This is a genomic window from Ancylobacter sonchi (assembly GCF_018390695.1).
Lineage (GTDB): Bacteria > Pseudomonadota > Alphaproteobacteria > Rhizobiales > Xanthobacteraceae > Ancylobacter > Ancylobacter sonchi.
On the sequence record NZ_JAHBGF010000019.1, the window covers coordinates 1 to 56,564 of the forward strand.

General features: G+C 69.1%; 51 protein-coding genes. 12 read left to right on the forward strand and 39 right to left on the reverse strand.

The genetic code is table 11. From position 1 onward, the window contains the following. The 8 genes from KHC28_RS10010 to KHC28_RS10045 all read right to left on the reverse strand — a co-directional run. Window positions 1–808 (reverse strand): DMT family transporter (locus KHC28_RS10010; RefSeq protein WP_214008215.1); only part of this gene is annotated, 808 nt, incomplete at its 3' end. Window positions 809–912: 104 nt separating this feature from the next. Continuing rightward, the gene (locus KHC28_RS10015; protein ID WP_214008325.1) at window positions 913–1,917 is read right to left on the reverse strand and encodes an ABC transporter ATP-binding protein; all 1,005 of its coding nucleotides are present in this window, start codon (window positions 1,915–1,917) and stop codon (window positions 913–915) included. Beyond that, complete coding sequence (locus KHC28_RS10020; protein ID WP_214008216.1) at window positions 1,917–2,912, reverse strand: ABC transporter ATP-binding protein; 996 nt, start codon at window positions 2,910–2,912, stop codon at window positions 1,917–1,919. Before KHC28_RS10020 ends, KHC28_RS10015 begins: the two co-directional genes overlap by 1 nt. 8 nt (window positions 2,913–2,920) lie before the next feature. Further along, window positions 2,921–3,802, reverse strand: coding sequence for an ABC transporter permease (locus KHC28_RS10025; RefSeq protein ID WP_246564656.1), 882 nt, complete (start codon window positions 3,800–3,802; stop codon window positions 2,921–2,923). A 10-nt stretch (window positions 3,803–3,812) separates the two neighbouring features. Next, entirely contained in the window at window positions 3,813–4,826 is a 1,014-nt protein-coding gene (locus tag KHC28_RS10030) for an ABC transporter permease (RefSeq protein WP_214008217.1), read from the reverse strand. A 1-nt stretch (window position 4,827) separates the two neighbouring features. Next, window positions 4,828–6,414: an ABC transporter substrate-binding protein gene (locus tag KHC28_RS10035; protein WP_214008327.1), complete on the reverse strand. Its 1,587-nt coding sequence runs from the start codon at window positions 6,412–6,414 to the stop codon at window positions 4,828–4,830. Between the two features lie 535 nt (window positions 6,415–6,949). Next, complete coding sequence (locus KHC28_RS10040) at window positions 6,950–7,642, reverse strand: TetR/AcrR family transcriptional regulator (RefSeq protein ID WP_214008218.1); 693 nt, start codon at window positions 7,640–7,642, stop codon at window positions 6,950–6,952. Between the two features lie 109 nt (window positions 7,643–7,751). Next, window positions 7,752–8,471, reverse strand: coding sequence for a TetR/AcrR family transcriptional regulator (locus tag KHC28_RS10045; RefSeq protein ID WP_214008219.1), 720 nt, complete (start codon window positions 8,469–8,471; stop codon window positions 7,752–7,754). A gap of 221 nt (window positions 8,472–8,692) precedes the next feature. Between KHC28_RS10045 and KHC28_RS10050 the strand changes: the two genes are divergently transcribed. Further along, complete coding sequence (locus KHC28_RS10050) at window positions 8,693–9,988, forward strand: aminotransferase class III-fold pyridoxal phosphate-dependent enzyme (RefSeq protein WP_214008220.1); 1,296 nt, start codon at window positions 8,693–8,695, stop codon at window positions 9,986–9,988. A gap of 235 nt (window positions 9,989–10,223) precedes the next feature. Here KHC28_RS10050 and KHC28_RS10055 read toward each other — a convergent pair whose 3' ends face one another. From KHC28_RS10055 to KHC28_RS10080, 6 genes are all read right to left on the reverse strand, one after another. Next, the gene (locus tag KHC28_RS10055; RefSeq protein WP_214008221.1) at window positions 10,224–12,848 is read right to left on the reverse strand and encodes an AAA family ATPase; all 2,625 of its coding nucleotides are present in this window, start codon (window positions 12,846–12,848) and stop codon (window positions 10,224–10,226) included. Next, complete coding sequence (locus KHC28_RS10060; protein WP_214008222.1) at window positions 12,845–13,975, reverse strand: metallophosphoesterase family protein; 1,131 nt, start codon at window positions 13,973–13,975, stop codon at window positions 12,845–12,847. The genes KHC28_RS10055 and KHC28_RS10060 overlap by 4 nt, the downstream gene beginning before the upstream one ends. A gap of 173 nt (window positions 13,976–14,148) precedes the next feature. Further along, a complete protein-coding gene (locus KHC28_RS10065; protein ID WP_214008223.1) occupies window positions 14,149–14,940 on the reverse strand; it encodes a MetQ/NlpA family ABC transporter substrate-binding protein in 792 nt (263 codons plus the stop codon). 27 nt (window positions 14,941–14,967) lie between these two features. Continuing rightward, window positions 14,968–15,633: a methionine ABC transporter permease gene (locus KHC28_RS10070; RefSeq protein WP_214008328.1), complete on the reverse strand. Its 666-nt coding sequence runs from the start codon at window positions 15,631–15,633 to the stop codon at window positions 14,968–14,970. A gap of 4 nt (window positions 15,634–15,637) precedes the next feature. Further along, window positions 15,638–16,840 (reverse strand): methionine ABC transporter ATP-binding protein, encoded by a 1,203-nt coding sequence (locus KHC28_RS10075; protein WP_376772656.1) that lies wholly within the window; start codon window positions 16,838–16,840, stop codon window positions 15,638–15,640. 18 nt (window positions 16,841–16,858) lie between these two features. After that, entirely contained in the window at window positions 16,859–17,059 is a 201-nt protein-coding gene (locus KHC28_RS10080; protein WP_214008224.1) for a hypothetical protein, read from the reverse strand. Between the two features lie 446 nt (window positions 17,060–17,505). On the opposite strand from KHC28_RS10080, the gene KHC28_RS10085 reads away from it, so the two are divergent. Further along, window positions 17,506–18,309 carry a MetQ/NlpA family ABC transporter substrate-binding protein gene (locus tag KHC28_RS10085; RefSeq protein WP_214008225.1) on the forward strand — a complete coding sequence of 268 codons (804 nt, stop codon included), beginning with the start codon at window positions 17,506–17,508 and terminating at the stop codon, window positions 18,307–18,309. An 84-nt stretch (window positions 18,310–18,393) separates the two neighbouring features. On the opposite strand, the gene KHC28_RS10090 is transcribed toward KHC28_RS10085, so the two are convergent. Then, on the reverse strand, window positions 18,394–19,422 hold the full coding sequence (locus KHC28_RS10090) for an aldo/keto reductase (RefSeq protein ID WP_214008226.1): 1,029 nt from the start codon (window positions 19,420–19,422) through the stop codon (window positions 18,394–18,396). Window positions 19,423–19,794: 372 nt separating this feature from the next. Between KHC28_RS10090 and KHC28_RS10095 the strand changes: the two genes are divergently transcribed. Both KHC28_RS10095 and KHC28_RS10100 read left to right on the forward strand, forming a co-directional pair. Further along, window positions 19,795–20,955, forward strand: coding sequence for an efflux RND transporter periplasmic adaptor subunit (locus KHC28_RS10095; protein ID WP_214008227.1), 1,161 nt, complete (start codon window positions 19,795–19,797; stop codon window positions 20,953–20,955). A 10-nt stretch (window positions 20,956–20,965) separates the two neighbouring features. Beyond that, window positions 20,966–24,088, forward strand: coding sequence for a multidrug efflux RND transporter permease subunit (locus tag KHC28_RS10100; RefSeq protein ID WP_214008228.1), 3,123 nt, complete (start codon window positions 20,966–20,968; stop codon window positions 24,086–24,088). Window positions 24,089–24,112: 24 nt separating this feature from the next. Here the strand turns inward: KHC28_RS10100 and aptA are convergent, their stop codons facing one another. Beyond that, window positions 24,113–25,393, reverse strand: a complete 1,281-nt coding sequence (aptA, locus tag KHC28_RS10105) for an omega-aminotransferase AptA (protein WP_214008330.1) — start codon at window positions 25,391–25,393, stop codon at window positions 24,113–24,115. A 183-nt stretch (window positions 25,394–25,576) separates the two neighbouring features. On the opposite strand from aptA, the gene KHC28_RS10110 reads away from it, so the two are divergent. Further along, window positions 25,577–26,128 carry a cupin domain-containing protein gene (locus KHC28_RS10110; protein ID WP_214008229.1) on the forward strand — a complete coding sequence of 184 codons (552 nt, stop codon included), beginning with the start codon at window positions 25,577–25,579 and terminating at the stop codon, window positions 26,126–26,128. 9 nt (window positions 26,129–26,137) lie between these two features. On the opposite strand, the gene KHC28_RS10115 is transcribed toward KHC28_RS10110, so the two are convergent. From KHC28_RS10115 to osmF, 11 genes are all read right to left on the reverse strand, one after another. Further along, on the reverse strand, window positions 26,138–27,340 hold the full coding sequence (locus KHC28_RS10115) for an MFS transporter (RefSeq protein WP_214008230.1): 1,203 nt from the start codon (window positions 27,338–27,340) through the stop codon (window positions 26,138–26,140). A 5-nt stretch (window positions 27,341–27,345) separates the two neighbouring features. Further along, window positions 27,346–28,152 (reverse strand): SDR family NAD(P)-dependent oxidoreductase, encoded by an 807-nt coding sequence (locus tag KHC28_RS10120; RefSeq protein ID WP_214008231.1) that lies wholly within the window; start codon window positions 28,150–28,152, stop codon window positions 27,346–27,348. Continuing rightward, entirely contained in the window at window positions 28,149–29,408 is a 1,260-nt protein-coding gene (locus KHC28_RS10125) for an aminotransferase class III-fold pyridoxal phosphate-dependent enzyme (protein WP_214008232.1), read from the reverse strand. The genes KHC28_RS10120 and KHC28_RS10125 overlap by 4 nt, the downstream gene beginning before the upstream one ends. A 30-nt stretch (window positions 29,409–29,438) precedes the next feature. Then, window positions 29,439–30,725, reverse strand: coding sequence for a TRAP transporter large permease (locus KHC28_RS10130; RefSeq protein WP_214008233.1), 1,287 nt, complete (start codon window positions 30,723–30,725; stop codon window positions 29,439–29,441). Between the two features lie 118 nt (window positions 30,726–30,843). Continuing rightward, window positions 30,844–31,323 carry a TRAP transporter small permease gene (locus KHC28_RS10135; protein ID WP_312893154.1) on the reverse strand — a complete coding sequence of 160 codons (480 nt, stop codon included), beginning with the start codon at window positions 31,321–31,323 and terminating at the stop codon, window positions 30,844–30,846. After that, on the reverse strand, window positions 31,320–32,303 hold the full coding sequence (locus tag KHC28_RS10140) for a TRAP transporter substrate-binding protein (RefSeq protein WP_214008234.1): 984 nt from the start codon (window positions 32,301–32,303) through the stop codon (window positions 31,320–31,322). Before KHC28_RS10140 ends, KHC28_RS10135 begins: the two co-directional genes overlap by 4 nt. Window positions 32,304–32,511: 208 nt before the next feature. Next, entirely contained in the window at window positions 32,512–33,456 is a 945-nt protein-coding gene (locus KHC28_RS10145; RefSeq protein WP_312893155.1) for a LysR family transcriptional regulator, read from the reverse strand. 150 nt (window positions 33,457–33,606) lie between these two features. Continuing rightward, window positions 33,607–34,374: an ABC transporter permease gene (locus KHC28_RS10150; protein WP_214008236.1), complete on the reverse strand. Its 768-nt coding sequence runs from the start codon at window positions 34,372–34,374 to the stop codon at window positions 33,607–33,609. After that, entirely contained in the window at window positions 34,371–35,303 is a 933-nt protein-coding gene (locus tag KHC28_RS10155; RefSeq protein WP_214008237.1) for an ABC transporter ATP-binding protein, read from the reverse strand. The genes KHC28_RS10150 and KHC28_RS10155 overlap by 4 nt, the downstream gene beginning before the upstream one ends. After that, a complete protein-coding gene (locus KHC28_RS27855; protein WP_214008238.1) occupies window positions 35,300–36,532 on the reverse strand; it encodes an ABC transporter permease in 1,233 nt (410 codons plus the stop codon). Before KHC28_RS27855 ends, KHC28_RS10155 begins: the two co-directional genes overlap by 4 nt. Then, the gene (osmF, locus tag KHC28_RS10165; protein ID WP_214008239.1) at window positions 36,529–37,452 is read right to left on the reverse strand and encodes a glycine betaine ABC transporter substrate-binding protein OsmF; all 924 of its coding nucleotides are present in this window, start codon (window positions 37,450–37,452) and stop codon (window positions 36,529–36,531) included. The genes KHC28_RS27855 and osmF overlap by 4 nt, the downstream gene beginning before the upstream one ends. 157 nt (window positions 37,453–37,609) lie before the next feature. Between osmF and KHC28_RS10170 the strand changes: the two genes are divergently transcribed. The 6 genes from KHC28_RS10170 to KHC28_RS10195 all read left to right on the forward strand — a co-directional run bounded on the left by KHC28_RS10170 (window position 37,610) and on the right by KHC28_RS10195 (window position 44,567). Beyond that, complete coding sequence (locus tag KHC28_RS10170; RefSeq protein WP_214008240.1) at window positions 37,610–38,503, forward strand: fatty acid desaturase; 894 nt, start codon at window positions 37,610–37,612, stop codon at window positions 38,501–38,503. 336 nt (window positions 38,504–38,839) lie between these two features. Further along, on the forward strand, window positions 38,840–39,925 hold the full coding sequence (locus tag KHC28_RS10175) for a Gfo/Idh/MocA family protein (protein ID WP_214008241.1): 1,086 nt from the start codon (window positions 38,840–38,842) through the stop codon (window positions 39,923–39,925). A 195-nt stretch (window positions 39,926–40,120) separates the two neighbouring features. Further along, the gene (locus KHC28_RS10180) at window positions 40,121–41,260 is read left to right on the forward strand and encodes a Gfo/Idh/MocA family protein (protein WP_246564660.1); all 1,140 of its coding nucleotides are present in this window, start codon (window positions 40,121–40,123) and stop codon (window positions 41,258–41,260) included. 180 nt (window positions 41,261–41,440) lie between these two features. Next, a complete protein-coding gene (locus tag KHC28_RS10185) occupies window positions 41,441–42,457 on the forward strand; it encodes a Bug family tripartite tricarboxylate transporter substrate binding protein (protein WP_214008242.1) in 1,017 nt (338 codons plus the stop codon). A 144-nt stretch (window positions 42,458–42,601) separates the two neighbouring features. After that, window positions 42,602–43,051: a tripartite tricarboxylate transporter TctB family protein gene (locus tag KHC28_RS10190; RefSeq protein WP_214008243.1), complete on the forward strand. Its 450-nt coding sequence runs from the start codon at window positions 42,602–42,604 to the stop codon at window positions 43,049–43,051. A 7-nt stretch (window positions 43,052–43,058) separates the two neighbouring features. After that, the gene (locus KHC28_RS10195) at window positions 43,059–44,567 is read left to right on the forward strand and encodes a tripartite tricarboxylate transporter permease (protein WP_214008244.1); all 1,509 of its coding nucleotides are present in this window, start codon (window positions 43,059–43,061) and stop codon (window positions 44,565–44,567) included. Window positions 44,568–44,646: 79 nt separating this feature from the next. Here the strand turns inward: KHC28_RS10195 and KHC28_RS10200 are convergent, their stop codons facing one another. The 5 genes from KHC28_RS10200 to KHC28_RS10220 form a co-directional block, all read right to left on the reverse strand. Then, the gene (locus tag KHC28_RS10200; RefSeq protein ID WP_214008245.1) at window positions 44,647–45,609 is read right to left on the reverse strand and encodes a LysR family transcriptional regulator; all 963 of its coding nucleotides are present in this window, start codon (window positions 45,607–45,609) and stop codon (window positions 44,647–44,649) included. A gap of 61 nt (window positions 45,610–45,670) precedes the next feature. Next, complete coding sequence (locus tag KHC28_RS10205) at window positions 45,671–46,219, reverse strand: carboxymuconolactone decarboxylase family protein (RefSeq protein WP_214008246.1); 549 nt, start codon at window positions 46,217–46,219, stop codon at window positions 45,671–45,673. Window positions 46,220–46,228: 9 nt separating this feature from the next. Continuing rightward, a complete protein-coding gene (locus tag KHC28_RS10210; RefSeq protein WP_214008247.1) occupies window positions 46,229–47,278 on the reverse strand; it encodes a Gfo/Idh/MocA family protein in 1,050 nt (349 codons plus the stop codon). A 109-nt stretch (window positions 47,279–47,387) separates the two neighbouring features. After that, window positions 47,388–48,488 (reverse strand): LLM class flavin-dependent oxidoreductase, encoded by a 1,101-nt coding sequence (locus tag KHC28_RS10215; RefSeq protein WP_214008248.1) that lies wholly within the window; start codon window positions 48,486–48,488, stop codon window positions 47,388–47,390. Further along, window positions 48,485–49,084 (reverse strand): flavin reductase family protein, encoded by a 600-nt coding sequence (locus KHC28_RS10220; RefSeq protein WP_246564661.1) that lies wholly within the window; start codon window positions 49,082–49,084, stop codon window positions 48,485–48,487. Before KHC28_RS10220 ends, KHC28_RS10215 begins: the two co-directional genes overlap by 4 nt. A 77-nt stretch (window positions 49,085–49,161) precedes the next feature. On the opposite strand from KHC28_RS10220, the gene KHC28_RS10225 reads away from it, so the two are divergent. After that, window positions 49,162–50,142, forward strand: coding sequence for a LysR family transcriptional regulator (locus KHC28_RS10225; RefSeq protein ID WP_246564663.1), 981 nt, complete (start codon window positions 49,162–49,164; stop codon window positions 50,140–50,142). Here the strand turns inward: KHC28_RS10225 and KHC28_RS10230 are convergent. The 7 genes from KHC28_RS10230 to KHC28_RS10260 all read right to left on the reverse strand — a co-directional run bounded on the left by KHC28_RS10230 (window position 50,118) and on the right by KHC28_RS10260 (window position 56,414). After that, a complete protein-coding gene (locus KHC28_RS10230) occupies window positions 50,118–50,585 on the reverse strand; it encodes a cupin domain-containing protein (protein WP_214008250.1) in 468 nt (155 codons plus the stop codon). The two genes, KHC28_RS10225 and KHC28_RS10230, sit on opposite strands and share 25 nt — an antisense overlap. Before the next feature lie 13 nt (window positions 50,586–50,598). Continuing rightward, window positions 50,599–51,687 (reverse strand): Ldh family oxidoreductase, encoded by a 1,089-nt coding sequence (locus KHC28_RS10235; RefSeq protein WP_214008251.1) that lies wholly within the window; start codon window positions 51,685–51,687, stop codon window positions 50,599–50,601. Then, window positions 51,684–52,100, reverse strand: coding sequence for a cupin domain-containing protein (locus KHC28_RS10240; protein WP_214008252.1), 417 nt, complete (start codon window positions 52,098–52,100; stop codon window positions 51,684–51,686). Before KHC28_RS10240 ends, KHC28_RS10235 begins: the two co-directional genes overlap by 4 nt. After that, window positions 52,097–53,122 (reverse strand): amidohydrolase family protein, encoded by a 1,026-nt coding sequence (locus tag KHC28_RS10245; protein ID WP_214008253.1) that lies wholly within the window; start codon window positions 53,120–53,122, stop codon window positions 52,097–52,099. The genes KHC28_RS10240 and KHC28_RS10245 overlap by 4 nt, the downstream gene beginning before the upstream one ends. A gap of 9 nt (window positions 53,123–53,131) precedes the next feature. Beyond that, window positions 53,132–54,661 carry a tripartite tricarboxylate transporter permease gene (locus KHC28_RS10250; protein WP_214008254.1) on the reverse strand — a complete coding sequence of 510 codons (1,530 nt, stop codon included), beginning with the start codon at window positions 54,659–54,661 and terminating at the stop codon, window positions 53,132–53,134. Between the two features lie 18 nt (window positions 54,662–54,679). Beyond that, complete coding sequence (locus KHC28_RS10255) at window positions 54,680–55,132, reverse strand: tripartite tricarboxylate transporter TctB family protein (protein WP_214008255.1); 453 nt, start codon at window positions 55,130–55,132, stop codon at window positions 54,680–54,682. A 259-nt stretch (window positions 55,133–55,391) separates the two neighbouring features. Further along, window positions 55,392–56,414, reverse strand: coding sequence for a Bug family tripartite tricarboxylate transporter substrate binding protein (locus tag KHC28_RS10260; protein WP_214008256.1), 1,023 nt, complete (start codon window positions 56,412–56,414; stop codon window positions 55,392–55,394). Between the last annotated feature and the right edge of the window lie 150 nt (window positions 56,415–56,564).

Consider the following 56,564-nt stretch of genomic DNA (forward strand, 5'->3'; position numbering starts at 1 on the left):
CCACCGAGCCGGCGATCTGGCGCGGGCCGACGGCATCGCCGGTGATCATCACTCCGAGCGCCACCGTCATGATCGGCATGGCGAGGGTGAGCGGGGCGACGAGATTGGCGTCGTAGCGGCGCAGCAGCCCGAAATAGCTGGTGTGCGCCCACACCGTGACCACGACCACCGAGAACAGCAGCGCCGCCAGGAACAGCCAGCCGCCATCGAGCGAGGTGGCGAGCTGGTTGCTCTCCAATGTCAGCGAGGCAAGGGCGAGCGGCATCCACGAGATGACGCCGACCCAGGCCTGCAGGCGCAGCGGCTCGATGTGGCGCAGCCGCTTGAGCAGGATGCTGCCGACCGACAGCGACAGGGTGGAGCCGACAATGGCGAGAAGGCCGATCGAGGCGCGCATCTCGTCCGGGTTCCAGATCACCACCAGCACCCCGGCGAGCGCGACGACGGTGCCGACCACCGCCTTGGTGGTCATGCGCTCGCGCAGCACCGTCACCGACAGGATGGCGGTGAAGGGGATGCCGAGCTGGAGCACGATGGCGGCGCTCGACGGCGTGGAGGCGGTCAGGCCGAGGAACAGCAGGCCGAAATGGCCAGCGCCGACCAGCAGGGCGACGATGGCGATACGGCCGAGCTGCTCGGGGAGCGGGCGCAGCATTGGCGCCAGCACCCCTGCCACCAGCAGGAAGCGGATTGCCGCGTAGTAGATCGGCGGCACCGCCATATGGACGAAGACCAGCTTGCCGATGACCACGTTCACCGCCCAGATGAAGCAGACGAACATAAGCAGCAGGAAATCGGCGCGGCGCATGACGGGATGACGGAAGCTGGCAGGAAACGGGGCGTCGGGCGACGCGGGCGGGCGCCGCCGGTGTAGCCGACCGGCGGGCGCGGGGATAGGGCGCGCGGCTGGCCTCAGCCGGAACCTTCCGGGTGGTGGCAGGCGGCGAAATGGCCGTCGGCGAACTGGCGCAGCGGCGGCTCGGCCCGGGAGCACAGCTCGCTCGCCTTCCAGCAGCGGGTCCGGAAGCGGCAGCCGCTCGGCGGATTCATCGGGCTCGGCACGTCGCCCTTGAGCACGATGCGCGAGCGCGAGCGTTCGGCGCGCGGGTCCGGCAGCGGCACGGCGGAGAGTAGCGCCCGCGTATAGGGATGGCGGGGGTTCGCATAGAGGTCCTCCACCGCCGCGATCTCGACGATGCCGCCGAGATACATCACCGCCACCCGGCGCGAGATGTGCCTGACCACCGCCAGATCATGGGCGATGAACAAGTAGGAGACGCCGAGCCGCCGCTGCAGGTCCTGCAGCAGGTTGAGCACGCCGGCCTGCACGGAGACGTCGAGCGCCGAGACCGGCTCGTCGAGCACGATCACCTTCGGCTCCAGCGCCAAAGCGCGGGCGATGCCGACGCGCTGGCGCTGGCCGCCGGAGAGTTCGTGCGGGTAGCGCTCGGCCATTTCGGGGGAGAGCTGCACCAGGGCGAGCAGTTCCTCGATGCGGGCGGCGAGCGCGGCGGCGGGCAGCTTCGCGAGGCGCAGGGATTCGGCAAGGAGGCGTCGCACCTTCATGCGCGGATGCAGCGAGGCGAGCGGATCCTGGAAGACGATCTGCAGATCCTTGCGGATGGCGCGCAGCTCGGCGGGGGAGGCGCTGGCGATGTCGCGGCCGTCGATGCGCACCTCGCCGGCGGTAGGGGTGATCAGGCGCATGATGCAGCGCCCGAGGGTCGACTTGCCGCAGCCGGACTCGCCGACCAGGCCGAGCGTCTCGCCGGCGCCGAGCTTGAACGACACGCCGGTGACCGCGCGCACATGGCCGGTCGGCTTGTTGAGCAGGAGGCCGCGCCCGACCGGGAAATCCTTGACGAGGCCATGCACCTCGAGGATCGGCTCGGGAGCCGGGGTGGCGTGGGTTTCCATCATACTGGCACCTCCGCGAGATCGGCGGCGCGCCAGCACGCGCTTTCCACCACGCCGGCCCGGCGCAGCGGAGGCACGTCCTCGCCGCATGGCGCGAGCGCGACCGGGCAGCGCGGGCGGAAGGCGCAGCCGCGTGGGCGGTTGAACAGCGAGGGCGGCGTGCCCTCGATGGCGGTGAGCGGGCCGTCGCCGCCATCGAGCCGGGGCAGGGCGGCGATGAGGCCGCGCGTATAGGGATGGCGCGAGGCGTAGAACACGTCGTCCACCGTGCCCTGCTCGACGATGCGCCCGCTATACATCACCGCGATGCGGTCGGCGGCACCGGCCACGACGCCAAGATCGTGGGTGATGAGGATGAGGCCGATGCCGCGCTCCTCGCGCAATTTGTGCAGCACGTCCATGATCTGCGCCTGCACGGTGACGTCGAGCGCCGTGGTCGGCTCGTCGGCGATCAGGAGCTCCGGCCGGTTGGCGATCGCCATGGCGATCATGGCGCGCTGGCGCATGCCGCCGGAGAATTCGTGTGGGTACTGGGCGGCGCGGCGGTCCGGCTGCGGGATCGCGACTTCCGCCAGCAGCTCGACGGCGCGGTCCCACGCCGCCCGTTTCGACAGCGCGGCGTCGTGCAGCCGCAGCGCCTCGACGATCTGTGCGCCGACGGTGAGCACCGGGTTGAAGGCGGTGAGGGGATCCTGGAAGATCATGCCGATCTTCGCGCCGCGCAGCCGGTCCATCTCCGCCCGCGGGGCGCCGACCAGCTCGCGGCCATGAAACGTCACGCTGCCGGTGATCGTCGCCGAGGGCGGCAGCAGGTGCATCAGCGCCATCATGGCGACGCTCTTGCCGGAGCCGCTTTCGCCGACGATGCCCAGCACCTCGCCCGGCTTCAGGCTGAGATCGACGCCGCAGATCGCCTCCGCCGGGCCGCGCGGGGTGTTGAAGGTGACGCGCAGGTCGCGGATGTCGATGAGCGGCGTGGGATCGAGGACTGTCATGATCGCCCTCAGCTGGAACGCGGGTCGAGGAGGTCGCGCAGGCCGTCGCCGAGGAAGCTGAAGCCGAGCACCAAGGTGAGGATCGCCATGCCGGGGCCGAAGGCGACCCACCAATTGTAGAAGCGCGAGGCGCCCTCGGAGATCATCGAGCCCCATTCCGGGGTGGGCGGCGAGGCGCCGAGCCCGATGAAGCTGAGCGAGGCGGCGAGCAGCACGACCTGGCCGAAATCCATCGTCGCGTTGACGAGGATCGGCGTCCAGCACAGCGGCAGGATATGCACGCACAGCACCCGCGTGTGCCCGGCGCCGCCGGCGACGGCGGCTTCCACATGCTCGCGCTCGCGCACCTCCAGCACCTGCGCCCGCATCAGCCGGGCATAGATCGGCCACCAGACGATGACCATGGCGAACGCGGCGTTGACGAGGCCGGGGCCGAGGATCGCCGCCACCGTCATGGCGAGCAGGATCGGCGGGAAGGCGACGGTGACGTCGACGAGGCGCATGATCAGCCCGTCGACCACGCCGCCGACATAACCGGCGATGGCGCCGAGTGCCGCGCCGATGGCGACGCCGGCCGCCACCACGCCGATGGCCACCGGCACCGAGAACACCGCGCCGTGCAGCGTGCGCGAGAGCACGTCGCGGCCGAGCGCATCGGTGCCGAGCCAGTGCGACAGGCTCGGCGCCTGCAGCCGCTTGCCGGCGATCTGCAGCGGCTCGGGCAGGCCCCAATACTGCACGGTCAGCGCGGCGATCACCCAGAACAGCACAACCGCGCCGCCGAAGAGAGCGGGGGCGGGCAGCCGGCGCAGCGCGGCGAGTGCCCGCGCGGCTGCGGAGGGCCGGCTATTGGCGGCGGGGAGGGCCATGTCGAGGGTCCGGTCCGTCATCGCGCCCGCCTCACTGGAGCTTCACGCGGGGATTGGCGAGCGCATAGGCGAGGTCGGTCGCCAGATTGGCGAGCAGGAAGGCGAGAGAGCCGACCAGCGTGACGCCGATGATCGCCGGGAAATCCAGCGAGCGGGCGGAGGACACCGCATAGGAGCCGATGCCCGGCCAGGAGAACACCGTCTCGGTCAGCACCGCGCCGGTGATGAGATAGGCGAAGGAAAAGCCGATGATGGTCAGCGTCGGGATCAGCGCGTTGCGCAGCGCGTGATGCAACATTACCCGCTTCTCGCCGGCCCCCTTGGCGCGGGCGGTGCGGATATAGTCCTGCCCCAGCACTTCCAGCAGGCTAGAGCGCACCAGCCGCACGATGACGCCGACCACCGACCAGCCGAGCACCACCGCCGGCAGCAGGAGATGGTGCAGCGCCTCGACGAACAGCGGCAGGTTGCCGGCGAGCAGCGCGTCGATGGTGTAGAGGCCGGTGATGCCGGGCGGGGCGACGCTGCGGGCGTCGAGCCGGCCCGGGCCGGGCAGCCAGCCGAGCTGCACCGAGAACACGAAGAGCAGCAGCAGGCCCGACCAGAACACCGGCAGCGACGAGCCGATCAGCGCGAACATGCGTGCGAGATAGTCGGCCGCGCGGTCCCGGTAGCGCGCGGCGACGACGCCGAGGGTGATGCCGAACAGAGTGGCGAAGCTCATCGCCGCCAGCACCAGCTCGAAGGTGGCGGGCAGCCGGTCGGCGAGATCGGCGCTGACCGGGCGGCGGGTGGAGAAGGAGGTGCCGAGATCGCCCTGCACCAGGTTGCCGATATAGAGGGCGTAGCGCTCCGGCAGGCTCTTATCGAGGCCCCATTTCTGCTTCGCCGCCGCCACCACTTCCGGGTTGTTCATCTGACGCTCGGGGACGATCGCGGAGAGCGGGTCGCCCTTGGTCATCTGCGACAGGAAGAAGGCGACGGTCGCCACCCCCAGCAGCAGCAGGGGGGTGGCGATGACGCGGCGAAGCACGAAGCGCAGCATCTCACTTCTTCCGGCTGATCTCGGCGACCGGCAGGTTGCAGCAGGCGCTGTAGCGCACGCCCTCGATGTCGGCGCGATGGGCGAGCACCAGGTCGGGCGAGACCATCGGGATGATGATGTTGTCGGCCATCATCTCCAAAGCGAGCTCGTGGAAGGCCTTCTCCTGGTCGGCGCCGGCCGAGGCGAGCGCCTTGGCGAGCAGAGGCGCCTCCTTCGAGTTGATGATGGCCGGATTGTTGGCCGCACCGGCGCGCTTCGACCAAGAGGTGCCGGGCATCATCGCGAAATAGTCGGCATACTGGCCGGTGCCGTAATAGTCCGGCGCGTAGTAGACGGCGGTGAGCGGGATGCCGTCGCCATTCACCTGGGTGCGCCAGACCGGATAGGTCGAGGGCTTCAGGCTGACCTTGACGCCGATGCGCGCGAGGTCCTGCTGCACCTTCTGCATCATCAGGTTGATGTCGACGCCATAGATGTTGTCGTTCGGATAGACCGCCTCAATCTCGAAGCCGTCCGGCACGCCGGCCTTCTTCAGGAGCTCCTTCGCCTCGGCGAGGTTCTCCTTGCGCTCCGGCAGACCCTCGGTGCCCGAGAAGCCGTTGGGGATGGCGGTCGACTGCTTCTTGCCCTTGCCGCCGACCGTGAAGTCGATCATCCCCTCATAATCGATGGCCAGCGCGATCGCCTTGCGCACGTCCGGCGTGAGCGGAACCGTGTTCGACTTCGCCCCGGCGCCGAGCGCGATGTAGAGGAAGTTGTAGGAGGGGATGATCTCGGTCTTCACCTGCGGCGAGGCGAGCGAACCGGCCGTGTCCATGTCGATCTGCATGGCGATGTCGGCGGCGCCGGATTCCAGCATCTGCGCCTGGGCCACCGAATCCTTGGTCTGGCGGAACACCACTTCCGAGAAGGCCGGCTTCTTGCCCCAATAGGCTTCGTTCCGGGTCAGGCGCAGTTCGTCATCCGGCCGGTAGGCGCTGAGGGCGAAGGGACCGGAGCCGGCGGAGTGGGTCAGGAACCAGGCTTCCGCCTTGTCGGTCTTGTCGGCGTCGGCATCCGCCGTGGCGCCCTGGGCGATGGCGACGTCGCTGTTGATGACGCCGGTGAAGCCGGCCGAGAGCTTGTTGAGGAACTCGGAGTTGGAGGCGTCGAGCGTGATGACGACGGTCTTCGGGTCGGTGACCTCGATGGATTTCACGCCGTCCATGAAGAAGGACGGGTTGCCCTTCATGTTCTTCAGCCGCTCGAACGACCACTTCACGTCCTTGCCCTCCACCGGAGAGCCATCGGCGAACACCGCCGTCGGGTCGATGTGGAAGGTGAAGACGGTCTGGTTTTCGTTGGCTTCCCAGCTCTTGGCGAGGCGGGGCACGATGGTCTTGTTGTCCGGCGCCAGGGTGGTGAGGGGATCGTAGATCGAGGTCAGCACGATCTGGCAGGTGTCGCAGAAGGCGCGGGCCGGATCGAGGGCGTTGACGTCCATCGAGCGGGCGATGACCAGCGTGTCTTTCTCCTGCGCGCTCGCGGCGGAGGAGAGGGACGTCGCGAGCGATGCGGCGAGCGTCAGTGCCAGCGCCGTGCTTCCCATCAGGCGCAGCGGCCGCGCCAGAACGTCATATGCCATTGGGTTCCCCTTCGATCATGCCTGGGTCGATATCTGGGTCGAGGACGCGGGTTGCGGATGGACGTCGCGGCCTCGGCATCCGGCGCCGCGACGAACTCGATATTCCCGGCGGTTCTCCCACCGGTGGAGGGCCGTCGCCCGCTGCCGCCGCCGGATCGCCGCGCGCGAAATTCCACGCGGCAGGCTCGGCATGCTCAGGGCCGCGCTCGCTGTTGTTGAAAATAAATAATGATAATTTTGTCGATTATCAACGCGACTTTGACCGAAAGAGCGGCGACGGCCCCGCTTGCCGATAATTTGAGCGGTATGGCTGGGGTCTAGGCACGATTTTGCCGCTTCTGCGGCTGTTTTCGCCGATCTTTCCCGCAGTTTCGAGGTTGGGAAATGGGGCGTTACCAGGCGAGCTGCCGCCGTTCGGCCCCGAAAGTGGGTCGAAGAAAATGAGAGAAAAGTCGATAAAATCTTGAAGGCGGCGCAGCTGTGTGGGTGGAAGGTGCGCTCAATCCGTGCGCGGCTGCAGCTCTTCGGGCAGGAAGCAGCGCAGATAGACCAGCGTGGCGCGGATCGCCTCGTCGACATACTCGTCGGTGATCCGCCGATGGTGGCTATAGGAATAAGCCCAGATGCCGTCGAGGATCGCCAGTGAGACGGCGATCCGCCGGGGCAGGTCCGGCATCGGCGCCATGACGAAATGGCGGTGCAGGTAATCCGCCCGCATGGCGGCGAGCCGGTCGTTGCCGGCCACGTCGGTGTTGCGCACCTCGGCGCTGACGCCGGCCCCCATGAACAGGCGCAGCGCCGCCGGATTGTCGTTGAGGAAGCGGGCGGTGTTGCGCACCCGGAAGGCGAAGACATCCTGCCAGCGCAGCGGCGCGCTGCCGGCCGGGAAGGTGGCCAGCTCGTGGATCTGCCGGTGGTAGCGCTGCGCCAGCGCCACCAGCGCGGCGTTGCGGTTCGGAAAGAAATGGTAGAGCGAGGCGAGCGGCACGCCGGCGCGGGCGGCGATGTTGGCGAGGCTGACCTCCTCGTCCGGGCGCTCGCCGATCAGCGTCGCGGTGGCGTCGAGCAGATGCTCGAAGCGCTCGATACCTCGCTTGCGGACTGGCGGGCGGTGGAGCGTTCCGCCGGTGTCTGGGCCGCCGGTATCTTGGCCGCCGGTATCCTGGCTGCCAGCATCTTGGCTATCTGTCATGCCGCCTCGTGCCGCCGAAGCGTCGGTGAAGTCGATTAACGTCCTGGCTGTCGGCGAGGATTTGCCAGTTGACGGGTGTCGTCAATCGTTCAAACCGATATTTCTCTCATTATGGCTGTCGGGTCGGTGGTGATCCGCCGGCCTGCGGCGGGCGCGGTGCGATCCATTCCGGCAAATAGAGTCGCATATAGGCGAGGACCGCGCGGGTGCTTTCCTCGATCGAGGTGGGGGTGATGCAGCGGTGCTGGCTGTAGGAAAGCGCCCAGATGCCGTCGCACAGCGCCAGCGAGGTCGCTACCCTGTCGATCCAGTCCGGCACCGGTGGCATGACGAAATAGCGTTCGAGCAGCTCGATGCGGGCCTCGCTCATGGCGAGGGTGCCGGCCATGTCGCGCTTGCGCACCTCGGCGCTGATGCTGGCGCCGAGAAACAGCTTCATCAGTGCCGGGTGCTCATTGTAGTAGGCGGCGCCGGCCCGCACCCGCCGGGTGATCAGCTCCTGCCACGTCGCCGGGCGCGGCGTCAGTTCGACGCGGACGGTCTCGCCCATCTCCGCCAGGCAGGATTCCGCCAGCGCCACCAGCGCCGCTTCCTTGTTCGGGAAGAAGTGGTAGATCGAGGCGGTCGGCACCCCCGCGCGCTCGGCGATCTGGTAGAGGCCGACCTCGCTGACATCGTGCTCGGCGAGCAGGGAGTCGGTGGCCTCGATCAGCACTTTCAGCCGCAGCTGGCCGCGCCGGCGGCGCGCCGGGGCTCGCTCGGTGGCCATGGTTTCGCTGTCATCGTCGCTCTCGCGGCTGGCGTCAGCCTCGCCGGTATCGCTGCTCATCCTGCCCCCGCCTCGCTTTTTCCCCGAAGGAGGCTAGCCGGGCGGCGGCGGTGCCGCAAATCGCCCGCATCGCGTATGTGCAGTTTCCGATTGATAGTCGATATTTTTATCATTATTGTCCTTGTCGAACTCGCCAGACATGCTTGTGGAGCGTTTCGGGACACCGCCCGGCCGTCCGACGCGCATCGCCGGCGCCTCCTTCCAGAACCGGGATCTCCTTCATGAGCTGGACCAATTCGCGCAATGCCGAACTCAAGGAACGGGCGGCCAAGGTGATCCCCGGCGGCATGTACGGGCACGAATCGACAGCGCTGCTGCCGGCAGACTTCCCGCAGTTCTTCCGCCGCGCCGAGGGGACGCGGCTGTGGGACGCGGATGATAATGAATATATCGACTATATGTGCGCCTACGGCCCCAATCTGCTCGGCTATCGCCAGCCGGAGGTCGACGCGGCGGTGCGGGCTCAGATGCAGCTCGGCGATACGCTGACCGGCCCGTCCGAGATCATGGTGACGCTGGCCGAGGACATGGTCGGCATGCTCAGCCACGCCGACTGGGCGATGTTCTGCAAGAACGGCACCGATGCCACCTCGATGGCGACGGTGATCGCCCGCGCCCATACCGGCAAGCGCAAGATCCTGGTCGGCAAGGGCATCTATCACGGCGCCGCGCCGTGGTGCACGCCGGGGCCGGCAGGCATCCTCTCCGAGGATCGCGGACATATCGTCTATTACCGCGACCAGGACCCGCAGAGCCTCGCCGAGGCGGTGAAGGCGCATGAAGGCGACATCGCCGCGATCTTCGCCACCCCGTTCCGCCACGAGACCTTCCGCGACCAGTCCGAACCCGACGCCACCTTCGCCCGCGAGGCGCGCCGCCTCGCCGACGCCGAGGGCGCGGTGCTGGTGCTCGACGAGGTGCGCGCGGCGTTCCGCCTGTCGCGCGACGGCGCCTGGGCGTCGCTGGGCGTGAAGCCGGACCTGACCTCGATCGGCAAGGTGATCGGCAATGGCCAGCCGATCTCGGCGCTGGTCGGGCTGGAGCACATGCGCAAGGCGGCCACCAGCGTGTTCGTCACTGGCTCCTACTGGTTCTCGGCGGTGCCGATGGCGGCGGCGATCGCCACGCTGAAGATCGTCCGCGAGAGCGATTATCTCGAGCACACCGAGCGCATGGGCCGGATGCTGCGCGAGGGGCTGGACGCCCAGGCGGCGGCTCATGGCTTCACGCTGCGCCAGAGCGGGCCGGTGCAGATGCCGCAGATCCTGTTCGCCGACGACCCGGAGATGCGGCTCGGCTATTTCTGGACGGCGGCGGCGGTGCGGCGCGGCGTGTACCTGCACCCCTACCACAACATGTTCATCAACGCGGCGCTGACCGAGAAGGACGTGGCGCTGACGCTGGAGGCGACCGACGGCGCCTTCGCGGCGCTGAAGGCGCAGGACCGCGCCAGCCTGCCGCTGGAGCGCCCGGTGGTGCGCGATCGGCTGGAGCGCGCGGCGCTGCTGTCGGCGTGAGCGACTGCGGGAGTCGCGGCGTGCACCTGGGTGCGGGTCGCGGCGGCTGAACGAACGAGAGTGGACCCGTCGCATTCACGGCGGGGCCATCATCAGGCTGGCCGTCAATACGGCAGATGTCGTGGTTCCGGTCGATGATACGATAGCCGGCTTCTCGCCGAGTCCCGGCTTTGTCAGGATCGGCTTCGTCGGTGGGCAGGCTCGCGCTCCGGCGGAATCGCGCCGGGAGGCGGCTTCAGCCGAGGTCGGGCTGCCAGGGCTGCATGTGCAGCACATTGCCGCCGAGCCGGGAGAAGGCGCGCTGGCGGCAGGAGAACACGATGATCTGCTGCTCCAGCGCCTGCCGGTGCAATGCGTTGAACATCTTCTCGATGCGGTCGTCGTCGGAATAGACCAGCGCGTCGTCAAGGATCACCGGCGCCGGCCGTCCGTCGCGCGCCAGCAGCCGGGCGAAGGCGAGGCGGGTGAGCACCGAGAGCTGCTCGCGCATGCCGCCCGATAGCCGGTCCACCTCCTCGTCCTGGCCGTTGCGGCGCACCGCCTGCGGCAGCAGGGTCTTCTCGTCGAAAACGATCGAGATGTCGTCGAACAGCAGGCCGAGCAGCGGCTTGAGCTCAGCCAGCACCGGCTGGAGATAGAGGTCGCGCGCTGCCGAGCGGGAGGCATTGAGCGCACCGCGCAGCCGATCGAGCACCGCCACCTCGGTCTCGAAGGCGGCGACGCGTGCCTCGGCCGCCTGGAGCGCATCGCGGGTCTCGCCCCACGCCTCCTCCACCGCATCGTCGGAACGGGTGCGAATCTGGCCATTGAGGTCGGCAAGCGCGATGTTGAGCCGGCTTTCTTCCTGCGCGGCGGCGTCCTCGACCGAGCACGCCCGGCGCAGGACGGCTTCGGCGGAGGCGAGGTCGGGGGCGGCCGCGCGCAGTTCATCCGCCCTCGCCGCGACAGCCTCGAAGGCGGCGCGATGCTCGGCTGCTGCGACGACGAGGCCACGCTCCCGCTCGGGGCGTTCGGCGTCCGGGCCGAGCAGAGCGTCGAGGCGGGCGAGCTCGCCGGCCAGCGCGGCATGGGCGGCCTCGGCCTCCACCCGCGCTTCGTCGGCGCGGCCCTGCAAGGGCTGGACCTCGCGGACGGCGTTGCGGGCGAGCTTCACGCGCTGGTCGGCGCGGGCGAGGGCCGCGCGCGCCTGTTCCGGGTCGGCCTTCAGCTCCAGCGCCTCCGGCAGTACGGCGGCGCGGCGGGCGACCTCCTCGCGCAGTCTGGGCAGGCCGTCGGGAGCGAGGTGGCGCAGCTCAAGGCGCAGGCCGTCGCGCTCGGCCGCCTTCTCCTGCGCTTCCCCCTGCCGGCGGCGGGCGGCGGTGAGGTCGGCGACGCCGAGGGACTGAAGCAGGTCGGCGCGGCCGCGCTCGGCGGTCCGGCGGGCATTGTCGGCGCCGGCCGGCCGGTTGGAGCGAACGGTGAGGGTGCCGAGGCCGGGAAGGACGAGCCGCGCCGTGTCGCGAATGGCGTGATCCGTATCTGAGGCCAGCGGCTCGCCGTCGAGCAGGACCGGGGCGGCGCCACCCTCATAGGCGAAGCGCAGCGAGGGCAGGCCGGCCTCCTCGGCGGCGCGCAGCCGGGCGATCTCGATCTCGACGCGCTGCAACTGCTCGATGGCCTCAGCGGGAAGCACGAGCAGCGCATGCGCGGCATCTGCCTGCTCCAGCCGGGCGCGCAGGGCCTCGGCCTGTTGCAGGCGCTGGCGAAGGGCATCGTGTTCCTGCATCGCCTGCCGGGCCTTGAGGGCAGCGTCGAGACGGGCGAGCAGGTCGCGCGCTGCTTGTTCCTCGGTCTCGGCGGCATGCACCTCGGCCGTGGCGGCGTCGATGGTGGTGGCGGCGGCGCGGCGGCGGGCCAGCGCCTCGGCGCGGCGGGTCTCAGTGCCCGCGAGCTCCGTGCGTAAGATGGTGGCGCGGTTTCGCGTGTCGCGGAAGCCGGCGAGCTCGCGCTCGGCGGCGTCGCGGCGATTGCCGGCGAGCGCGGCTTCCGCCGTCGCGGCCTTCAGCTTCTCGGCATGCGCCTTGGCGGCCTCGAAGGCGGCGCTCGCCGTCTCGACCGCGGCACGGCGGGCGGCCTTTTCCTCGGCTTGGCCGAGCTCGGCGAGGCGCCGGAGGGCTTTGGCGCGCTCGTCCAGCGCGTGGCGCAGCGCCTCGACCTCGCCGGCGAGAAGCCGTTCCTTGGTGGCGAGGGCGTCGCGGTTGCCGATCGCCTTGAAATAGGGGCCGGTGCTCTTGGGCTTCAGGGTCGGCGTGACGAGCAGGCCGAGCTCCTCCTCGCAGGAGGCGAGGATCTCCGACATGCGCCGGCCGCCGGTGATCGCCTCGACCTCGCCCTGCACCGAGGTGAGCAGGCTCTCGCGGACCTGCCGCTCGTCCTCGTCCTCCTTGCGCTTCTCAAGGCCGGTATTGCCCTGCCGTACCCAGAGCAGCCCGGCCGGGCCGGCGGTGCCGCCGCGAATGAGCCCGGCGATGAAGCGCTCGGCCTCGTCCGCCTGCGCGACGAGGCGCCCGGTCGAAAGGTCGACCACGCTGGCTCGTTTTCCACCAATGAACTGCTTGGTGAGACGGAAGCGGCCCTCCGGCACCGTGATGTCGGCCTCCACCAGCGGGTTGCCGCCGCTATAGGGCTGGAGGCGCTTCACGTCCTTGGGCAGCCCGGTGTGCGGCTGGAAGAACAGCGCGTGCAGCGCCTCGAAGCTGGTCGACTTGCCGAACTCGTTAGCGGCGCACAGCACGTTGACGCCGTCGCCTATGCCCTCGATGGCGACGCCCTGGCGGGCGAAGCGCTTGACGTTGTGAAGGCGCAGTGCCGCGATCTTCATGTGCCGGCCTGCTGGCTAAGCGAGAAAAGACGGGCGAGCGCGGCGCGGGCAATGGCGCGCTCGGTGGCGGAGCGGGTCTCGTCGAGGCTCTCGGCGGAGAGCGCCTCGGCGGCCTCGCGCAGCGCACCGGCACGGTCGATGAGGTCGAGGTCGCCGGCTTCGACATCGGTGGCGAGCCCGCTGTCGTCGAGTTCCAGCAGGGCAAATTCCGGTGCGGCATGGTCGAGGGCGGCGGCGAGCGCGGTGCGTACGACAAGGCTGGTGCGGCCGGAGGCGAGGACCCTTGCCAGCGTCTGCCGTCGCGCCGGGCCGGGCGGCAACAGGCCGGCGAGCCCGGCGGCGCCGTCGTCGCCCGACAGCAGATACAGCGGCAGCTCGCGCCAGGCGAAGCTGGCGGTCTCGACCGGCATTACGTTCGGCGGCGCGGCGGGGGCGTCGAGGCTCACCAGCAGCGCCGTGCCGGGGCGGTCATGCTTGAAGCGGTCGGGCTCCGGCGTGCCGCTGTAGCGGGTGCGGGAATCGACCTCCACCGCACCGTGCCAGTCGCCCAGCGCGAGATAGGCGAGGCCGGCGCGCGCCGCGCGATCAGGCGCCAGCACGTCGAGGCCGACGCCTTCCTCGGAGAAGTCGCGTATGGCGCCATGGGCGAGGCCGAGCCGCAGCGCACCCTCCGGGGTGGCGGCGGCGTCCATCCATTCGGTGAGGTCGCGGCCGGGGCGGCGGGTGGTGCAGGGCGCCGGCAGCAGCACGACACTGGGCGCCAGCTCCAGCGGCGCCGGCTCGACGGCGAGCACGACATTAGGCGGCGCCTCGGCGCGCAGGGCGTTCCACAGCTGGCTCGCCTGCAGCGAATCGTGGTTGCCGGGCAGGATCACCCAGACGAGCGGGGCATGATGACCCATCTCCGCCAGCGCCTGCCGGCGCACGCCAGGCGAGGGGGTCTCGGTGTCGAAGGTGTCGCCGGCCAGCAGGATGGTGCCGGCGCCCTGCGCGCGGGCGGCGGCGGCGAGGCGCCCGAGCACCGCGTGGCGGGCGTCGCGCAGGCGGCCTCTTAGGTCCACGTCGGCGATGTTGCCGAAGCGCTTGCCGAGATGCAGGTCGCTGGAATGCAGGAAGCGGAAGTTCATGCGGCGCCCGATTTAGGGCTGCCGGGCCATGACGCAACGGCGCAGGCAGCTACGCTGCCTGTCGGCTGCGGTCCGGTCCGATGGCGAATCGTGCGGCTGTGCATGGCGCCAACATGCCCCCCAACGGGCGCCGGCGCCAGTGGCGCTGCCGCTTCGCGGGGGCCGCGCCGGCCTCACCAGGAGGTCAGCACCGAGCCCTTGAACTGCTTATCGATGAAGGCCTTCACCTCCGGCGAGCGATAGGCTTCCACCAGCGTCTTCACCCAGGGCTTGTCCTTGTCGGCACTACGCACGGCGATGACATTGACATAGGGGCCGGAGGCGTCCTCACGCAGGATCGGGTCCTTCACCGGATCGAGGCCGGCGGAGACGGCGTAGTTGGTGTTGATACCGGCGGCATCGACATCGGCGAGCGCGCGCGGGGTCTGCGCCGCCTCCAGCTCGATGATGCGCAGCTTCTTCGGATTGTCGACGATGTCGAGGATGGTCGGCTTGAAGCCGACGCCGTCGCGCAGCTTGATGATGCCCTTCTCCTGCAGCAGCAGCAGGGTGCGCCCACCATTGGTCGGGTCGTTCTGGATGGCGACGGTGGCGCCGTCCGGCACCTCGGCCCAGCTCTTCCACTTCGACGAGTAGATACCCATCGGGAAGTTCACCGTGGTGGCCACCGATTCGATCGCGTAGCCGCGATCGGCCTTCTGGGCGTCGAGATAAGGCTGGTGCTGGAAGGAGTTGGCCTCGATCTCGCCGGCGTCGAGGGCCTGGTTCGGGATCACGTAGTCGGAGAACTCGACGATCTTGATGTCGAGCCCTTTGGCGGCGGCGACCGGCTTGGCGGCTTCCAGAATCTGCGCGTGCGGACCGGGGGTGGCGGCGACGCGGATGGTCTCGGCGCGGGCGGCGGTGCTGCCAGCCGCGCCGGCGAGGAGGATGGCGAGTGCCGCGAGGGCGGTGCGGGTAGTCATGGGCATTCTCCGGATTCGGACGTCAGTTCAGTGGCGGCGCAGCCGGCGGTTCACCTTCTTCGCCAGCGTCTCGCCGAGCGACTGCACCGACTGCACCAGCACGATGAGCACGACGACGACGATCAGCATCACCTCCGGCATGAAGCGCTGGTAGCCGTAGCGGATGCCGAGATCGCCGAGGCCACCTCCGCCCACCGCGCCGACCATGGCGGAGTTGGACAGCAGGCTGACCACCGAGAGGGTGACGCCGAGCACCAGGCCGGGCAGCGCCTCCGGGATCAGCACCTTGCGCACGATCTGCAGCGGCGTCGCACCCATGGCGAGCGAGGCTTCGACGAGGCCCTGGTCGACCTCGCGCACCGCCGCCTCGACGATGCGGGCGATGAAGGGCGCGGCGGCGATGGAGAGCGGCACGATGGCGGCGGTGGTGCCGATCGAGGTGCCGGCGACCAACCGGGTGAACGGGATGATGGCGATGACGAGGATGATGAACGGCGTCGAGCGGGTGGCGTTCACCACCAGGCCGAGCACGCGGTTGACGGTGACGGCCTCGAACAGCTCGCCCTTGCCGCTGGTCGCGAGGAAGATGCCGAGCGGCAGGCCGGCGAGCGTGCCGATCAGCGCCGCGATGGCGACCATGTAGAGGGTCTCGAGCGTCGAGCTGACTATGAGGTTTACGATGGCCGGCGAGATGAGGTCAGAGAACATGGCCGATCACCTCCGTGCGGGCGCCGGCGGCATCGAGCGCCGCGCCGACGGCACCGCTCGCCCAGGCCTGAGTCGGGACGCCGACATAGAGCAGCGCGAAGGGGAGGGCGCCGATGCTGTCGATCTGGCCGCCGAGCAGGGCGATGTCGATGCCAAGCTCGCGGGCGAGGCGGGTGACGAGCGGCTGGCTGGCCGCCTCGCCGGTGAGGGTGAGGCGCAACACGCTCTGGCGCGCGCCGGCCGGGTCGTCGCGCAGGCGCCCGGCGAGTGTGGCGGGAATCTCGCGGCCGGGCAGGCTGCCGATGAAGGAGCGGGCGGTGGCGGTGCGCGGATGTGCGAACACCTCGGCGACCGGGCCTTCCTCGATGATCCGCCCGGCCTCGATGACGCCGACGCGGTGGCAGATCTCCTTGATCACCGCCATTTCGTGGGTGATCAGCACGATGGTGACGCCGAGCTCGGCATTCACCCGCGCCAGCAAAGCGAGGATGGAGCGCGTGGTCTCCGGATCGAGCGCGCTGGTCGCCTCGTCGGACAACAGCACCTTGGGATCGGTGGCGAGGGCGCGAGCGATGCCGACGCGCTGCTTCTGCCCGCCGGACAGTTCGACCGGGTAGCGGTCCCGCTTGTCGGCGAGGCCGACAAGGTCGAGCAGCCGCTCCACGCGGGTGCGGATCGCCGCGCGGGACAGGCCGGACAGCTCCAGCGGCAGTGCCACATTGTCGAAGGCACTGCGCGAGGAGAGCAGGTTGAAGTGCTGGAAGATCATGCCGATCTTCCGTCGCTCGGCGCGCAAGGCCGCCTCGTCGAGCCGATTGACGATGACGCCGTCGACGATCACCTCGCCGCCGGTGGGGCGCTCCAGTCCGTTGATGGTGCGGATCAATGTCGATTTGCCGGCGCCGGAACGGCCGATGATGCCGTAGATCTCGCCGCGCGGGATCTCGAGCGAGATGTCCTCCAGCGCCGTCACCGCCGCATCGGCGCCGCGGGCGGGGAAGGTCTTCGAGACGTTGCGCAGCACGATGGACGCGCCGCCGGCCGTGTCGTCGCGGCCCTGCCCGTTGCCGGGAGCCTTTCCGGGAGCGCCTGCCGTGCGAAAAGCCTCGCCGGTCGCCATGGGCATGGCGTCGGCGAGGTCGCGGAACAGGGCGGGCGGCAAGGTCGAGGCGGAGGCGTTCTGGAGCATCATCTCGGTCGTGCGGGCGGCTCAGGCGGCGCGGGACAGCGCCGGCGCGGAGCGGGCGAGCCGCCGGCGCTCGCGGTCAAGCTTCACGCGCACCAGGCCGGGGGTGAGCCCGTCGCGCCGCAGGATCAGGCCGACGAGCGGATCGGCGAGGATCTCGTCAAGGGTGGGTTCGGAAAGATTCAGCGGCGCCTCGGTGGCGCCCGACAGGGTTACGGAGCTCATGATGGATATCCCAATGGTCGGATCCCCGCGCGGCGGGCGATCCTGCAGTCTCGGCAAAGGGCGGAGAAGGGGGCCTCAGGCCCGTTTGGGACGTCGACAACATACGGTCATGGCTAGCTCCTCAAGCTGGTTGCCCGACCACGAAGTCGCTCCGTGGCGCTTTAGCATTGGTGACGCGGTGCAATCTGCCGGGTGTCAAATCCCGCGACCCGATGGGTTCGCCATCGGATGGCGGCTTATTTAGCACGCTGATGCAAGAAGTCAATCAAACTAATAGATTACTGGGTTTGCCGATGGTTTGGCGGCTTCTGCACAATCTGTGCGCAAGTCGCATAACAAATATGCATGGCTAGTATTCCATAAATTCAATAGACTATTTTCGTCCGTGCCGCCTTGCTGGGGCGACCGGCGCCGAGCGCGCCTCCCGCGATCCAGGAGTGACTGTCATGACCGCCCTTTCCCGCCGCTGGCTCGGCCTTGGCCTCGGTGCGACGCTGGCCGCCTTCGCCATCCTGCCCGCTCATGCCGCCGACAAGGTCAAGCTCGGCGTCATCGGCGGCGACGAGGAGGAGATCGCCGAAGTGGCGAAGAAGGTGGCGGCGAGGGACGGGCTCGACATCGAGGTCGTCACCTTCTCCGACTACACCCTGCCCAACGAGGCGCTGTCGCGCGGCGACCTCGACGCCAACGCCTTCCAGCACAAGCCCTATCTCGACGCGCAGATCGCCGCGCGCGGCTACAAGATCGTGCCGGCCGGCTTCACCATCGTCGAGCCGATCGGCTTCTATTCGGTGAAGGTCAAGGACTTCAAGAACCTGCCCGAGGGCGCGCAGATCGGCATTCCCAACGACCCGTCCAATGGCGGGCGGGCGCTGAACCTCTTGGCCGCCAACGGCCTGATCACGCTGGCGCCGGGCAAGGGGCTGCAGCCGACCGTGCTCGACGTCACCGGCAACCCGAAGAAGGTGAAGCTGCGCGAGCTCGACGCGGCGCTGCTGCCCAAGCAGATCGCCGATCTCGACGGCGCGGTGATCAACACCAACTACGCGCTCGGCGCCAAGCTCGACCCCCGCAAGGACGCGCTGATCCAGGAAAGCCGCACCGACAATCCCTATGGCAACTTCATCGCCGTGCGCGCCGGCGACGAGACCAAGCCGGCGGTGGCGAAGCTGGTGAAGGCCTATCAGTCGCAGGAGGTGAAGGACTTCCTGCTTACCCGCTTCAAGGGCGCCATCCTGCCGGCGTGGTGAGCCGGCAGGCGGGTAGCCGAGGAGCGCGCCCGATCCGGTTTTCCCGGGCCGGATCGGGTGCGTCTCTTGCTCGTGGGTCCCGCGTCAGCGCGGAATGGTGGGGCGGCGGTCCTGACGCTCGATCATCCAGCCGGGATATTCCGCCGGCAAGGCGCTGACCTCGTCGAGCGCCGCCAACTCCTCCGGCGTCAGCCGCAGCTCGGTAGCGGCGATGTTGTCGTCGAGCTGCTCGACCGAGCGGGCGCCGACGATGATCGACATCACGAAGCGCCTGGCCAGCACATAGGCCAGCGCCACCCGTGCCACCGAGACGCCGCGCGCTTCGGCGATGACCCGCATGGTATCGATGCAGTCGAAGGCGCGGCTGCGGTTCACCGGCGGGAAGTCGAAGGACACCCGTCGCGAACCCTGCGGGCCGTTGCCGTCGCGGTCGTATTTGCCGGACAAGAGGCCGCCGGCCAGCGGGCTCCACACCATCAGCCCGAGCTTCTCGGCCTCCAGCAGCGGCACGATCTCGCGCTCGAGGTCGCGGCCGGCGATGGTGTAGTAGGCCTGCAGCGTCACCGGCCGGACCCAGCCGTGGCGATCGGCGATGCCGAGCGCCTTCATGATCGTCCAGGCCGACCAGTTCGACAGCCCGACATAGCGGACATGGCCCTGGCGCACGAGGTCCTCCAGCGCCCGCATGGTCTCCTCGATGGGGGTCACGGGGTCGAGGCCGTGAATCTGGTAGAGGTCGATATAGTCGGTGCCGAGCCGCTTCAGGCTGGCCTTGACGCCGTCCATGATGTGGCCGCGCGAGGCGCCGCGGTCGTTCACCGCCGCGCCCATCTGCCCGAGCACCTTGGTGGCGAGCACGACGTCGCTGCGCGGCCGGCCGGAATTGCGCATCGCCCGGCCGGTGATCTCCTCCGACAGTCCCTCGGAATAGACGTCGGCGGTATCGATGAAGTTCACCCCCGCATCTAGGGCGCGCGCGACGATGCCGTCGGCCAGCTGCTGGTCGAGATCGCCGATGGCGGTCCAGATGCCGCCCTTGCCGCCGAAGGTCATGGTGCCGAGGCAGATCTCGGAGACCAGCAGGCCCGACGGGCCGAGCGTGTGGTAGCGCATGGGATGTACCTTTCGAGACGGACAGGTGCCCGGAACGGGGCGAGAGTGCGCGGGGTCGGCCGATGCCGGACGGGGCCGCGTGTGAAAATCATAGGCCGCCGGCGGGGCCGGCGCTTTCACGCCTGCATGATCGCGGGCCGCCATGGCAGTCGTGCCACAGCGATCTTCGAGCGATCCGAAGGGCTTGGAAGCGGGTCGCGCAAGCAGTCGCGCGAGACGGGCGTAGCTTACGTAACGTCCTGAAACTAAACAAGATTTAATTACCCCTGCGCGTGGTTGCGGAGCACAATGGCGCCGACAATGGAGCGCCAGCGGAGCGATATGATGGAGACTGCAACCAGGCCGCCTCGAAGAGGACGGCTTGCCGTCCCCTTGCTGATCGCGGCGGCGGTGCTCGGCGGAGGGGCCTATGCCTGGCGCGAGAGCCGGGTGAAGCCGACCGAACCGGCCCAGACAGCGGCCGCGCCGAGGACGCCGATGGTGCATGTCCATGTCGCCGCGGTGGAGCGGCGCGACGTGCCGGTGGTGCTGAACGGGCTCGGCACCGTGCAGGCCTCGCAGACGGTGAACATCCATGCGCGGGTCGACGGCACGCTGCAATCGGTGAACTTCACCGAGGGACAGAACGTGAAGGCCGGCGACGTGCTGGCTAAGCTCGACCCCCGGCTCGCCGAGGCCAGCCTCGATCAGGCGCAGGCCGCAAAGGCCAAGGACGAGGCCCAGCTGAAGGGCGCCGAGGCCGACCTCACCCGCTATTCGCAGCTGGTGCAGAAGGACTATGCCAGCCGGCAGTCGGTGGACCAGCAGCAGGCGACCGTCGACGGGCTGAAGGCCTCCATCGTCGCCGACCAGGCGGCGATCGAGACCGCGCAGACCAATCTCGACTACACCACCGTGACCGCCCCGGTCGACGGGCGGATGGGCATGCGCCAGCTCGACGCCGGCAACATCGTGCATTCCAGCGATTCGACGCCGATCGCGGTGCTGACGACGCTGAAGCCGATCTCGGTCATCTTTTCTCTGCCGGAAAAGGATCTCGACGCGGTGCAGCAGGCCGCCGCGCGCGGCCCGGTGACGGCGGTGGCGACGCGTGACGACGGCACCGTGCTCGGCACCGGCAAGCTGTCGGTGATCGACAACCAGATCGATGCCGCCACCGCGACGCTCAAGCTCAAGGCGGTGTTTCCCAATGAGGACGAGCGGCTGTGGCCGGGCGCCTTCGTGCATGTGAACCTCGCCGTCGACACGGTGAAGGACGCGCTCACCGTGCCGGTGGCGGCGGTGCAGCGCGGCCCGGACGGGCTGTTCGCCTGGGTGCTCGGCGCCGGCGACACCGCCACGGTGAAGCCGATCGAGACCGGGCGGGTCGCCGGCGGCGTCACCGTGGTGACAAGCGGGCTCGCCGATGGCGACCGCATCATCGTCGACGGCCAGTACCGGCTGCGTCCGAACGCCAAGGTCGCCATCATCGAGAGCAAGGGCGCCCCCGCCGAGCACCTCGCCGAGAGCGAGAGCGGCAAGGTCACCCAGTGAGGACCGCAGCGTGAACCTCTCGGCCCCCTTCATCGAACGCCCGATCGCCACCTCGCTGATGATGGCGGCGCTCGCCGTGCTCGGTGTGGTCGCCTATCCGCTGCTGCCGGTGGCGCCGCTGCCGCAGGTCGACTTCCCGACCGTGCAGGTCTCGGCCAGCCTGCCCGGCGCCAGCCCCGACACCATGGCCTCGGCGGTCGCCGCGCCGCTGGAGCGGCGCTTCGGCCAGATCGCCGGCCTCGACCAGATGACCTCGACCTCGACGCTGGGCTCGACCTCGATCACCCTGCAGTTCGACCTCTCCCGCAACATCGACGCGGCGGCGCAGGATGTGCAGGCGGCGATCACCGCGGCGCAGCGGCAATTGCCGGACGACCTGTCCTCGCCGCCGAGCTACCGCAAGGTCAATCCGGCCGATAGCCCGATCATGATCCTTGCCGCCCGCTCGGACACCATGCCGATGACGGCGGTGGACGATTTCGCCGACAATGTGCTGGCCCAGCGCCTCTCGCAGGTGCAGGGGGTGGCGCAGGTGGTCATCGGCGGCGAGCAGAAGCCGGCAGTGCGGGTGCAGCTCGATCCCGCCCGTCTCGCCGCCAGCGGCCTGACCTTCGAGGATGTGCGCGCCACGCTGTCCAATTCCACCGCTCTGGCGGCGAAGGGCACGATCAACAATGCGGTGCGCAGCTTCACCATCGCCGCCAACGACCAGCTGGTGAAGCCGGCCGACTATGACGACGTCATCCTCGCCTATCGCAACGGCGCGCCGATCCGCGTGCGCGACGTCGGCCATGCGGTGGAGGGGCCGGAGAACGTCAATGTCGCGGCCTGGAGCACCGACAAACGCGCGGTGGTGCTGCTGATCTTCAAGCAGCCGGGCGCCAACGTCATCGAGACCGTCGACGCCATCAAGGCGACGCTGCCCAAGCTCGACGGCATCATTCCCGCCGGCATCACCATCGACACCATCGTCGACCGCACCACCACCATCCGCGCTTCGGTGGAGGACGTGCAGTTCACCCTCGGGATCACCATCGCACTGGTGGTGCTGGTGATCCTTCTGTTCCTGCGCAACATAAGGGCGACGCTGATCCCGGCGGTGGTGGTGCCGATCTCGCTCGCCGGCTCGGCGGCGGTAATGTACGTGCTGGACTTCAGCCTCGACAACCTGTCGCTGATGGCGCTGACCATCGCGGTGGGCTTCGTGGTCGACGACGCCATCGTGGTGGTGGAGAACATCGTCCGCCACATGGAGGAGGGCGAGCCGGCCTTCCAGGCGGCGATGAAGGGCGCGCGGGAAATCGGCTTCACCGTGCTGTCGATCTCGATCTCGCTGGTGGCGGTGTTCATCCCGCTGCTCCTGATGGGCGGCATCGTCGGGCGGCTGTTCCGCGAGTTCGCGCTCACCGTCACCGCCGCCATCGCGGTGTCCGCTCTGGTGTCGCTGACGCTGACCCCGATGCTGTGCTCGCGCTTCCTCAAGGCGCCCTTGCACGAGCATGGGCGGCTCTACCGCTTCGTCGAGGCGGGCTTCGACGGCATCCTCGGTTTCTACGAGCGCACGCTGGCCGTCGCCCTGCGTTTCCGCTTCCTGACGCTGATGGTGTTCTTCGCCACCATCGCGCTCACCGGCTGGCTGTTCGTCGTGGTGCCGAAGGGCTTCTTCCCGACGCAGGACATCGGCGTCATCACCGGCCTGTCGGAAGCGGCGCAGGATGTCTCGCCGCAGGAGATGAAGCGGCTGCAGACCGCGCTGGGCGCGGTGATCGCCAAGGATCCGGCGGTGGCCGCCTTCGGTTCCATGCTCGGCGCCGGCGGCGCCAACACCACCAATACCGGGCGGTTCTTCATCGCGCTCAAGCCGCGCGAGGAGCGCGACGTCAATGCCCGGCAGGTGATCGACCGGCTGCGGCCGAAGCTGATGCAGGTCTCCGGCGCCAATGTCTTCCTGCAACCTTCGCAGGACATCAGCGTCGGCGGGCGCATCTCGCGCGCGCTGTACCAGTACACCCTGACCGACGTCGATCTCGACGAGCTGAACAACTGGGCGCCGAAGCTGCTGGCCCGGCTGCGCCAGCTGCCCGAGCTCACCGACGTCACCAGCGACCAGCAGGGCAGCGCGCCGCAGCTGAAGATCAGCATCGACCGCGACCGCGCCGCCCGCTTCGGCATCCAGCCGGAGCTGATCGACGCCACGCTGAACGACGCCTTCGGCCAGCGCCAGGCGACGCAGTACTTCACCCAGCTGGATTCCTACTCGGTGATCATCGAGGCGACGCCTGAGCAGCAGAAGCACATCGGCACGCTCGACCAGATCTATGTGAAGTCGCCGAGCTCCGGCGCGGCGATCCCGCTTTCCACCTTCGTGTCGATCGACGCCAATGCGGTGGGCTCGCTGTCGGTGTCGCACCAGGCGCAGTTCCCGGCGGTGACGCTGTCGTTCAACCTGAAGCAGGGCGTGTCGCTCGGCGAGGCGGTGGCGGCGATCAATGCCGCCTCGGCCGATCTCGGCGCACCCTCGACGATCACCGGCAGCTTCCAGGGCAGCGCGCAGGTGTTCCAGAGCGCCTTGGCCAGCGAACCCGCCCTGATCGCCGCCGCCTTGTTCGCGGTCTATGTCATCCTCGGCGTGCTCTATGAGAGCTACATCCACCCGCTGACCATCCTGTCGACGCTGCCCTCGGCGGGCATCGGCGCGCTGCTGGCGCTGTGGGCTGGTGGCTTCGACCTGTCGGTCATCGGCATCATCGGCATCATCCTGCTCATCGGCATCGTGAAGAAGAACGGCATCATGCTGGTCGACTTCGCCATCGCCGGCGAGCGCGAGCGAGGAATGACGGCGGAGGACGCGATTGCCGAGGCATGCCGGCTGCGCTTCCGGCCGATCCTGATGACGACGATGGCCGCGCTGCTGGCCGGCGTGCCGCTGATGCTGGGGACGGGTACCGGCTCGGAGCTGCGCCAGCCGCTCGGCTACGCCATGGTCGGTGGGCTGGCGCTCAGCCAGGTGCTGACGCTCTACACGACGCCGGTGGTCTACATCTATCTGGCGAAGCTGCAGCGCCGCTTCGCCAGGAAACCGCAGGCGGCGGCGCAGGTCGCGGCGAACATCAAGCCCACCCCCGCCGAATGAGCGGGAGCGGGCCGTGTCGCGTGCTTACGCGGCGCGCTTGAGCGCGTCGCCGAGCATCGAGGCGATGTCGTCGATGTGCTGGGTCTCGGCGATCAGCGGCGGCGACAGCGCGATGATGTCGCCGGTGACGCGGATCAGCAGGCCCTTCTCGAAGCAGTCGGTGAAGATGTCATAGGCGCGGGCGCCCGGCGCGCCCTCGCGCGAGGCGAGCTCGATGCCGGCGACGAGGCCGATGGTGCGGATGTCGACGACGTTGGGCAGGCCGCGCAGCGAATGCATCGCCTCTTCCCAGTGCGGGGCGAGCTCGGCCGCGCGGGTGAGCAGGCCTTCCTCGGCATAGATGTCCAGCGTGGCGATGCCGGCGGCGCAGGCCACCGGGTGGCCGGAATAGGTGTAGCCGTGGAACAGCTCGATGGCCGCCTCGGGTCCGGTCATCAGGCCGTCATGCACCTTGCGGCTGGCGAACACCGCCCCCATCGGGATAGTGCCGTTGGTGATGCCCTTGGCGGTGGTCACGAGGTCGGGCGTCACGCCGAAATAATCGGTGGCGAACGGCGCGCCGAGGCGACCGAAGCCGGTGATGACCTCGTCGAAGATCAACAGGATGCCGTGGCGGGTGGCGATCTCGCGCAAGCGCTCCAGATAGCCCTTGGGCGGCAGCAGCACGCCGGTGGAGCCGGCCATCGGCTCGACGATCACCGCGGCGATGGTCTCGGCGCCGTGCAGGGCGACGAGACGCTCAAGATCGTCGGCAAGCTTGGCGCCATGCGCGGGCAGGCCGCCCTTGGTGAAGGCGTTGCGCGCCGGATCATGGGTGTGGCGCAGATGGTCGGCGCCGGGCAGCAGCGGGAAGACGCGGCGGTTGTTGACGAGGCCGCCGACGGTGATGCCGCCGAAGCCGACGCCATGATAGCCGCGCTCGCGGCCGATGACCCGGGTGCGGGTGCCCTGGCCGATGGCGCGCTGATAGGCGATGGCGATCTTCAGCGCGGTGTCGACCGATTCCGAGCCGGAATTGGTGAAGAACACCCGGTCGAGCCCGCCGGGGGCGATGGCGGCCAGCCGCTCGGCGAAGTCGAAGGCGATGGGGTGGCCCATCTGGAAGGTCGGCGCGAAGTCGAGGGTGGAAAGCTGGCGCTGGACCGCCTCGGTGATCTGCCGCCGCCCGTGACCGGCATTGACACACCACAGCCCGGCGGTGCCGTCGAGCACCCGGCGCCCGTCGTCGCTGGTGTAGTACATGCCCTCGGCGGCCGCGAGCAGGCGCGGCGCGGCCTTGAACTGGCGGTTCGCCGTGAACGGCATCCAGAAGGCTTCGAGGGACGGGGTATTGGCGCGGATGTTCACGGAAGATCTCCTCTTGCGGAGGCCGACCTTGGCCACGATGGACAGCGCGGAACAAGTCCTTTTCTGGCGTGAGGTAAGCCGTTGATATATAATCGATCGTGTCGAAAGATTTGCGCTATTCGCAACGGGTGAAACACCGGCATGGTCGAGGACGATCTCGGAGGGCGGCTCCGCTATGTCCGTCAGCTGCACAAGCTGTCGCAGCGCGAGCTGGCCCGGCGGGCCGGCGTGACCAATTCGACCATCTCGCTGATCGAATCCAACACCAGCAACCCGTCGGTGGGGGCGCTGAAGCGCATCCTCGACGGCATCCCGATCAGCATGGCGGATTTCTTCGGGCTGACGCCGACATTGCCGAAGAAGGCATTCTACCGCGAGGACGAGCTGACCGAGATCGGCAAGGGCGCCATCTCGTTTCGCCAGGTCGGCGAAAGCGCCTTCGGCCGGGCGTTGCAGATCCTGAAGGAGTGCTACCAGCCCGGCGCCGATACCGGCGTCATTCCGCTGGTGCATGACGGCGAGGAGGGCGGCATCATCCTCTCAGGCCGGCTGGAGGTGACGGTGGACGGCGAGCGACGGGTGCTTGGACCGGGCGACGCCTATTATTTCGAGAGCCGGCGCCCGCACCGCTTCCGCTGCATCGGGCCGGTGCCGTGCGAGGTGGTAAGCGCCTGCACGCCGCCGACCTTCTGATCGGTCGCGCTAGGCCTCGCGCGGAGTGCGACAGAGCGCGACCATGCCGATGCCCGCCGCCGCGCAGACGGCGCAGAGGGCGAAGATGGCGGGATAGTCGAACCAGGCGAGCGCCAGCCCGGCCAGCGGCCCGGTGATGGCGAGCGCGAGGTCGAGGAACACCGTGTAGATGCCGAGCGCGCCGCCGCGGCTGGCCGCTGGCACCCGCTTCATCAGCTCGACGCCGAGCGAGGGGAACACCATGCCGAAGCCGAGGCCGGCCAACGCGCCGCCGATGAGCGCGGGCAGCGGCGCCGGGGCGAGCCAGATCAGCACCAGCCCAAGCGTCTCCAGCCCGAGGGCGATGGCGGCGACGCGAAAGCCGCCAATGCGGTCGATCTGGCCGCCGAACACCACTCGCGAACCGGCGAAGCACAGGCCGAACACCGAGACCAGCAGCGCGGCGCCGTCCCAGCCGGCGGCGATGAACATCAGCCCGCCAAAGCTCGCCACCGCGCCGAAGCCGATGGCGCCGAGCGTCAGCGCCGCGCCGAAGGGCAGCACCAGCGCCAGCGTGCGGCCGGCCTTCTCGCGCACCCCGGCGATCACCGGGGTCTCCGCGTGCAGCAGCGCGACCGCGAGGCCGAGGAGCGCCGCCAGCGTCGAGAGCAGCCCGACCGCCCACAGGCCACCCGCCCCGTAGGCTACCCCGCCGAGCGGCGCGCCGGCCGCGATGGCGCCATAGGCGGCGACCCCGCCCCAGGACATCACCTGCGCGGTATGGGCAGTGCCGACGCGGGCGATGTTCCAGGTGATGGTGCCGGTGCCGGAGCAGCTCTCGCCGAAGCCGAGCAGCAGCCGGCTCGCCACGATGGCGACATAGGCGAGCAGCGGTGTCGCCGACAGGAACGGCACGCCGGTGAGCAGCAGGCCGGCGAGCAGCGCCGAGACGAGGCCGTAGAGCACGGTGCGGCGGGCGCCGATGGCATCCGACATCCGCCCGGCGAGCGAGCGCGTCACCACGGTGGAGAGGAACTGGCTGCTGACCGACAGCCCGGCCAGCACCGGTCCGTAGCCGAGCTGGTGCATGACATAGGCCGGCAGGATCGCCAGCGGCACGCCGACGCCGAGATAGGTGCAGAAATTGACGAAGGAGATCGGCAGGATGCGCAGCAGCGCCGGCATCTGTCGGCCCGTCGGGGAAGGCGGCACGGCGAGGTCCTTGATCGGCATTCGGCTCAGGCCGAACGCGGCAGGCCGGGAATGCGGCCGAGGGCGGATTCGGTGTAGCCGCCATCCATGCAGATGTTCTGGCCGACAATGAAGCCCGCATCCGGGCCGAGCAGGAAGGCCACCGTGCCGGCGACGTCCTCCGCCTCGCCGACGCGCCCAAGCGGCACGATGCGGTTGCGCTCCGCCGCCACCTCCGGGTTGCGGTAGATCGCCTCGGTGAGCGTGGTGCGGATCATGCCGGGCGAGACGCTGTTCACCCGGATCCCGGCTGGCGCCCATTCCTGCCCGAGCTGGCGGCACAGCATGATCAGCGCCGCCTTGCTCGCCGAATAGGCGCCCATGCCGGGATGCGGCGCCATGCCGGAGGCCGAGGCCACCGCGACGAAGGCGCCGCGGCTGGCGGCGAGGTGCGGATAAGCCGCCTTGGCCATGAGCCACACCGAGCGGGCATTGACCGCGAACAGCCGGTCCCACTCGGCGGGGTCGAGCGTCGCCAGCGGCGCCGGGCCGGTTATGCCGGCATTGGCGACGACGCCGTCGAGCCCGCCGCAGAACGCCGAGGCTTCGGCGACCAGCCGCTCTGGCACCAGGGCGTCGGCGAGGTCGCCGGCGAGGGTGGTGACCTCGGCGCCGAGGCCACGGAGTTCGGCGGCGACCCCGGCGAGAGCCTCGCCGGTGGAGCGGCCGGCGATGGCGATGCGCAGCCGCGCGCCATGCTGGCGCCCGAGCTTGAGCGCGATGGCCGCGCCGATGCCGCGGCTGGCACCGGTCACCAGCAGGCGGACCGGCGCCTCCTCGCTGGTGGGGCTCATCCCTTGAAGCCCGAGGCGGCGAGCGCGCGGGCGGCGGCGCGGAAGGCCTGCACGGTCACCTCCATCTCGCTGTCGCCATGGGCGAACGAGATGAAGTAGCGCCCCCAGGGGGAGGGCAGGCCGACCACGCCGTGCCGGCGCAGCGTGTCGCTCACCAGCCGGGTCGCTTCCGGCCGTACCTTGGTGCGTGCCTCGTCGTAGTTGCGCGGCATGCGATCGGTGAACCACAGCGAGAACACGCTGTCGAAGCCGGTGGTGATGGTGGTGATGCCCTCGGCGGTGAAGGCCTCGACTGCCGCGCGCCGCAGCGCCGCGCCCCAGTCGAACAGGCGGGTGTAGTGGCTCTCGTCTTCCAGCAGTTTCATCGTCGCCAGCACCGCCGAGGCGACCAGCGGATTGCCGTGATAGGTGCCGAAGCAAGGAACCGTGCCGTTTTCCACCACTTCGAAGGCCTTGGGCGTGCCGAGCACGGCGGCGACCGGCACGCCGCTGCCGATGGCCTTGCCGAGGGTGACGAGATCCGGGGTCAGGCCGAGTTCCTCCGACACCAGCTTCACGCCGCGCCTGAGGCCCACCATCACCTCGTCGGCGATGATCAGCGTGCCGTTTTCCTGCGCCCGCTTGCTCAGGTGCTCGAAGAAGGCGCGCTCGGGGACGAGGCAGCCGGTATTGCCGAGCATCGGCTCGACGAGGATGGCGGCGAGATCGTCGCCCATCTCGTCGAAAAGCTGATCGATATCATCGACTTCGTTGACCCGGAACAGCGTGGTGCCTTCCTTGACCGGGCGCTCATTGGTGCGCTCGGCTTCAGTGGATTCCACCAAGCCGAAGCGGATCGGGTCGAACCAGCCGTCATAGCCGCCCACCGCCTTGGCGATCAGCCGCCTTCCAGTGGCGGCGCGGGCGATGCGGCAGGCGAGGTGGACCGCCTCGGTGCCGGTGGTGGCAAAGGTGGCGCGGGTGACGCGCTCGCCGCCGATGCGAACCAGCGCCTTGCCAGCCAACTCCTCGATATCGTTGGAGAATCCCGGCATCGGGCCATTGTGGAGCGCCTTGACGCAGGCCTCCATCACGTCGGGATGGCCGTGGCCGATCAGGGTGGCGCCCATCGCCATGCCGTAATCGACGAAGCTGTTGCCCTCCGTATCGATGAGCCGCGCGCCGTGGCTGCGGGACACCGTGAAGCCCTTGCCGTCGAGCAGCGGCAATTTGCGGGCGCTGCTCGAGACGCCGAACGGCACCGTCAGTGCGTCCATGTCATTTACTCCAGTGATATCAGAGGCTTGTCAGAAGCCGAGAAGCTTGGGCAGCCATTCGGTGGTGGCCGGAACGAAGGCGACGACCAGAAGGCAGATGTTGCTGCTGATGAAGAAGGGGATCAGCCGCCGTGTGACCGGGTTCACCCCGATCTTGGCGATGTTGCAGACCACGAAGATGTTGGTGCCCACCGGCGGGGTGAAGAGCCCGATACCGCCGGAGATCACGAAGATCAGTCCGAGCTGGTAGGGCTGCAGGCCGACTTCGAGGCCGATGGGGTGGACGATGGGAGCAAGGATGATCAGCGTCGGGCCGAGATCGGCCCAGGTGCCGACGAAGGTGAGCAGCAGGATGATCAGCAGCGTGGTGACGACATAGCCGGCGCCGAGGTCGTGCAGCAGGCCGGCCGTCCATTGCGGCACCTCCTCGACGGTGAGGATCCAGGAGAAGGGCACCGACACCGCCATGATGATCATGATGGCGCCGGTCATCTTCACCGTCTCGTCGCCGACCTTCCACAATTTGCCCCAGCTGATCTCGCGATAGAGCAGGCCGCCGACCACCAGCGCCCACACCACCGCCACGAAGGCGGCTTCGGTCGGGGTGACGATGCCGGTGAGCATGGAGCCGAGCACGCCGACCGGCATCAGCACCGCCGGCAGGGCACGGAACAGGTGCCTGGAGAAGGAGGCGATGGTCGGCGTGGTCTCCGACTTGGGGAAGTTCTCCCGCACCCCGACCCAGTAGGCGGTGAGCATGAAGGTGACGGTGAGCATCAGCCCGGGGATGATGCCGGCGGCGAACAGCCCGCCGATCGAGGTGTTGGTGATGACGCCGTACATGATCATCACCACGCTGGGCGGGATGATGATGCCGAGCGTGCCGGCCGCCGCCGTCACCGCGGCGGAGAAGTCCTTCGGGTAGCCGCGCTCGGTCATGGCGGGGATCATCACCGAGCCGACGGCGCCGGTGTCGGCGGTGGCCGAGCCGGTGATGCCGCCATAGACCATGCAGGTCGCGACGTTGACGAGGCCGAGTCCGCCGCGGATGCGACCGAACACGTCGTCGCACAGATTGATGATGCGCCGCGTCAGCCCGCCCTCGTTCATGATGCCGCCGGCGACGAGGAACAGCGGAATAGCGGCCAGAGCGATGGAATTGGCGCCGTTGAACACCTGCTGGGCGAACCAGGCCGGCGGCAGCGGTACCAGGCCGACCGTGATGACGACCAGCGCCGACATGGCGATCGACCAGGCGACCGGCACGCCGGAATACAGCGTGAGCGCGAACACGCCGAAGAGAACGAGGAGGGTCATGCGGATCTTTCGGCGTCTGGATCGCTTCCGCTTTTCATGGAAACGCGGAAACGATCCAGATCTCTGAGTTTACACATTTTCTTCAGGCGAACCGGAATCCACGTCGCTCGAAAAGGCCCTAGCGCAGGATTCGGAACAGGCGCAGCAGCGCGATGGCGCCAAGGCCGACGCCCATGAAGATGACGATGCCCTGCATGGTCCAGGAAGGGATGCGCATGACCGGCGTCGGCATGTAGCCGGTGCGCCCGAGCATCGCATAGCCGCTGCGGATGAGCGCGGCGGAGACCAGGAGCAGCACCAGCGCGTGATAGGTGCGGAAGAACGGCCCGCGGTCGCTGCTGGTGCCGTCCACCGAGACGTTCTCGCCGACCACCTCGGCCAGCACGGTGCCGACCGCGATGATCCAGAGGAACATGATCGACAGCATCTCGAACGACCAGGTGACGCCCTGGATGTGGAAATAGCGGCCGACCACGCCGAGGCCGGTGGAGACCAGCAGCACGAGGAGCGCGAGCATCCCGGCCCAGGTCAGGCCGAGATGCACGGCGCGGCCGAACCGGGCGAGCCCGGTTCGAGCCGGCACGGCGGGGGCGCTCACGCCTTGGCCGCCGCGTCGCGCACCGACTTCACGAGATCGGCGCCGTATTCCTTCGAGAAGGTCTCGTAGACCGGGCCGACCATGGCGGCGAAGGGCGCGGTGTCGACGGCGTTCACCTGAAGCCCCTTCTCCTTCAGCTTGGCGATGACGCCGGCATAGGAGTCCGCGATGGCGGTGCGGTACCAGCCCTGCGTCGCGGTGGCGGCGTCGGTGACCGCCTTGCGCTCAGTGGGGGACAGGCTGTCGAGCTTGGCCTTGTTGGCGTACCACCAGTTGGCCATCCACATGTAGTTGGACAGCGACAGGTACTTCTGCGCCTCGTACCACTTGGCATCGTAGAAATCGCGCAGCTCCGGCTCGGCACCGTCGACCACGCCGCTCTGCAGGGAGGTGTAGACCTCGCCATAGGGAATGGCCTGCGGCAGCGCGCCCAGCGTCTTGATGGTCTCGATGGCGACCGGGATCGGCGGGGTGCGCATCTTCAGCCCGGCCATGTCCGCCGGCTTCTCGATGGGGTGCTTCGAATTGGTGAAGCTGCGGAAGCCGGAATCCAGCGCGCCGATGATCTCGTAGCCCTTCGGCGGGGCCATGGCGTAGATTTCCTTGCCGACCGGGCCGTCGAGGACGGTGTGGACCTTGGCGAAGCTGTCGAACAGGAAGGGCAGCGACACCACGCTCATGCGCGGGTCGATGGCGTCGATGACGCCGCCGAGGCCCATGTCGATCGAGCCGTCGCCGACCTGCTCGCAGACCGGGCCCTCGTCGCCCAGCAGGCCGTTGGCGAAGATTGTCACCTTCACGCTGCCGCCGGTCGACTTCTCGACATCGGCCTTGAACTTCACGAGAGCCTGCTGGATGAGGCTGTCCTCGGGCGAGGAATGCGCCACCTTCAGCGTGGTGGCGGCCGAAGCGCGCCCGGTAATCGCGAAGGTGGAGGCGGCGGCGACGCCGGCAATGAAAGTCCTGCGGTCAATGCGCATAGTCGTCTCCAAATGTCTCACCCGTCAAAATCAGATGAATCCTCGGAGTTCCTGCCCTCATGTCGTTCTATGCGAGAGATGCATCCTTCAGCGGCATGGAATACCGCTTGGGCGCGCTCTCGATGACGAGTTGGTGACACTGTGGTCCTGCGGCGCCCGCAGCGTCAATTGCCGAGGGGCGGGGGCGGGCCAACAAGTTCTTATGGTTTCATAAGCCCGCTTTATTCGTGGCGGCGACAAGAGGGGCGGCGAGCGCCGGCTCCGGCGTCTCGATCCAGCTGACGGCGCCGACGCCGGGCTCGTAGGGCCGGGCGAATTCGCGGCGCAGGAAGGCGGCGAGCCGGCGGGCGGCGAGGCGCTCGCTGCGGCTGACCAGCAGCACCAGCGGCAGCGCCGGCAAAGCGGGCAGGCCGTCTTCCTCGCCGAGACAGCGCCAGCCGGCCGGCACCGCCGATTCCGGCAGCACGGTGAGCATGTTGCCGGAGGCGACGGCGAGATGGATGCCGCTGACATGCGAGGAGGTGTGGGCGAGCCGCCAGGGGCGGCCAGCGCGGTCCAGCGTGGCGAAGACGCGCGGCCGGGCCGAGCAGTCGTCGGAGAACATGGCGAGGCGCAGCACGTCCTCGTGCTCGGGATGGCCGTTCGGGCCCGTGCACCAGACCTGCCGCTCATAGCGGAACACCTGATCCGGCGGGTCCTCCGGCCCCTGGGTGACGATGGCGACGTCGAGTTCGCCATTGTTCATCATCAGCCGCAGCTTGCGCGAGAAGTCGCAGGAAAGGTCGATATAGACGGCGCGGTTCTGCGGGCTGAAGCGGTGCAGCAGCGCCTCGCCGATCGAGCCCATGAAATCGTCGGGCATGCCGAGGCGCACCCGGCTCTCGGTCACCCGGTCGGCGACGGCGGCGAGCGCCTCGGCCTCGATCGACTGGATCTGCCGGGCATAGCCGATCAGGCATTCGCCGGTGACGGTGGCGGTGACGCGGCGATGGCCACGCTCGAACAGCTTCTTGCCGAGCCGCTCCTCCAGCCGCGCGACCGACATGCTGACCGCTGCCTGCGTCTTGCCGAGATGCTCGGCAGCGGCGGTGAAGCTGCCGAAATCGGCGACGGCGATCAGCGCGGCCAGCGCGTCGCTCTCGAAATGGCGCACGTCCATCCTCTCCCGCTGCGGCCCCGTTTTACGGGAGCCCCTGTCCGGGAGCGGAGAGTAGCGCGGCGCCGGGGGCGCCTTAAGATCGAATTAACCGCATTTTTCCGGTGAATATGGCGCTACATTAGGCACGTCGTCGGTATGCCCGGTTCAGTGCAGCGCCCGCTCCAGCTCGTCGAACCACAGATCGGTGGCGACCGCGAACAGCCCGACCAGCAGGGCGCCCTGTAGCACATAGGCGGGGTTGGAGCCGGACAGGCCCTCGATGATCGGCGAGCCGAGGGTGAGAGCGCCGACGGTGGAGCCGATGGTGGCGGTGCCGATATTGAGGATCACCGAGGTGCGGATGCCGGACAGGATCACCGGCGCGGCGAGCGGCAGCTCGACCTTGACCAGCCGCCCGGCCGGCGACAGGCCGATGCCGTCCGCCGCCTGCACCGGCGCGGCGGGCACCGCGCCGAGCCCGGCGATGGTGGCGCTGACCACCGGCAGCAGGCCGTAGACGATCAGCGCGATGACGGTGGGCGCGCCGCCATAGCCGATGGCCGGCACCGCCAGCGCCAGCACGGCGGTGGGCGGGAAGGTCTGGCCGACCGCGGTCAGCGTGTCGACCGGGCCAGCGAAGTCGCGCCCGGCCGGGCGGGTGACGAAGATGCCGATGGCGATGCCGAGGCTCACCACCACCAGGCTGGCGAGGCCGACCAGCCCGGCATGGGACAAAGCGAGGTCGAGGAAGCTGGCGCGGGTATAGAGCGGGCGCGGCAGCTCCGGGAACAGCGCGTGGAACAGCGGGGCGCTATAGGGCAGCAGCGCGAGCGCGGCGACGAAGGCAAGGCTCGCCCACACCGCCGGGCGGGCGGCGAGGCGGGCGAGGGCGCCGGCGGGTGGGCGGTCGCTGGCGATGTCGGGGGCGCTCATGACGTCACCACGTCGGCGAGCGAGAGCGTGCCGCGCCGTCCCGCCGCGCGGTCGAGCACCGGCAGCCGGTCGATGCCTCCAGCCACCATCTGCGCCAGCGCCGCGTCCAGCATGGCGTCGGCGGCGATGGGCTCGCGCGCATCTCCGTGATCGACCGTGTAGTCGGTGCGCTCGCCGACCGGCGTCACCTGCAGGAGGCGCAGGCCACGGCGCGGGCCGCCGACGAAGGCCTCGACGAAGCTGTTGGCCGGGTGGGCGAGCAATTCGCGCGGCGTGCCCTGCTGGATCAGCCGGCCGCCGTCGAGCACGGCGATGCGCGAGGCGAGGCGGATCGCCTCGTCGATGTCGTGGGTGACGATCACCACCGTCTTGCCGGTGCGGGCCTGGATGTCGATGAGCGCGCCCTGCAGGCCGTCGCGCGTCACCGGGTCGAGGGCGCCGAACGGCTCGTCCATCAGCAAAAGGTCGGGATCGGCAGCGAGCGCGCGGGCGACGCCGACGCGCTGCTGCTGGCCGCCGGACAGCTGGTGCGGCCGGCGGTGGCGGTACAGCGCCGGATCGAGGCCGACGAGGTCGAGCAATTCGTCGACGCGGGCCGCGATGCGCGCGGGCGTCCAGCCGAGCAGCTCCGGCACGGTGGAGATGTTGCGGGCGATGCTCCAGTGCGGGAATAGGCCGATCGACTGGATGACGTAGCCGATGCGCCGGCGCAGCGCGACGGGCGGCAGGCTGGCGGCGTCGGTGCCCTCGATCAGCACGCGCCCGCCATCGGGCTCGATGAGCCGGTTGATGAGGCGCAGCGTCGTCGACTTGCCGCAGCCGGAGGCGCCGACCAGCGCGCAGATCGAGCCGGTCGGCACGGTGAGCGAGAGCTGGTCGACCGCGACGGTCGGTCCGTAGCGCTTGGTGAGGCGGTCGAGCACGATCATGGACGCTCTCCGGTGGCGAGCAGCGCGCCGAGGCTGCGAAGTACGAGGTCGAAGACGAGGGCCAGCGCGATGGCCGACAGCGCACCGAGCAGGATGAGGTCGGTGGCGGTCTGGCCGAGGCCCTGGAAGATGAACACGCCGAGCCCGCCGGCGCCGATCAGCGCCGCCACCACGGCGAGGCCGGTGAGCTGCACCACAACAACCCTGAGCGCCGCGACGAGGATCGGCAAAGCGAGCGGGATGGAGACGCGGCGCAGGATCTGCCGCTCGTCGAGCCCCATGCCGCGCGCGGCGTCGATGACGGCGGGCGGCACCGAGGCGAGGCCGGTGAAGGCGCCGCGCGCCACCGGCAGCAGGCCGTAGAGGGTGAGCGCGATCACCGCCGGCGCGGCGCCGATGCCGCCGACGCCGAATGCGCGCAACCCCGGAAACGCCCCCGACAGCGCCGAGAGCGGCCCGATCAGCAGGCCGAAAATGGCGATGGAGGGAATGGTCTGGATGAGGTTCAGCACCGCGAAGAGCGGCTTGCGCCAGGCCGGCCGGCGCAGCGCGAGAAGGCCGAGCCCGGTGCCGATCGGCAGCGCGGCAGCGAGCGCACCGCCGACCAGAGCGAGGTGGCGCAGCATCTCGGCGCCATAGGCGGCGCGGCGATTGGCGAACTCGCGTGCCAGCGACAGATCGGCCAGCGCGCCGGAGGCGGCGAGGGCGAGGAGCGCGCCGACCACCGCCGCGGCGATGGCCGACTGCGCCAGCGGGTGCGGCGCGAGCCGGCCCACCGCGTCGGCGAGCGCGAAGGCGGCGCCGGCGGCGACGATCCAGAAGGCGGCGCCGAGCGAGGTGCGCGCCACCGGCCCGCTCGCGGCGGCGACGAGGCCGGCCGCATGGGCGGCGGCGGCGAGGCTGGCGACGAGCAGCGCGCCAGCGAGCACGGCGATGAGCCGGTCGCGCCAGACGCCGGAGCGGATGAGTGCCGACGCGCCGAGTGCCACCACCAGGGCGGCGACCAGCGCGGCGACGCCCGGCTCCACCGCCGCCCACAGCGCCAGCGGCTTGCCGCTGACGATGCGGTTCGGCGCCACTGAGACGAAGCCGAGGCTGCCCAGCGCCACCACCATGCCGGTGACGATCAGCACCAGCAGCGGGTTGGCGCGGGGGACGCCGGCACGGGGCCGGGCGGGCGCGGCGGCTTCCGGCGCCGGAGCGACGACCGCCTCGCCCGCGAGGCTCACTTCAGCAGTCCCTTGCCGGTGAGCCACTCCTTGGCGACGGCGCGGGCGTCCTGGCCCTCGATCTGCACCTTGGCGTTGAGGCCCTGCAGGGTTTCCAGCGTCAGCGCCGAGAAGGCCGGGGCCAGCACGGTGGCGATCTCGGGATGCGCCTCCAGCACCGCCGCGCGTACCACCGGCGCCGGCTCGTAGACCGCCTGCACGCCCTTGGTGTCGGCGAGCACCTTGAGGCCGAGCGCGGCGATGCCGCCATCGGTGCCGTAGACCATGGCGGCGTTGACGCCGGAGGTGCCCTCGGCCGCCGCCTTGATGGTGGCGGCGGTATCGCCACCCGACAGCACCAGCAGCTGGTCCTGCCCGAGCTTGAAGCCATAGGCGCTCTGGAAGGCGGGCAGCGCCGCCGCGCTCTCGACGAACTCGGCCGAGCCGGCGAGCTTCACCTTGCCGCCGCCGGCGACCCATTTGCCGAAGTCGTCGAGCGTCGCGAGATTATTGGCCTTGGCGACGTCGCCGCGCACGGCGATGGCCCAGGTGTTGTTGGCCGGGGCCGGCTGGAGCCAGACGACCTTGTTGGCGGCGTCCAGCTGCTTGGCCTTGGCATAGGCGGTGTCGGCCTTCTTCCACGCCGGGTCGGCGTCGACGTTGAAGAAGAAGCCGGCATTGCCGGTATATTCCGGGTAGATGTCGACCTCGCCCTCCAGCAGCGCGGTGCGCACGATCTTGGTCGGGCCGAGCGAGATGCGCTCCTTGACGTCGAGCCCTTTCTGCTCCAGCAGCAGCGCGATGATGTTGCCAAGCACCGCACCTTCGGTGTCGATCTTGGAGGCGACGGTGACGCTGTCGGCGGCAGAGGCCGCGACGGGCGCAGCAAGGCCGAGGCCGGCGACGAGCGCGGCGGCGGCGATAAGGCGGCGAAGGCTCATCGTAGTGCTCCCCTCATGCGCACCGGCCTACCGGTCCGCGGATCCGCTAGACATATCACTAGTAAATTTATAGACAATATGTACTGATAGTCTTCCCTACTGGCATACAATTCGCTTGCCAGTCCTGATGTTCCCTTCCTCTCCGGTCCTTCCTTCCATGCCGCACTCTCCCCGCCTCGAATGGCCGACCATAGGCCTTGCCGTGCTCATTTATGGCAGCTGGCTTGCCCTGACCTGGTGGTGGGAGGCGGTGCCGTTCCTTGCGCTCTGCGCCGTCGGCGGCTGGCTGATCGCCTGGCAGGGATCGTTGCAGCACGAGGTGATGCACGGGCATCCCACGCGCTCGCGGCGCATCAACGACGCGGTCGGCTGGCCGCCGCTGTCGCTGTGGCTGCCCTATCCGATCTACCGCTCCTCGCATCTGCGCCACCATCGCGACGAGCACCTCACCGATCCCATCGAGGATCCGGAATCGGTGTATCTGCGCCAGACCGACTGGGACCGGCTCGGCGGCCTCACCCGGCTGGTGCTGCGGTTCAACATGACGCTGGTCGGGCGCCTGACCCTCGGGCCGCTCATCATGATCGGCGGCTTCCTGTGGACCGAGGCCGGCGCCGTGTGGCGCGGCGAGGGCAAGGCGCGGCCGGTCTGGGCGCGGCACGCGCTGGGCGTCGCCGCCGTGCTGGTCTGGGTGGTCGGCGTGTGCGGCATGCCGCTGGCGACCTATCTGTTCGCCTTCGTCTATGTCGGCGCGGCGCTGACCCGGCTGCGCTCCTTCGCCGAGCACCGCTTCGCCGAGGAGCATGAGGAGCGCACCGCCATCGTCGAGAAGGGCGGCCTGCTCGGCCTGCTCTACCTCAACAACAATCTGCATGTGCTGCATCACCTGCGTCCGCACGTGCCGTGGTACCGGCTGCCGGCGCTCTATCGCGACGAGCGCGAAGATTTGGTCGAGCGCAATGGCGGGCTGGTCTATGCCGGCTATCTCGACGTGGCGCGCCGCTTCCTGGTGCGCGCGCATGACGATCCGCGGCACCCCAAGGCGAGCTGAGCCGACACAAACAAAAACGGGTGACGACCGGAAAAGCCGTCACCCGCGAGGCGGGAGGGAACGGGGCGGGAGGACACGCAAGACCTCGTCGCCGTCGCCCATGACAATGCCGCACCGGCGGTCCGGTTGCTTTCAAGATCGCCGGTTTTCAGATCGCCGCCCGCGCCGTGGCTCCACCCGGCGCCTTCCGACCCTCGTCGGCCGCCGTCGGGTACTTGCAGCCGCCTCCTGCCATGCCCTTTCACTATGTCCCAATGGCGAAAGAGCATTTGCGCGGCCTGACACCGCATGGTCCGCTCCGGGTCCAACAAAAATCTGACCCTGGGGTGGAGAGTGATGAGGCAGGTCGAGGTCGCCGTCATCGGCACCGGATGGTGCGGGGGCATTCGCGCCGAAACGCTTTCGCGCTCGGCGCTGGTCGACCGGCTGCATATCTGCGAGATCCGTCCCGAGCGGCTGGAGGAGGTGCGCCTTCTCACCAAGCCGGCCACCGCGACGCTCGACTATCGCGACATCGTGGAGAACGACGCCATCGAGGTGGTCTACATCTCGACGACGCCGGAGAGCACGCATTACCCGATCGCCCGCGACTGCCTGAAGGCCGGCAAGCATGTGCTCTTGGAAAAGCCGATCGCCATGGAATTGTGGGAGGCGAACGAGCTCATCGAGCTCTCCCAGCGCAACCGGGTGAAGTTCACCATCGGCTATTCGCAGCGCTTCAACCTCAAGATCGCCTACGCCAAGAAGAAGATCGCCGACGGCACGCTCGGGCGGGTGGTCAATGTGATGGTGTCGCGGCATCTGTCGCGCAATCTCGGCAAGAAGATAGCCTCGCGTACCAAGCTCTCGCCGGCGGCGATGGAATCGACGCACGACCTCGATTTCGTGTTCTGGCTGCTGGAGCCGGCCAAGCCGCTGCGGGTCTATTCGCAGGGCGCCTATGGTTACATGCAGGAGGTCAACGGCTCCTATGACTGCATGTGGTCCACGGTGACGATGGACAACGGCACGCTGGTGGTGATCGGCGGCGGCTGGAACCTGCCGCCGGCCTATCCGAACTATTGCGGCACCTGGATCGAGATCACCGGCACCGAGGGGGCGCTGATCCTCGACGACACCCAGCGCGACAACTGGCTGAGCACGGTGAGCGAGGGCACGCGCTTCCCGATGTCGACCATGCCGGGCGAGCAGGTCGACCATGTGTTCGCCGGACAGATGGGGCCGGAGACCATCCATTTCCTCGAAGCCGTGCTGCGCGACCGGCCGGTGATGGTGGCGCCCGAGCACGCGCGCACGGTGATGCAGAGCTACATGGCGGCGGATCTGTCGGCGGCGATCAACGAGCCGGTCGACCTGCCGCTGTCGAATCGCTCGCTGGCGCAGATCAACGATCTGAAGGCGGCCGCGCTGGCCGCCTCCTGACAACTGGCGCGGCGCGGGCGAGATGCCCCGTCGCGCGCTTTTATCCATGCTCTTTCACTATGTCCCAATGGCGAAAGAGTATTTGCGCGGTCTAGTCGCGCATGGTCCGCTTCCGTCCAGGACGGATACATGCCGTCGGATCGAAATCATGATGCAGGACCGTCGCTGTACTGCACAAGAACTGGAGGGTCATCCATGATGCGCCGCAACTCGCCCAAGGGGATCGGTCTCGCCATCATCGGCGCCGGGCGCGTCGGCCTGTTCCGCGGCGCGGTCGCCGCCCGCCATCCGGCGGTGGAATGGATCGGCCTCGCCGAGATCGACGCGGAAAAGGGACGGCGCGTCGGCGCGGAGATCGGCGCCGACTTCGTCACCACCGATCATCGCGAATTGCTGAAGCGCCCTGAGGTGACGGCGGTGATCGTCGCCACCGACGAGCATCTGCATGTCGACCCGGTGATGGCGGCGCTGGAGCGCGATTTGCCGATGCTGATCGAGAAGCCGCTGGCGACGCATCTCGGCGACTCCGCGCGGGTGCTACGCGAGATCGAGGCGTCCGGCGTCGACGCGGTGGTCGGCTACACCCAGCGCTTCCGCCGCCGCTGGCTGGCGGCGAAGGAGAAGGTGCGCACCGGCGCGCTGGGCGACGTGACGATGGTCACCTCCCGCGCCTTCATGAACCGGCTGGTCGCCATCGACAATTACCGCCGCTCCAACGCGCCGGAGACCATCTCGCCGATGGTGATCTCCGGCACCCACGCGCTCGACATCGTCATGTGGTACCTGGAGGCCAAGACGCCGGTGGAGGTCTATGCCCGCTCGGTCGACAAGGTGCTGGGGCCGGACTGGCGCGGCATCGACGGCACCGCCGGCATGATCATGATGAGCGACGGCTCGATCTACCACCTCAACATCTCCTGGGCGCTGCCGGTGACCTGGCCCGGCGCGGTGTACAGCCTGGAGGTCGGCATCGTCGGCACCACCGGCGTGCTGACCATCGACGACACCCACCGCGACATCGTGCTGGCGGTCTCGGCGCCGCAGGAGGAAGGCTACCTGCCGGACAAGAGCCGCCTCGTCGACTTCATGGGCAGCTACCCGCCGGGCGACATGGCGCTCGGCGAACTGCGCGGGCCGATGCGCACCGAAACGGAATCCTGGCTCAACCGCATCGCGCTCGATCTGCCGACCCAGCACGCCACCGCCGCCGAGGCGCATAATCGGCTGATGCTCACCAAGGCGCTCGACCTCTCCGCCAAGCTCAAGCGGCCGGTGAAGCTGCCGCTGGAAGTCGAGGGCGAGCGCGAGATGATGCGCGAGGCCGCGATGGCTTGAGAAAGGTCGGGCCTGAGGAGGGGCGGCCCGATAAAGGCCGGCCTGGGGCGCCATGGACCGAAGAGGTTTTGACCGACGAGACGTGCTGACGAGACTTGCCGACGAGACTTGCCTGTCACCGCAAGCTGAAAACGGCGCCAGCCAAAAAACAAGCGGCGTCGCGATTCCTGGGAGGGAACGATGAAAGCTCAACCGACCGCCACCCGCCGTGCCGTGCTCTCCGGCGTGGCACTGGCCGGCGCCGTGCTCGCCGCCGGCCTCACGTCAGCGCTGCCGGCGCGGGCGCAGGCCGACTACCCGAACCAGCCGATCACCCTGATCGTGCCCTTCGCACCGGGGGGCGCCTCCGACTTCGCCGCCCGGCTCCTGCAGCCGCGGCTGTCGGCGATCCTCGGCCAGCAGATCGTGGTGGAGAACCGCGACGGCGCCGCCGGCAATGTCGGCATGGACCTCGCCGCCCGCGCCAAGCCGGACGGCTACACGCTGTTCCTCGGCAATGTCGGCACGGTATCGATCAACCCGTACATCTTCTCGAACCTGCGCGTGAAGCCGCTGCAGGACTTCATCCCGATCTCCATCGTCGCCGACACGCCCGGCCTCCTGATCGCCAACCCGGCCTTCCCGCCGAACAACGTCAAGGAGCTGGTGGAATATGTGAAGGCGCGGCCGGGGCAAGTGAATTTCGCCTCGCCGGGCTCGGGTTCGGTCAACCGGCTGGAAATGGAGGCGTTCCGCCGCGAGGCCGGGCTCGACATGATCCACGTGCCCTACAAGGGCGGCGCCGGCCCGGCCACCGCCGACGTGATGGGCGGACATGTCAGCCTGATGTTCGTCACCATCTCCTCCGGCATCAACCATGTGAAGGGCGGCCGGCTGAAGGCGCTCGGCGTCTCCACCAAGCAGCGCGTGCCGCAGCTGCCGGACGTGCCGACCATGACCGAGCAGGGCTTCCCCAAGAGCGTGTCGTCGTCCTGGCAGGGCGTCCTCGCCCCGGCCGGCACGCCGCAGCCGATTATCAACAAGCTGCACGCCGCCATCGTCGAGGCGATGAAGGACCCGACCATCAAGGAGCGCATGGGCGAATCCGGCGTCATCGCGGTGTCGAGCCCGACCCCGGCCGACTTCAAGGCCTATATCGAGGCCGACGCCGCCAAGTGGAGCGGTGTCATCAAGGACATCGGCGTCAAGGCGGACTGACGCCCGCGACCGCCGCAGGGCCGGCCCGCATCCCGGCGCCGGCCCTCATGTGGCGTCCCTTGTGCCTTCGTTTCCGGCCCCCATCCGCCGAGCCTCGATGCGGCGTCCGCGCCGCACCCCGGCGGATCACCGAACGGGTGCTTCATGAACATCAGGCTTTCGTCCGATTTCCTCACCGGGCTGCTGTTCTGCGGTCTCGGCGCCGTCGCCATCATCATCGGCTCGGACTATCCCGTCGGCACCACCTCCCGCATGGGCGCCGGCTATTTCCCGCTGGTGGTGAGCAGCGGCCTCATCCTGCTCGGCGGCGTGCTGCTGGTGCGCTCGATGGTGAGCGAGACGCAGGAGGTCGGCGAGGTCGATGTGCGACCGCTCGTCGTGCTGCTCGGCGGCGTGCTGGCGTTCGGCTTCCTGATCGAGGACTGGGGCTTTCCCGTCGCCGGCCTCGCGGTGGTGGTCGCCTCGCGCATCGCCGGACGCGACCTGAAACCGTGGCTGGAAACCGCGCTGCTGGCCGTCGGGCTGGTGATCTTCTGCACCGCGCTGTTCTCCTACGGTCTCGGCCTCAATCTTCCCCATACGCGGTTCTGGTGAGGCGGGCATGGAACTCTTCAACGACCTCCTGCTCGGCTTCTCCGTCGCCCTGACGCCGATGAACCTGGCCTATGGCTTCCTCGGCGTGCTGCTCGGCACCATCATCGGCGTGCTGCCCGGCCTCGGCCCGGTGGCGACCATCTCGATCCTGCTGCCGGTGACTTTCGCGCTGCCGGCGCCGGCGGCGCTGATCATGCTCGCCGGCATCTATTACGGCGCGCAATATGGCGGCTCGACCACGGCGATCCTCGTCAACCTGCCGGGTGAAAGCTCGTCCGTGGTGACCGCGATCGACGGCTACCAGATGGCGCGCAAGGGGCAGGCCGGGCTGGCGCTCGCCACCGCCGCGCTGTGCTCCTTCATCGCCGGCACGCTGGCCACCATCGTCATCGCGGTGGCGGCGCCGGCGCTCGCCGAGGTGGCGCTCGATTTCGGGCCGGCCGACTATTTCTCGCTGATGCTGTTCGGCCTCGTCGCGGCGGTGATCCTCGCCCATGGCTCGATCGTCAAGGCGATCGGCATGATACTGGTCGGCATCCTGCTCGGCACCATCGGCATCGATGCCAATACCAGCGTGGAGCGCTTCACCTTCGGCATTCCCTCCTTCGGCGACGGCATCGATTTCGCGGTGATCGCCATGGGCATGTTCGGCATCGGCGAGACGATCTCCAATCTCGGCGGATCCGAGCAGGGCCGCACCTTCGTGAAGGAGGTGAAGAACCTTTGGCCGCGCTGGGCGGACATCAAGCGGTTCATCAAGCCGGCGCTGCGCGGCACCGCGCTCGGCGGCTGCCTCGGCCTGCTGCCAGGAGGCGGGCCGGTGCTGGCCTCCTTCTCCACCTACGCGCTGGAGAAGAAGCTGTCCAAGACGCCGGGCGAGTTCGGCAAGGGCGCCATCGAGGGCGTCGCCGGGCCGGAGGCGGCCAACAACGCCGCCGCGCAGACCGCCTTCATCCCGATGCTGACGCTGGGCCTGCCATCCAGCGCGGTGATGGCGCTGATGATCGGCGCGCTGATGATGCAGGGCCTGTCGCCGGGGCCGCAGCTGATGAACCAGCGGCCGGACCTGTTCTGGGGGCTGATCGCCTCGATGTGGCTGGGCAATCTGATGCTGGTCATCCTCAACCTGCCGCTGGTCGGCATCTGGGTGAAGCTGCTCTCGGTGCCCTACCGCATGCTCTATCCGGCGATCATGCTGTTCTGCTGCATCGGCGTGTACTCGATCCACAACAACGCGCTCGACGTGGTGCTGGCGGCGATCTTCGGCGGCTTCGGCTTCCTCGCCAAGAAGCTGCACTGCGAGCCGGCGCCGCTGCTGCTCGGCTTCATCCTCGGGCCGATGATCGAGGAGACACTGCGCCGGGCGCTGTTGATCTCGCATGGCGACCCGACGGTGTTCGTGACGCGGCCGATCAGCCTGAGCTTCCTGGTGCTGACCTTCCTTCTGCTGATCGTGCTGGTGGCGCCGATGATCCGGGTGACGCGCCAGCGCGCCTTCGAGGAAAGCACCGACTGAGGCGGGGGAACCCGGGGGCCGAAACGACGACGGCCGGGCGTGGAGCCCGGCCGTTTCGCGTTGAGCAGGGAAGGGCGCGTCAGGCGACGCCGGCCAGTGTCCGGTGCTGCGGCGTCGCCCAGTGCGCGGCGTTGGGATCGGGCAGGGCGCTGAACACGCCGCGCTGGGCCAGCGCGTCGATCTCGGCGCGCAACAGGCCCATCACCGCCTGGGCGGCGGCGCTGACCTTGTCGCCGACATGCGACAGCATGATGGTGCGGCTGAGATTGACGCCGCCGACCGCGAGGCCGGTGAGCAATCCCTCGTCGATCTCCTTGCGGAAGGCGGAGATCGGCATGATCGAGGCGCCGCGCCCGCGCAGCAGCATGCGGCGGATCGCCTCCACCGCGTCGATCTCGCAATCAACCTCGATGCACACGCCGTGCGAGGCCAGCTGCTCGTCGACCAGAGCCCGGATGCCGCGCGTCACCAGCATCGGGGTGGAGGCGAGCTCGTCGAGCGTCACCACCGGCGAGACGCCCCGCGACAGGCGCGGCATCACCACCACGATCGGCTCGGTGAGCACGGCGGTGAAGCGCAGCGCCCGGTTCGGCGGCGGGTTGGTCAGCAAGGCGAGGTCGACCTGGCTGTTGACGAGGTCGACCTGCAGCCGGCGGGTGAACTCCTCGACGATGGTGAGGTTGATCGCCGGATAGGCGGCGGCGCAGCGCTCGATCAGGCCGGGGGTGAGCAGCGAGGACAGCGTCGGCGAGATGCCGACCACCACCCGGCCGGACACGCCGTCGCCGCCGATGTTCATTTCCTCGGCGGCGCGGGCGACCTCGTGCAGGATCCGCCGGCTGTGCTGGAGAAAGCGGCGGCCGGCGAGGGTGAGCTGAACCCCGCGCGGCAGCCGGACCAGCAGGGGCGTGCCGAGCTCGGTCTCGATGCGCTGGATGTGCCGGCTGAGCGCGGGCTGGACGATGCCGAGATCGCGGGAGGCGCGGGTGATGCTGCCGAGCTCGGCAACGCGCACGAAAGCCTCGATGCTGCGCAGTTCCATGGCGTTTTCCTCCGAACGGGGCCTGTTCTGTTGTGGTGTGCCCCTTGTGGTGCTGATCCTCTCACGCGGGCGACGGGACGCGAAACACGCGTAGCGCGATGGCGAGCATCGAATAGTAGCCGAGCAGGCCGGTCAGCTCGATCACCGTGCGGCGGCCGAAGCGGGCGACGGCGGCGGCGAACAGCTCGTCCGGCACGTCCTTGTGCCGGTAGACCGCGCTGGAGAAGTCGTGGACCAGCGCCGCATCGGCGTCGGTGAAATCCGGCCGGCGGCCGGCGGCCAGCGCCTCGATCTCGAATTCCGGCACCCCGGCCTTGCGCGCCTCGCGGGCATGGACGCCGAACTCGTACTCGGCGCCCCAATAGACGGCGGTGGTGAGGATGGCGAGTTCCGACAGGCGCGGGGACAGGCCGGTGCGGTAGCGGCAGAAGGCGCCGACCGCCTGCGCGGTCTCCGCCAGCTCCGGGCTCTCGACATAGATGTGGAACGGCGCCGGCACCGCGCCGGCGCGCGGCCGGCCGATCTCTTCGAAGATGCGGCGCTGCTCGGCGTCGAGCGCGGCGGGGTCGAGCTCGCGGTAGCGTGGTTCGGTCTCGGTCAGGCTGTCCATGCGGGGTCCTCAGGCACTGGCTTTGAGCGCGGGGTGGCCGGCTTCAGCAGCCGCCTCGACGGACGCCGCCTCGACCGGCACCGGCATGTTGGTCGCCACCGAGCGGCAGATGGCTTCGAGGACGGCGATGTTGCCGATCTTCTGCGCGTCGGTGAAGACATAGGGCGCGCCGGTCTCGACGGACCGGGCGAAGGCTTCGAGGTTGGCGCGCACGGTGTCGGTCCATTCATATTCGCGCACGTCCCGCGTTCCGTCCTTGTGCTGAACGATCAGCACGGTGGGGCCGGGGGTGTCGGGATGGGTCTGGTTGCGCGCCTCGACCCAGGCGTCGGTGCCGAACACGGTGATGCCGATATAGAGCGGCGTCACCAGAATGGCGTTGAGATAGCCGGTGGCGCCGGAGGCGAAGCGGGCATGCACCGACACGACGTCGCCGTTCGGCCGGTCGGAGGCACGGGTGGCGGTGGCGGCGTAGACCTCGGAGATCGGTCCGAACAGCTCGAGGAAGCCGTCGGTGAGATGGATGCCCATGGCGGTCATGCCGGCGGCGGGGGCGTCGACGGGCGAGGCGCGCCAGTCGGTCTTCGGCACGCTCGCCAGCTTGTCGTGGCTGAAATTCGCCTCGACATGCAGGATGGTGCCGAGCGCGCCGGACTGCACGAGGCGCTTGATCTCCAGCATCGCCAGCTCGTAGCGGCGCTCATGGCCGATGCCGAGCTTCACCCCGGCGGCGCGGCAGGCGGCGACCGAGCGCTCGGCGTCGGCACGGGTCAGGGCGAGCGGCTTCTCGCAGAACACGTGCTTGCCCGCGCGGGCGACCTGGGCCACCTGCGCCGTGTGCAGCGAGTGCGGCGTGCACAGGATCACCGCGTCGATCGAGGGATCGTTCAGCACATCGTCCCAACTGGTCGTCAGCGGGATGCCGTGCTCGGCGGCGAAGGCGGCCTGCGCCTCCGAGGTGTCGATGGCGGCGACGATGCGAAGTTCGCCGGAATCCGCCATGCGGCGGATCATGTGCTTGCCCCACCAGCCGAGGCCGGCGATTGCGGCGCGGATCATGTGTCCTCCCATGCCGCCTTCGGCGGCTATGTTTCCCGTTTCTTCGCCGCCTTTGGCGGCTGTTTGTCGTATCTCGCCGCTTTCACGAGCGGCTTTTGATCTTGAAACGTCACTCGGCGGCGGCGGACTGGCGGCCGGCGTTCACCGCCGGCATCACCTGCTCCGCCATCAGCTCCAGCGAGCGGATGGCGAGCTTCTTGTCGGCCCAGTCATGGCCGGCATAGAGCAGGGTGCCGAATTCGCCGATCTCCTCCTCGAAGGCGGCGAGCTCGTCGGCCACCTTGTCCGGCGTACCCCAGATGACGAGGTCGGCCAGCACGCTGTCCACCGTCACCGATGAGTCCGGCGCGCTCTGGTCGCGCTTGAACAGGTTGGCGCGGCCATTGCCGACCAGCTTGGTCGCCAGCGAGTTGTAGTAGGCATAGTACGGGCTGCCCGGCTCGGTTGCGTAGCGCCGCGCGGTGGCGAGGTCGTCGGCGACGAAGATGCTCTTCGCCACCCGCCAGTTCGCCGGATCCGCCGGCCGGCCGCCATTGGCGCAGCCCTCGACATATTTCGGCCAGTGGGTTTTCACCCAGCAGGGCAGCAGGAAGTTGGCGGAGATCGGCTCCCAGCCGCGCGCGGCCGCCTCGGCGACGCCCTTGGAGAACGGGGCGACGGCGGTGACGACGATGGGCGGGTGCGGGGACTGATACGGCTTGTGCATCACACCCTGGCCGAGCGCGGGGAGATAGGTGCGCTCGGTGGAGATGGTCCAGTGCTGGCCGACGCGCTTGTAGGGCGCCTCGCCGGACCAGATGCCGAGTATGTGGTCGATGGCCTCGACGAACATCTCGGTGCGGTTCTTGTCGAGATTGCCGAACACCTCGGCGTCCGACAAAAGGCCGCCCGGGCTGATGCCCATGATGTAGCGGCCCTGCGCCATGTGATCGAGCATCGCCACCTCGCCGGCGACGCGGGCCGGGTGCTGGTTCGGCAGGTTGATGGTGCCGGAGCCGAGCTTGATGGTCGTCGTCGCCTCCAGCAGCCAAGCGATGAAGATCAGCGAGGAGGTGATGGTCTCGGCGCCGTCGGTGACGTGCTCGCCGAAATAGCCCTCGCAGAAGCCGAGCTTCTCGGCGATGAGGCAGAACTCCCGGTCCTCGCGCAGCGTCTCGGTGAGGGGACGGTGCATCGGGTGGATCGGCATGGTGAAGAAGCCGAGTTTCATGGGGCGCGTTCCCGGTTCGCGGAAATCTTGTCGGCGGAAGTCCTCTTGGCGGACATCTGGCTCGTGGAGGTGTCGTTCGGCGCGTCGGCCGGCAGCACGGCGGGGCCGCACAGGGCGCCGGTCGCGTAGATCAGCGGCTCGCCGTCGCGATGCGCGGCGCGCAGCACCCGGCCGAGGAAGATGAGGTGGTCGCCGGCCTCGATGACCTGCTCGGTGCGGCATTCGAAGCGGGCGATGGCGTCCTCGATCAGCGGCGCGCCGTGATCGCCGATGCGGTGCGCCACGCTGTCGAACTTGTCAGGATGCGGGGTGGCGAAGTGGCGGCACAGATGCTTCTGGTGGGTGCCGAGCACATTGACCGCGAAGACGCCGGAACCGGTGAAGCTCGCCAGCGACGGTGCCTGCCGGCGCAGGTTCCACAGCACCAGCGGCGGATCGAGCGAGACCGAGGAGAAGCTGTTGGCGGTCAGCCCTTCGAGCTTTCCCTCGGCGGTGCGCGTGGTGACGATGGTGACCCCGGTGGCGAAGCGCCCGAGCGCGCGCCGGAAGTGGCCATGATCGTCGCTTGATCGGAAGTCGATGACATGTTCGCTCATGACGACGAGCTTAGGAGGATGCCGATCGCTGTAGAAATGATATGATCTGCTCCTCTCCATCAGGAAACGTAATGGCGATGAGCGAGACGCTACGGGATGTCCGGCTGTTCGTGGCGGCTTACGAGGAGCGCTCCTTCACCGCGGCGGCCGAGCGGGAGAACGCGACGCAATCCGGCGTCTCCCAGCACATCCGCAAGATCGAGGACCGCTTCGGGGTGAAGCTGTTCGCGCGCGGCGGCGGCACGGTGCAGCCGACCCCGGCAGGGGAGAGCTACTACCGCCACTGCATCGAATTGCTGCGGCTCAACGAGATGGCCAACCGCTCGGTGGGCCGCTTCGGCGCCGGGCTCGACGGCGAGATGGTGGTCGGCCTGATGCCGACCATGACCCGCTCGGTGCTGGCGCCGGCGCTCGCCCGCTTCGTGGCCGAGCATCCCAATGTCGTGGTGCGGATCACCGAGGCCTATTCGGCGCCGCTGACCCAGCAGGTGCGGGCCGGCGATCTCGCCTTCGCCATCGTGCCGACCTCGACCGGGACGGTGGGGGTGAAGACGACGCGCTTCGCCTACACGCCGGAGGTGCTGGTCTCGGGCGCCCAGGCGGGGCGCGAGCACATGAAGCCGGTGAGGCTCGCCGAGCTCGGGCCGCTGAAGGTGGTGGTGCCGAGCGGGCAGAATGCGCGGCGCGCAAATATCGAGACCTATCTCGCCTCCAACGGCGTGGCGGTGGAGCGGCGGCTGGAGCTCGACGCCATGATGGGTACGCTCGACTTCGTCGCCTCGACCGACTGGGTAGCGATATTGCCGGGGCTGATGATGGCGCAGGAAGCCGAGGGACCGGCGTCGCCGATGGCGGGGCCGCAGGCGCCCCGGCGCTTCACCGTCAACCCGATCGCCGATCCGCCGGCGGGCATGGACCTCGTGCTGATCGAGCCGGCGCGCCGCCCGCTGGAGCCGGCGGCGGCGGCCTTTCTCGACGTGCTGGCGCAGGAGACGGCGCGCGTCGGCCGCGTCTGGGGCGAGCGGGCCGGGCTCTATGACGAGGCCGGCGTGTCGTAGTGGCCGCCGCTCATCGTGCCGTCGGCGGCCTTGCCGGCGATGCCGTGGGTGGTGTCCTTCACCACGAAGAACACCACGTCCTCCTCCGGCAGCGCCACGGTCCAGTGGATGACGCCGGGCGGGAAGTAGATGAGGGTGCCCGGCCCGGCGATGCGCTCGGGTTGGCCCTCGATGTTCACCCGCAGGCGACCCTTCACCACATAGTTCCACTGCTCGTTGGGGTGCGAATGCGGGCGCGCGCCGGTGCCGGCCGCCTTGCGCATCAGCCCGACCTGGGTGCGCACGCCCTCGACCACGGAGCCGATGGCGGTGGAATAGCCGGGGCCGCCCTCGATGGCGGAGAGCTGGTCGAGCTGGAACAGATAGGCGCCGTCGCCGGCCTTGAAGGCGCCCTCGTTGATGGTGGTGCGTTCGGCGGTTTCGGTCTGGGCGGTTGCAGACATGTCGCGGTCTCCTTCAAAGCCGGCTGGCAAGCGGGGGGATGCCGAGCGTCGCGGCGAGTTCGTCGAGCTGGCGGCGCAGCGGCGAGGGGATCGGCACCCCGTCGCGGGCGCGGGCGTCGCGCAGCACAGCGCGCCGATCGCCGGGGATGCGCACGCCGTCGGTGCCGGGGAGTGGCGTGTCGTGGCGCAGCTCGTCGAGCTGGCGCTGCAGCACCGCGGCGAAGGCGGCCGGCGGCATGAAGCGGGCGATGTCGAGCGCCAGGATGAAGTGGCCGGTATTGGTCTCGGTCGCCGAATCCGCGTTGAAGTCGACCACCTCGCTGCCGAAGGCGGCGCCGTTGAGCGTGCCGGCCAAGAGGCCGAGCATCAGCGCGAGGCCGGAACCCTTGTGGCCGCCGATCGGCAACAGCAGTCCTTCGCCGCTGCGCTTGGGATCGGTGATGGCGCTGCCGTCCGCCTTGCTGACCAGCCAGCCCTCGGGCATCGGCATGTCGTTGAGCACGTGCTTCTTGACGGTGCCGTAGGAGACGACGGTGGTGGCGATGTCGAGCAGCACCGGCGGCGCGCCCTCGCCGGCGGGAATGGCGATGGCGAGCGGGTTGGTGCCGAGCAGCGAGGAGGTGCCGCCCCACGGCGCCATGTGGTTGGAGCTCGCCACCACGGAATAGATGCCGACGAGGCCGCGCTTCGCCAGCATGTCGACATAGAGTGCCGCCGGGCCGGCATGGTTGGAGCGGCGCACGCCGACCCAGCCGATGCCGATCTCGCGGGCGATGGCGGTGGCGGTGTCCGCCGCCACGCTCATCACCAGATGGCCCATGCCGTTGTCGCCGTCGACCAGGGCGACGCCGGGAGCGGCGCGCTCCACCTCGATGCGCGGGCGCGGATTGACCGCGCCGCCCTTCAGCCGCCGCACATATTGCGGCAGGCGGAAGATGCCGTGGCCGTCGGCGCCGGTGAGGTCGGCCTCGGCCATCAGCTTGCCGACGCGCTGCGCGTCCTCGGCGGGAAGGCCGCAGGCGCGCATGGCGTCGGCGACGAGGCCCTCGAGCGCCGATGCCGGCGCGGTGGAGGGCGCTTCAGGCTTCACGGCGGCGTTCATGACCGGCTCCCGGCATGTTCGGAGGCGATGGACCGGGTCTCGCCGCTCGCCGACAGGGTGCGGGTGGCGGCGATGTCGGCGTAGGTCCAGAAGATGGCCAATGGCTCCGTCGGCGAGGCGTTGCGGAAGCGGTGCGGCACGTCCGGCGGGATCCAGGTGGTGTCGTGCGTCGTCAGCTCGTGGGTGACGCCGTCGATCTCGAACACCGCGTCGCCTTCGAGGATGATGACGCTCTCCTCGCAATTATGGCTGTGCAGCGGGATCGCCGCGCCCGGCCCGAAGCGGGTGATGCCGTTGAGCAGCTTTTGCGAGCCGAGCTCGGCGGTGACGAGGCGCACGGTGCGCGCGCCGCCGCCGCGCTCGGTGACGGGAAGATCGCTCGGGCGCAGGATGGCGGGGGCCGGCGCGTTCATGCGTTGACCGCCTTGCGCGCGGGGGCGTCGAGGCCGAACCACCCGGCCGCCGTGCCGCCGAGGATGGCGGCCTCGTCGGGCTTCGACAGGCCGGCGGCGCGCACCTGCCGGGCGCCTTCCAGCGTGCCCATGTCGAACGGGTAGTCGCTGCCGAGCAGCACGTGACCGGCGCCGAACGTGTCGGTGAGGTAGCGCAGCGCCGGGCCGAAATGGGTCAGCGTGTCGAAATACAGCCGGCGGATCGACACCTCCGGGCTCTCCTTGATGAAGCGCCGGCACTCCGGGCGTTCCTTCCAGCCATGGATCATCCGTCCGGTCTGGAAGGGCAGGAAACCGCCGCCATGCACGAGGCAGATCTTCAGATCCGGGTAGCGCTCCAGCACGCCGCCGAAGACGAGCGAGGCGGCGGCGATGGTGGTCTCCAAGGGATTGCCGATCAGGTTCTTCAGGTAGAATTCCTGCGTGCGGCTGCCTGCCGCCGTCTTCTGCGGATGGATCAGGATGAAGGCGCCGAGCTCCTCGGCGGTCGCCCAGATCGGCTCCAGCGCGGGATCGTCGAGGTTCTTGCCCTCGATATGCGAGCCGATCTGCGCGCCCTTCAGCCCAAGCTTCGTCACGGCGCGGCGTAGCTCGTCGGCGGCGCGGGCGGGGTCCTGCATCGGCAGGGTGGCGATGCCGAGGAAACGGTCGGGGTGGCGGCGGGCGAGATCGGCGATCGCCTCGTTCTGGATCTGGCACAGCGCGGCGGTGAGCGCCGCCTCGCGTTCATAAAGGAAGGTCTGCGGGCAGTTGGACAGCACCTGCAGGTCGAAGCCGGCAACGGCGAGATCGGCGAGGCGCCGGTCGAGGTCCCAGCCGCCGCGCGGGAACGGACGCTGCACGATGTCGCCGACCTTGAGCACGCCGCCCTCGGCATCGACCTCGGACAGCGTCGGGCCGATCTCGGGCGCCTCGCGGCGCATGCGGGCCATCATCTCCTCGGTGAGGATATGGGCGTGAACGTCGATCACGGGTGCGGTCATCGTCAGGTCCTAGTCGGAGGAATGGGACAGCGCCTCGGCGACGCCGGCGCGGCGCGCCGCCCGGCGGGCGAGCATGAAGTTGAACAGCGGCAAGGCGAGCGAGCCGATCACCAGGAGCGCCAGCACGGCGGAGAGCGGGCGCTGCACGAAGATCGCCGGGCTGCCTTCCGACAGCATCAGGCTCTGGCGCAGCGAGCTTTCCATCAGCGGCGCCAGCACCACGGCGAGCACCAAGGGCGCGCGGGGAATGTCGGCGCGGATCATCAGATAGCCGACCATGCCGAAGAACAGCGTCAGCCCGACATTGAACAGGCTGAGGCTGATCGCATAGGCACCGACCAGCGACACGATGAGGATGCCCGGCACCAGGTAGGAATAGGGAATGCGCAGCACGCTGGCGAAGAGCGGCGCCAGCGGCAGGTTCATGATCAGCAGGATCACATTGCCGATGAACATCGAGGCGATGAGGCCCCAGACCAGATCGGCCTGCTCGGTAAGCAGCATCGGGCCGGGGCGGATGCCGAGCAGCACGAGGGCCGCCAGCAGCACCGCCGTCGAGGCCGAGCCGGGGATGCCGAGCGCCAGCATCGGCACCATGGCGCCGTGCGCCGCCGAATTGTTGGCGGATTCGGCCGCCGCCACGCCGTCCAGCGCGCCATGGCCGAATTTCTCCGGGTGCGGGCTCGCCTTCTTCTCCACCACATAGGCGAGCAGGGCGGCGACCGTCGGGCCGGCGCCGGGCATCAGGCCGATGACGAAGCCGATCACGCCGCCGCGCAGCATCGCCATCCGGCACTCGACCCAGTCCTTGCGGGTCAGCCACATGTCGCGCAGCCGGGTGCGCACCGCCGCGCTCGCCTGAGTCTGCTCCATCGAGACCAGGATCTCGGCGATGCCGAACACGCCGATGGCGACGGGAAGGAAATCGACGCCCTCCAGCAACTCCAGCGAGCCGAAGGTGAGGCGCGACGTGCCCTGGATCGGGTCGGTGCCGACCAGAGCGATCATCAGCCCGAGCGTGGCGCCGATCATCGCCTTCACCGCCGAGCCGGTGCCGAGGCTGGCGGTGGCGGTGATGCCGAGCAGCGCCAGCAGGAAATATTCCGGCGACGAGAAGCCGAGCGCGAAGGCGCTGAGCGCCGGGGTGAGGAAGACGAGGGCGGTGACGGCGCCGATGCCGGCGAGGAAGGAGCCGATGGCGGCGGCGGCGAGCGCCTGTCCGGCGCGGCCCTGCCGTGCGAGCTGGTTGCCGTCGACGGCGGTCATCACGCTCGCCGCCTCGCCGGGAACGTTCACCAGCACGGAGGTGAGGGTGCCGCCATACATGCCGCCATACATGATGCCCGAGAGCATCACGAGCGCGGTGACAGGCTCCAGCCCGAAGGTGACCGGCAGCAAAAGCGCCATGCCGGCCGAGGGGCCGATGCCGGGCAGGGCGCCGATGAGCTGGCCGAGCGTGACGCCGATAAGCACGAACAACAGGTTCGTCGGCGTCATGGCGACCGAAAAGCCCTGGGCGAGGGAGGCGAGGGCGTCCATGCAAAAGCTCCCGGCGCTTCAGAGGCCGAACGGGCCGGCGGGCAGGGCGATGCCGAGCCACGCGATGAACACGCCATAGACGAGGCCGCTCACCACCGCGGTGGTGAACAGGCTCGGCACCAGCGGCCGCCGTTCGATGCCGAGAAGCAGAAAGAGGGAAAAGGCGATGGCGGCGGTCATGAAGCCGAGCAGCGGGATGAGCAGCACCATCAGCCACAACCCGGCGGTGAGCGCGGCGACGCGGGCGACGCCGCGCCGGTCCGGGAAGCCGTGCGGCTCGCGGCCATCATCCGCCAGCGTGCTGACGAGCAGGGCGAGAGCGAGCACGAGGCCGACCAGCGCCACCCAGAAGGCCGCGAAGGCCGAGCCGGGGGCGAAGTCGGCCCAGTAGGGCAGCTCCCAGGTGCCGAGCAGCACCAGCACCGACAAAGCGAGCAGCAGCACGGCGGTGACGAGGTTGGTGACTTTCATGCAGGGCTCCGTCGCGGGCGAGGCGGGCGGCTATGTGCGGAAGGCGGAGGCGGAAGGCCGTCCCCTTCTCCCTCCAGGAGGCGGGAAGTGGACGGGCGGCTTTCCAGCCACCGGGAAGCCGCACGGTGATCGGTTTCTTGCCCCTCCCTGTCGGGGGAGTGGGGACCCGCGAAGCGGGACGGTGAGGGGCGACGACGTTGCTGAGCGTCGAAGACCCCTCACCCCGACCCTCTCCCCGATGGAGAGAGGGCCGAGCCGTTCACTGCACCGCCGGCTGCTTGGCGAGGCCGAGGTCGCGCAGCAGAGCGAGGTGCTCGTCATGCAGCTTCTGCATGTAGGGCTTCACCTCCGCGGCCGGGACCATCCGGCTGCGCAGGAAGTTCTCCTTGAGGCTCGCCTGCCATTCCGGGTTGGCCACCAGCTTGGCGATGGCGTCGTCCCAGAATTTCACCGTCTCGGCGTCGAGGCCGGGCGGGCCGGCAAGACCCCAGGCCTGGCCCCAGACGATGTCGTAGCCCTGCTCCTTGGCGGTCGGGATGTCCTTCAGCTCCGGCGCCGGGCTGCGCTCGGTCGACAAGATGGCGAGGATGCGGGCCTTGCCACCCTTCACCAGCGGCAGCGCCTCGCTGGGGGTGAGGGTCATCAGGTCGACATTGCCGCCGAGGAAGGCGGCCTGGGCGGCGCCGCCGCCGTCGAAGGGCACGTAGTTCAGCTTCACCTTGCCGGCCTTCTCGACGAGGCCGGACACCATGTGGTCGGTGGAGCCGGACTGGGCGCCGGCCACCTTCACCGAGCGCTCGCGCTGGCCGGCGAGCGCGATCAGCTGCTTGAGGTCCTTCACCGGTGAATCGGGCTGCACCACCAGCACCAGGTCGCCCTGGATGAACATGCTGATCGGGGTCAGCTTGTCATAGAGCGTCGGCAGCCCCTGGGTGATCGGCGTGGTGAGGATCGGCTGGGCGATGCACAGCACGATGTTGCGGTCGCCCTTCTTGGCCATCACGAAATTGGCCGCGACCATCCACGAGCCGCCGGTGCGGTTCTGCACCACCAGCGGGTTGGCGATGATCTTCTGCTCGTTGAGGATCTTGGCGGCCCGACGCATCAGCACGTCCGGCGTGCCGCCGGGGCTGGTGCCGGTGGTGATCTCGATGGGACCGGTGGGGGCGGCCTGCGCATGGGACGCGGCCGGCGCCGCGACCAGCGCGGCACCGAACGCGGCGGCGAGCGCGGCGTGTTTCAGACGCAGATGTAAGGGCCGAGCGGCACGAGAGGGGATCATGTGGCGTTCCTTCCCAAGCATGGCAGTGGCACAGCGTCTTGTGACGTCTTGTAGCCTGAGGAGAGGATGCCGCTGCGGCATTGTCAAGTTAAAATGAAATATTCGTACCAGAATAAGCTATAACAGTTCGGCATGGCCACAGTACATAAT

Bases quoted from the DNA above. Each gene is read 5' to 3' on its own strand.
- KHC28_RS10015 (WP_214008325.1), bottom strand. From the start codon at position 1,917: ATGGAAACCCACGCCACCCCGGCTCCCGAGCCGATCCTCGAGGTGCAT.
- KHC28_RS10020 (WP_214008216.1), bottom strand. From the start codon at position 2,912: ATGACAGTCCTCGATCCCACGCCGCTCATCGACATCCGCGACCTGCGC.
- KHC28_RS10025 (WP_246564656.1), bottom strand. From the start codon at position 3,802: ATGACGGACCGGACCCTCGACATGGCCCTCCCCGCCGCCAATAGCCGG.
- KHC28_RS10030 (WP_214008217.1), bottom strand. From the start codon at position 4,826: ATGCTGCGCTTCGTGCTTCGCCGCGTCATCGCCACCCCCCTGCTGCTG.
- KHC28_RS10035 (WP_214008327.1), bottom strand. From the start codon at position 6,414: ATGGGAAGCACGGCGCTGGCACTGACGCTCGCCGCATCGCTCGCGACG.
- KHC28_RS10040 (WP_214008218.1), bottom strand. From the start codon at position 7,642: ATGACAGATAGCCAAGATGCTGGCAGCCAGGATACCGGCGGCCAAGAT.
- KHC28_RS10045 (WP_214008219.1), bottom strand. From the start codon at position 8,471: ATGAGCAGCGATACCGGCGAGGCTGACGCCAGCCGCGAGAGCGACGAT.
- KHC28_RS10050 (WP_214008220.1), top strand. From the start codon at position 8,693: ATGAGCTGGACCAATTCGCGCAATGCCGAACTCAAGGAACGGGCGGCC.
- KHC28_RS10055 (WP_214008221.1), bottom strand. From the start codon at position 12,848: ATGAAGATCGCGGCACTGCGCCTTCACAACGTCAAGCGCTTCGCCCGC.
- KHC28_RS10060 (WP_214008222.1), bottom strand. From the start codon at position 13,975: ATGAACTTCCGCTTCCTGCATTCCAGCGACCTGCATCTCGGCAAGCGC.
- KHC28_RS10065 (WP_214008223.1), bottom strand. From the start codon at position 14,940: ATGACTACCCGCACCGCCCTCGCGGCACTCGCCATCCTCCTCGCCGGC.
- KHC28_RS10075 (WP_376772656.1), bottom strand. From the start codon at position 16,840: ATGATGCTCCAGAACGCCTCCGCCTCGACCTTGCCGCCCGCCCTGTTC.
- KHC28_RS10080 (WP_214008224.1), bottom strand. From the start codon at position 17,059: ATGAGCTCCGTAACCCTGTCGGGCGCCACCGAGGCGCCGCTGAATCTT.
- KHC28_RS10085 (WP_214008225.1), top strand. From the start codon at position 17,506: ATGACCGCCCTTTCCCGCCGCTGGCTCGGCCTTGGCCTCGGTGCGACG.
- KHC28_RS10090 (WP_214008226.1), bottom strand. From the start codon at position 19,422: ATGCGCTACCACACGCTCGGCCCGTCGGGCCTGCTGGTCTCCGAGATC.
- aptA (WP_214008330.1), bottom strand. From the start codon at position 25,393: ATGCCGTTCACGGCGAACCGCCAGTTCAAGGCCGCGCCGCGCCTGCTC.
- KHC28_RS10110 (WP_214008229.1), top strand. From the start codon at position 25,577: ATGGTCGAGGACGATCTCGGAGGGCGGCTCCGCTATGTCCGTCAGCTG.
- KHC28_RS10115 (WP_214008230.1), bottom strand. From the start codon at position 27,340: ATGCCGATCAAGGACCTCGCCGTGCCGCCTTCCCCGACGGGCCGACAG.
- KHC28_RS10120 (WP_214008231.1), bottom strand. From the start codon at position 28,152: ATGAGCCCCACCAGCGAGGAGGCGCCGGTCCGCCTGCTGGTGACCGGT.
- KHC28_RS10125 (WP_214008232.1), bottom strand. From the start codon at position 29,408: ATGGACGCACTGACGGTGCCGTTCGGCGTCTCGAGCAGCGCCCGCAAA.
- KHC28_RS10130 (WP_214008233.1), bottom strand. From the start codon at position 30,725: ATGACCCTCCTCGTTCTCTTCGGCGTGTTCGCGCTCACGCTGTATTCC.
- KHC28_RS10140 (WP_214008234.1), bottom strand. From the start codon at position 32,303: ATGCGCATTGACCGCAGGACTTTCATTGCCGGCGTCGCCGCCGCCTCC.
- KHC28_RS10150 (WP_214008236.1), bottom strand. From the start codon at position 34,374: ATGAGCGCCCCCGACATCGCCAGCGACCGCCCACCCGCCGGCGCCCTC.
- KHC28_RS10155 (WP_214008237.1), bottom strand. From the start codon at position 35,303: ATGATCGTGCTCGACCGCCTCACCAAGCGCTACGGACCGACCGTCGCG.
- osmF (WP_214008239.1), bottom strand. From the start codon at position 37,452: ATGAGCCTTCGCCGCCTTATCGCCGCCGCCGCGCTCGTCGCCGGCCTC.
- KHC28_RS10170 (WP_214008240.1), top strand. From the start codon at position 37,610: ATGCCGCACTCTCCCCGCCTCGAATGGCCGACCATAGGCCTTGCCGTG.
- KHC28_RS10175 (WP_214008241.1), top strand. From the start codon at position 38,840: ATGAGGCAGGTCGAGGTCGCCGTCATCGGCACCGGATGGTGCGGGGGC.
- KHC28_RS10180 (WP_246564660.1), top strand. From the start codon at position 40,121: ATGATGCGCCGCAACTCGCCCAAGGGGATCGGTCTCGCCATCATCGGC.
- KHC28_RS10185 (WP_214008242.1), top strand. From the start codon at position 41,441: ATGAAAGCTCAACCGACCGCCACCCGCCGTGCCGTGCTCTCCGGCGTG.
- KHC28_RS10190 (WP_214008243.1), top strand. From the start codon at position 42,602: ATGAACATCAGGCTTTCGTCCGATTTCCTCACCGGGCTGCTGTTCTGC.
- KHC28_RS10195 (WP_214008244.1), top strand. From the start codon at position 43,059: ATGGAACTCTTCAACGACCTCCTGCTCGGCTTCTCCGTCGCCCTGACG.
- KHC28_RS10200 (WP_214008245.1), bottom strand. From the start codon at position 45,609: ATGGAACTGCGCAGCATCGAGGCTTTCGTGCGCGTTGCCGAGCTCGGC.
- KHC28_RS10205 (WP_214008246.1), bottom strand. From the start codon at position 46,219: ATGGACAGCCTGACCGAGACCGAACCACGCTACCGCGAGCTCGACCCC.
- KHC28_RS10210 (WP_214008247.1), bottom strand. From the start codon at position 47,278: ATGATCCGCGCCGCAATCGCCGGCCTCGGCTGGTGGGGCAAGCACATG.
- KHC28_RS10215 (WP_214008248.1), bottom strand. From the start codon at position 48,488: ATGAAACTCGGCTTCTTCACCATGCCGATCCACCCGATGCACCGTCCC.
- KHC28_RS10220 (WP_246564661.1), bottom strand. From the start codon at position 49,084: ATGAGCGAACATGTCATCGACTTCCGATCAAGCGACGATCATGGCCAC.
- KHC28_RS10225 (WP_246564663.1), top strand. From the start codon at position 49,162: ATGAGCGAGACGCTACGGGATGTCCGGCTGTTCGTGGCGGCTTACGAG.
- KHC28_RS10230 (WP_214008250.1), bottom strand. From the start codon at position 50,585: ATGTCTGCAACCGCCCAGACCGAAACCGCCGAACGCACCACCATCAAC.
- KHC28_RS10235 (WP_214008251.1), bottom strand. From the start codon at position 51,687: ATGAACGCCGCCGTGAAGCCTGAAGCGCCCTCCACCGCGCCGGCATCG.
- KHC28_RS10240 (WP_214008252.1), bottom strand. From the start codon at position 52,100: ATGAACGCGCCGGCCCCCGCCATCCTGCGCCCGAGCGATCTTCCCGTC.
- KHC28_RS10245 (WP_214008253.1), bottom strand. From the start codon at position 53,122: ATGACCGCACCCGTGATCGACGTTCACGCCCATATCCTCACCGAGGAG.
- KHC28_RS10250 (WP_214008254.1), bottom strand. From the start codon at position 54,661: ATGGACGCCCTCGCCTCCCTCGCCCAGGGCTTTTCGGTCGCCATGACG.
- KHC28_RS10255 (WP_214008255.1), bottom strand. From the start codon at position 55,132: ATGAAAGTCACCAACCTCGTCACCGCCGTGCTGCTGCTCGCTTTGTCG.
- KHC28_RS10260 (WP_214008256.1), bottom strand. From the start codon at position 56,414: ATGATCCCCTCTCGTGCCGCTCGGCCCTTACATCTGCGTCTGAAACAC.